50 protein-coding genes and 4 pseudogenes (2 of these 54 cut by a window edge) are annotated in these 57671 nt (G+C 67.1%); 29 read left to right on the top strand and 25 right to left on the bottom strand.

The genetic code is table 11. The annotated features are described in order from the left end of the window. Positions 1-13: the 5' end (the start) of a TonB-dependent receptor gene (locus FHY03_RS18110; protein WP_183931932.1), read on the bottom strand. Its footprint begins 2291 nt before the window's first position; only the first 13 of its 2304 coding nucleotides appear in the window; its start codon is at positions 11-13; the stop codon falls past the left edge of the window. 218 nt (positions 14-231) lie between these two features. Here FHY03_RS18110 and FHY03_RS18115 point away from each other — a divergent pair, with 218 nt between their 5' ends. Then, on the top strand, positions 232-1128 hold the full coding sequence (locus tag FHY03_RS18115; RefSeq protein WP_183931933.1) for a LysR substrate-binding domain-containing protein: 897 nt from the start codon (positions 232-234) through the stop codon (positions 1126-1128). 11 nt (positions 1129-1139) lie between these two features. Further along, complete coding sequence (locus FHY03_RS18120; RefSeq protein WP_183932004.1) at positions 1140-2069, top strand: TauD/TfdA family dioxygenase; 930 nt, start codon at positions 1140-1142, stop codon at positions 2067-2069. Positions 2070-2191: 122 nt separating this feature from the next. Here the strand turns inward: FHY03_RS18120 and FHY03_RS20785 are convergent. The 4 genes and pseudogenes from FHY03_RS20785 to FHY03_RS18135 form a co-directional block, all read right to left on the bottom strand. Next, positions 2192-2443 (bottom strand): annotated as a pseudogene (locus FHY03_RS20785) (TauD/TfdA dioxygenase family protein); the annotation flags it as partial. A 323-nt stretch (positions 2444-2766) separates the two neighbouring features. Continuing rightward, positions 2767-2883, bottom strand: a pseudogene (locus tag FHY03_RS21440) (hypothetical protein); the annotation flags it as partial. 10 nt (positions 2884-2893) lie between these two features. Next, positions 2894-3934 (bottom strand): NAD-dependent epimerase/dehydratase family protein, encoded by a 1041-nt coding sequence (locus tag FHY03_RS18130; protein WP_183931935.1) that lies wholly within the window; start codon positions 3932-3934, stop codon positions 2894-2896. A gap of 49 nt (positions 3935-3983) precedes the next feature. Then, positions 3984-4748, bottom strand: a complete 765-nt coding sequence (locus tag FHY03_RS18135; RefSeq protein WP_183931936.1) for an SDR family oxidoreductase — start codon at positions 4746-4748, stop codon at positions 3984-3986. Positions 4749-4847: 99 nt separating this feature from the next. On the opposite strand from FHY03_RS18135, the gene FHY03_RS18140 reads away from it, so the two are divergent. The 4 genes from FHY03_RS18140 to FHY03_RS18155 all read left to right on the top strand — a co-directional run bounded on the left by FHY03_RS18140 (position 4848) and on the right by FHY03_RS18155 (position 6930). After that, a complete protein-coding gene (locus FHY03_RS18140; protein WP_183931937.1) occupies positions 4848-5087 on the top strand; it encodes a LysR family transcriptional regulator in 240 nt (79 codons plus the stop codon). A gap of 155 nt (positions 5088-5242) precedes the next feature. Beyond that, positions 5243-5605 (top strand): LysR family transcriptional regulator, encoded by a 363-nt coding sequence (locus FHY03_RS18145; RefSeq protein ID WP_183931938.1) that lies wholly within the window; start codon positions 5243-5245, stop codon positions 5603-5605. Next, entirely contained in the window at positions 5529-6134 is a 606-nt protein-coding gene (locus FHY03_RS18150) for a substrate binding domain-containing protein (protein ID WP_183931939.1), read from the top strand. The genes FHY03_RS18145 and FHY03_RS18150 overlap by 77 nt, the downstream gene beginning before the upstream one ends. A gap of 181 nt (positions 6135-6315) precedes the next feature. Then, positions 6316-6930, top strand: a complete 615-nt coding sequence (locus tag FHY03_RS18155; protein ID WP_183931940.1) for a recombinase family protein — start codon at positions 6316-6318, stop codon at positions 6928-6930. Between the two features lie 405 nt (positions 6931-7335). Here the strand turns inward: FHY03_RS18155 and FHY03_RS18160 are convergent, their stop codons facing one another. Beyond that, positions 7336-8640, bottom strand: coding sequence for a hypothetical protein (locus tag FHY03_RS18160; RefSeq protein WP_183931941.1), 1305 nt, complete (start codon positions 8638-8640; stop codon positions 7336-7338). Between the two features lie 199 nt (positions 8641-8839). Here FHY03_RS18160 and FHY03_RS18165 point away from each other — a divergent pair, with 199 nt between their 5' ends. The 7 genes from FHY03_RS18165 to FHY03_RS18190 all read left to right on the top strand — a co-directional run bounded on the left by FHY03_RS18165 (position 8840) and on the right by FHY03_RS18190 (position 17450). After that, positions 8840-10522, top strand: coding sequence for a hypothetical protein (locus tag FHY03_RS18165; RefSeq protein ID WP_183931942.1), 1683 nt, complete (start codon positions 8840-8842; stop codon positions 10520-10522). A 25-nt stretch (positions 10523-10547) separates the two neighbouring features. Then, a complete protein-coding gene (locus FHY03_RS18170; protein ID WP_183931943.1) occupies positions 10548-10970 on the top strand; it encodes a toxin-activating lysine-acyltransferase in 423 nt (140 codons plus the stop codon). Positions 10971-11009: 39 nt separating this feature from the next. Beyond that, complete coding sequence (locus FHY03_RS18175) at positions 11010-12173, top strand: PDZ domain-containing protein (RefSeq protein ID WP_183931944.1); 1164 nt, start codon at positions 11010-11012, stop codon at positions 12171-12173. A gap of 288 nt (positions 12174-12461) precedes the next feature. Beyond that, positions 12462-12596: a hypothetical protein gene (locus tag FHY03_RS21200; protein WP_260159399.1), complete on the top strand. Its 135-nt coding sequence runs from the start codon at positions 12462-12464 to the stop codon at positions 12594-12596. 303 nt (positions 12597-12899) lie between these two features. Further along, entirely contained in the window at positions 12900-14033 is a 1134-nt protein-coding gene (locus FHY03_RS18180; RefSeq protein ID WP_260159408.1) for an HlyD family secretion protein, read from the top strand. Beyond that, positions 14030-16291 carry a peptidase domain-containing ABC transporter gene (locus FHY03_RS18185; RefSeq protein ID WP_311722280.1) on the top strand — a complete coding sequence of 754 codons (2262 nt, stop codon included), beginning with the start codon at positions 14030-14032 and terminating at the stop codon, positions 16289-16291. Before FHY03_RS18180 ends, FHY03_RS18185 begins: the two co-directional genes overlap by 4 nt. A 226-nt stretch (positions 16292-16517) precedes the next feature. Continuing rightward, positions 16518-17450 carry a Hachiman antiphage defense system protein HamA gene (locus FHY03_RS18190; RefSeq protein ID WP_221190331.1) on the top strand — a complete coding sequence of 311 codons (933 nt, stop codon included), beginning with the start codon at positions 16518-16520 and terminating at the stop codon, positions 17448-17450. Between the two features lie 125 nt (positions 17451-17575). Here the strand turns inward: FHY03_RS18190 and FHY03_RS21445 are convergent. After that, positions 17576-17779: pseudogene (locus tag FHY03_RS21445) on the bottom strand (hypothetical protein); the annotation flags it as partial. A gap of 95 nt (positions 17780-17874) precedes the next feature. Here FHY03_RS21445 and FHY03_RS18200 point away from each other — a divergent pair. From FHY03_RS18200 to FHY03_RS18215, 4 genes are all read left to right on the top strand, one after another. After that, complete coding sequence (locus tag FHY03_RS18200) at positions 17875-18474, top strand: RNA polymerase sigma factor (RefSeq protein WP_221190332.1); 600 nt, start codon at positions 17875-17877, stop codon at positions 18472-18474. A gap of 23 nt (positions 18475-18497) precedes the next feature. After that, positions 18498-19493 (top strand): FecR domain-containing protein, encoded by a 996-nt coding sequence (locus FHY03_RS18205; RefSeq protein ID WP_183931947.1) that lies wholly within the window; start codon positions 18498-18500, stop codon positions 19491-19493. Between the two features lie 11 nt (positions 19494-19504). After that, positions 19505-22753, top strand: coding sequence for a TonB-dependent receptor (locus FHY03_RS18210; protein WP_260159400.1), 3249 nt, complete (start codon positions 19505-19507; stop codon positions 22751-22753). Between the two features lie 178 nt (positions 22754-22931). Next, positions 22932-25505 carry a glycoside hydrolase family 3 protein gene (locus FHY03_RS18215; RefSeq protein ID WP_183931948.1) on the top strand — a complete coding sequence of 858 codons (2574 nt, stop codon included), beginning with the start codon at positions 22932-22934 and terminating at the stop codon, positions 25503-25505. A 269-nt stretch (positions 25506-25774) separates the two neighbouring features. Here the strand turns inward: FHY03_RS18215 and FHY03_RS18220 are convergent, their stop codons facing one another. The 3 genes from FHY03_RS18220 to FHY03_RS18230 all read right to left on the bottom strand — a co-directional run bounded on the left by FHY03_RS18220 (position 25775) and on the right by FHY03_RS18230 (position 29132). Continuing rightward, complete coding sequence (locus FHY03_RS18220) at positions 25775-27109, bottom strand: gluconate:H+ symporter (protein WP_183931949.1); 1335 nt, start codon at positions 27107-27109, stop codon at positions 25775-25777. Next, positions 27110-27502 carry a RidA family protein gene (locus FHY03_RS18225; RefSeq protein ID WP_183925607.1) on the bottom strand — a complete coding sequence of 131 codons (393 nt, stop codon included), beginning with the start codon at positions 27500-27502 and terminating at the stop codon, positions 27110-27112. It abuts the gene before it with no gap. Between the two features lie 187 nt (positions 27503-27689). Further along, positions 27690-29132, bottom strand: a complete 1443-nt coding sequence (locus FHY03_RS18230; RefSeq protein WP_183931950.1) for an amidohydrolase family protein — start codon at positions 29130-29132, stop codon at positions 27690-27692. Positions 29133-29216: 84 nt separating this feature from the next. On the opposite strand from FHY03_RS18230, the gene FHY03_RS18235 reads away from it, so the two are divergent. The 3 genes and pseudogenes from FHY03_RS18235 (at position 29217) to FHY03_RS18245 (ending at position 33466) form a co-directional block, all read left to right on the top strand. Beyond that, the gene (locus FHY03_RS18235) at positions 29217-30440 is read left to right on the top strand and encodes an alanine racemase (protein WP_221190333.1); all 1224 of its coding nucleotides are present in this window, start codon (positions 29217-29219) and stop codon (positions 30438-30440) included. 270 nt (positions 30441-30710) lie between these two features. Then, positions 30711-31923, top strand: a pseudogene (locus FHY03_RS18240) (ISNCY family transposase). A gap of 1219 nt (positions 31924-33142) precedes the next feature. Further along, entirely contained in the window at positions 33143-33466 is a 324-nt protein-coding gene (locus tag FHY03_RS18245; RefSeq protein ID WP_183931951.1) for a hypothetical protein, read from the top strand. A gap of 70 nt (positions 33467-33536) precedes the next feature. Here FHY03_RS18245 and FHY03_RS18250 read toward each other — a convergent pair whose 3' ends face one another. The 5 genes from FHY03_RS18250 to FHY03_RS18270 form a co-directional block, all read right to left on the bottom strand. Continuing rightward, complete coding sequence (locus FHY03_RS18250; protein WP_183931952.1) at positions 33537-33875, bottom strand: hypothetical protein; 339 nt, start codon at positions 33873-33875, stop codon at positions 33537-33539. Positions 33876-34604: 729 nt separating this feature from the next. Further along, positions 34605-35036, bottom strand: coding sequence for a hypothetical protein (locus FHY03_RS18255; RefSeq protein WP_183931953.1), 432 nt, complete (start codon positions 35034-35036; stop codon positions 34605-34607). A gap of 134 nt (positions 35037-35170) precedes the next feature. Continuing rightward, positions 35171-35491, bottom strand: a complete 321-nt coding sequence (locus FHY03_RS18260; protein ID WP_183931954.1) for a hypothetical protein — start codon at positions 35489-35491, stop codon at positions 35171-35173. A 25-nt stretch (positions 35492-35516) separates the two neighbouring features. After that, complete coding sequence (locus FHY03_RS18265; RefSeq protein WP_183931955.1) at positions 35517-35978, bottom strand: hypothetical protein; 462 nt, start codon at positions 35976-35978, stop codon at positions 35517-35519. 187 nt (positions 35979-36165) lie between these two features. Beyond that, entirely contained in the window at positions 36166-36393 is a 228-nt protein-coding gene (locus FHY03_RS18270; RefSeq protein WP_183931956.1) for a hypothetical protein, read from the bottom strand. 126 nt (positions 36394-36519) lie between these two features. On the opposite strand from FHY03_RS18270, the gene FHY03_RS18275 reads away from it, so the two are divergent. Both FHY03_RS18275 and FHY03_RS18280 read left to right on the top strand, forming a co-directional pair. Further along, a complete protein-coding gene (locus FHY03_RS18275) occupies positions 36520-36861 on the top strand; it encodes a hypothetical protein (protein ID WP_183931957.1) in 342 nt (113 codons plus the stop codon). Between the two features lie 1486 nt (positions 36862-38347). Next, positions 38348-38650: a hypothetical protein gene (locus FHY03_RS18280; protein ID WP_183931958.1), complete on the top strand. Its 303-nt coding sequence runs from the start codon at positions 38348-38350 to the stop codon at positions 38648-38650. A 1720-nt stretch (positions 38651-40370) separates the two neighbouring features. Here the strand turns inward: FHY03_RS18280 and FHY03_RS18285 are convergent. The 3 genes from FHY03_RS18285 to FHY03_RS18295 all read right to left on the bottom strand — a co-directional run bounded on the left by FHY03_RS18285 (position 40371) and on the right by FHY03_RS18295 (position 41665). Then, on the bottom strand, positions 40371-40640 hold the full coding sequence (locus tag FHY03_RS18285; protein WP_183931959.1) for a hypothetical protein: 270 nt from the start codon (positions 40638-40640) through the stop codon (positions 40371-40373). Positions 40641-40727: 87 nt separating this feature from the next. Then, entirely contained in the window at positions 40728-41126 is a 399-nt protein-coding gene (locus FHY03_RS18290; protein WP_183931960.1) for a ribonuclease E inhibitor RraB, read from the bottom strand. An 86-nt stretch (positions 41127-41212) separates the two neighbouring features. Beyond that, a complete protein-coding gene (locus tag FHY03_RS18295; protein WP_183931961.1) occupies positions 41213-41665 on the bottom strand; it encodes a hypothetical protein in 453 nt (150 codons plus the stop codon). A gap of 794 nt (positions 41666-42459) precedes the next feature. Between FHY03_RS18295 and FHY03_RS18300 the strand changes: the two genes are divergently transcribed. The 3 genes from FHY03_RS18300 to FHY03_RS18305 are packed head-to-tail and all read left to right on the top strand — an operon-like array spanning position 42460 to position 44006. Continuing rightward, the gene (locus tag FHY03_RS18300; protein WP_260159402.1) at positions 42460-43266 is read left to right on the top strand and encodes an IS30 family transposase; all 807 of its coding nucleotides are present in this window, start codon (positions 42460-42462) and stop codon (positions 43264-43266) included. Positions 43267-43278: 12 nt separating this feature from the next. Further along, entirely contained in the window at positions 43279-43467 is a 189-nt protein-coding gene (locus tag FHY03_RS21205; protein WP_260159403.1) for a hypothetical protein, read from the top strand. A 47-nt stretch (positions 43468-43514) separates the two neighbouring features. Continuing rightward, positions 43515-44006, top strand: a complete 492-nt coding sequence (locus tag FHY03_RS18305) for a hypothetical protein (protein WP_183931962.1) — start codon at positions 43515-43517, stop codon at positions 44004-44006. Positions 44007-44564: 558 nt separating this feature from the next. Here FHY03_RS18305 and FHY03_RS18310 read toward each other — a convergent pair. The 4 genes from FHY03_RS18310 to FHY03_RS18325 are packed head-to-tail and all read right to left on the bottom strand — an operon-like array spanning position 44565 to position 51455. Next, positions 44565-46985 (bottom strand): ABC transporter permease, encoded by a 2421-nt coding sequence (locus tag FHY03_RS18310; protein WP_183931963.1) that lies wholly within the window; start codon positions 46983-46985, stop codon positions 44565-44567. Positions 46986-47011: 26 nt separating this feature from the next. After that, positions 47012-49432 carry an FtsX-like permease family protein gene (locus FHY03_RS18315; RefSeq protein ID WP_183931964.1) on the bottom strand — a complete coding sequence of 807 codons (2421 nt, stop codon included), beginning with the start codon at positions 49430-49432 and terminating at the stop codon, positions 47012-47014. 9 nt (positions 49433-49441) lie between these two features. Further along, the gene (locus tag FHY03_RS18320) at positions 49442-50125 is read right to left on the bottom strand and encodes an ABC transporter ATP-binding protein (protein ID WP_183931965.1); all 684 of its coding nucleotides are present in this window, start codon (positions 50123-50125) and stop codon (positions 49442-49444) included. Between the two features lie 13 nt (positions 50126-50138). Continuing rightward, the gene (locus FHY03_RS18325; RefSeq protein WP_260159404.1) at positions 50139-51455 is read right to left on the bottom strand and encodes an efflux RND transporter periplasmic adaptor subunit; all 1317 of its coding nucleotides are present in this window, start codon (positions 51453-51455) and stop codon (positions 50139-50141) included. Between the two features lie 149 nt (positions 51456-51604). Between FHY03_RS18325 and FHY03_RS18330 the strand changes: the two genes are divergently transcribed. Both FHY03_RS18330 and FHY03_RS18335 read left to right on the top strand, forming a co-directional pair. Continuing rightward, positions 51605-52798 (top strand): response regulator, encoded by a 1194-nt coding sequence (locus tag FHY03_RS18330; protein WP_311722291.1) that lies wholly within the window; start codon positions 51605-51607, stop codon positions 52796-52798. Then, positions 52788-53909, top strand: a complete 1122-nt coding sequence (locus FHY03_RS18335; protein WP_183931967.1) for a PAS domain-containing sensor histidine kinase — start codon at positions 52788-52790, stop codon at positions 53907-53909. The genes FHY03_RS18330 and FHY03_RS18335 overlap by 11 nt, the downstream gene beginning before the upstream one ends. 106 nt (positions 53910-54015) lie before the next feature. Here FHY03_RS18335 and FHY03_RS18340 read toward each other — a convergent pair whose 3' ends face one another. After that, on the bottom strand, positions 54016-54342 hold the full coding sequence (locus FHY03_RS18340) for a multidrug efflux SMR transporter (RefSeq protein WP_183931968.1): 327 nt from the start codon (positions 54340-54342) through the stop codon (positions 54016-54018). Positions 54343-54719: 377 nt separating this feature from the next. Here FHY03_RS18340 and FHY03_RS18345 point away from each other — a divergent pair, with 377 nt between their 5' ends. Next, entirely contained in the window at positions 54720-54857 is a 138-nt protein-coding gene (locus tag FHY03_RS18345; protein WP_183931969.1) for a hypothetical protein, read from the top strand. A 520-nt stretch (positions 54858-55377) separates the two neighbouring features. Further along, a complete protein-coding gene (locus FHY03_RS18350; protein ID WP_183931970.1) occupies positions 55378-55665 on the top strand; it encodes a WGR domain-containing protein in 288 nt (95 codons plus the stop codon). A gap of 372 nt (positions 55666-56037) precedes the next feature. Here FHY03_RS18350 and FHY03_RS18355 read toward each other — a convergent pair whose 3' ends face one another. Together FHY03_RS18355 and FHY03_RS18360 are read right to left on the bottom strand one after the other, a co-directional pair. Continuing rightward, entirely contained in the window at positions 56038-57300 is a 1263-nt protein-coding gene (locus FHY03_RS18355) for a replication initiator protein A (protein WP_183931971.1), read from the bottom strand. A gap of 310 nt (positions 57301-57610) precedes the next feature. Then, positions 57611-57671 carry the final stretch of a ParB/RepB/Spo0J family partition protein gene (locus FHY03_RS18360; protein ID WP_183931972.1) on the bottom strand. 989 nt of this gene lie beyond the right edge of the window, so 61 of the gene's 1050 nt are visible here — the last part of the coding sequence; the start codon falls outside the window, past its right edge; it ends in the stop codon at positions 57611-57613.

Genomic DNA, 57671 nt, shown 5'->3' on the forward strand with positions numbered 1-57671 from the left:
GCGAGAGCAGCATCTGAAATCCCCCATGTTGCCGGCGTGATCACGCCGAAGCGCCGCTGAGCCTGGTCGCTGGGCTGAAAGCTGCGCTTCAGCGGGGTGCTTCCATATTCTCTACCAGCTTGGTAGGTATTTGGTAGACTGATCCGGCCGAGGCGAGCACCCAAGCGTTTCTTAAGGAGGGTATAAGTGGAGCTTATCGCACCGCGCTTTCACCGCCTTCCGCTGCGGAACATGGCCGTGTTTGAGGCCGCGGCGCGTCACGGTCGTTTCACCGCGGCCGCAAGCGAGCTGGCCATGTCGCAGGCCCGGGTCAGCCAGCAGGTCGCCGAGCTGGAGGACGATCTGGGTGTCGCGCTGTTCGAGCGCGGCGCGCGCGGCGTGCAGCTCACCGCGGCGGGATCCACCCTGCTCGCCGACGTCGAACAAGGACTGCGCGCGATCTCCTTGGGGGTCGAGCGGGCACGCCGGCATGCCGGGCGCAAGGTGCTGCAGATCCTGACCGACTTCGGTTTCGCCGCGTGGTGGCTGATGCCGCGGCTGTCCGAGCTGGAGCGGCTGTTGCCCGGCATCGAGGTGCGGATTGCGACGACCCAGGCCGACGTCGCCGCGGCGAGTGACGACTTCGACATAGCGGTCATGTTCGGCCGCGGCGACTGGAGCGGCTATGCCGCCACCTCGCTCTTCCCCGAGGAAGTCTATCCCGTCTGTTCCCCGGCCTATGCGGGGGCGGCCGGCGCGCTGCCGCCGCGCGAGGTCGCGCAACTGCGGCATCTTCACCTCCGCGGCGGCGCCAAGGGACGCTGGTTCACCTGGTCGGACTGGCACGCGGCGCATCACCTGGCGGAAGACCGTCGCGACGACGGCCTTGCCTTCGACAACTTCCAGCTGGTGCTCCAGGCCGCGCTGCTCGGTCGCGGCGTCTGCATCGGCTGGGCGCCGCTGATCGACGATCTGATCGCCGCGGGCGGGCTGGTGCGGCTGACCGACGCGCCGCTGCGCAGCGACCGCGGCTATCACGTCGTGGAACACCCTGACCGCGGCGCCGACAGCGCGGTCGAGATTGTCCGCGCGTGGCTGCTGAGCGCGCGACAGGCGGCCCAACCCCGTCCCACCATCATGGTAGCTTAGGAGAGATGACGATGGCCGAAGGCATCAACCTACCCAACGCGACCGACCCGACGATCCCGCTACGACTCCGCCCGGTTGCGGGACGGATCGGCGCGGTCGTGGAGGGCGTCTGGCTCTCCGCGGCGCTCGACCAGGTCACCGTCGATCAGCTCCGCCGCGCGCTCTCGCGACACAAGGTGTTGTTCTTCCGCGACCAGCAACACCTCGACGACTCCGGGCATCAGGCACTCGGGCGGAGGTTCGGCGCGCCGACGACGCATCCGACCGCGCCGGCGCAGGTCGGCGATTTCCTGCTCGAGCTCGACTCCAAGCACGGCGGCAAGTCGAACGTCTGGCACACGGATCTGACCTTCGTCACCAGCTATCCCGCCGCGTCGATCCTGCGCGCGGTGACGATCCCCCCGGTCGGTGGCGACACGGTGTGGGCCAACACCGTCGAAGCCTATGCCCGCATGCCGGCGCCGCTGCGCGCGCTCGCCGACACGTTATGGGCGGTTCACAGCAACGACTATGATTATGCCGCCAATCAGACCGAGCAGGACGCGGACACCGACGCCTATCAGGCCGAGTTCGTCTCGACGGTCTACGAGGCCGAGCACCCGCTTGTCCGGGTGCACCCGCTCACGGGCGAGCGCGCGCTGGTCCTCGGCGCCTTCTTCAAGCGCTTCGTCGGGCTCGGCACCGGCGAATCGCGGCGGCTGTTCGAGACCTTCCAGGCGCATGTCACGCGGCTGGAGAACACCTGCCGCTGGGTGTGGCGCGAGGGCGATATCGCCATGTGGGACAATCAGGCGACGCAGCATTACGCGATCGACGATTATGGTGATCAGCGCCGCATCGTCCGCCGCGTCACCATCCACGGCGAGGCGCCGGTCTCGGTCGACGGGCGCACCAGCCGTCAGCTGCGCCCGGCGCGGCTACCGGACCTCAAGGTGGCCTGAGGGGGGCAGCTCGAGCCGGGTGTTCGGGTCATCGGTCCATCGATCACCCGGACGCCGCCGATCGGTCGACGAGGAGTCCGCTTGTCGGTCAACGCGGCGGATCCGCGGCGCGACCCTCCCGATCAGTACGGCCTCGTTCCCCGGATCGTGACCCGCTCCATGCGGCGGCGTTCCGGCCAACAGTCGGCCACCGGATAGTGCTGGGTCGCGCGACTGTCCCAGATCGCGACGGCGTTGGGCGTCCAGCGGAAGCGCACCTGGTACTCGGGCATCTTGAAGCGATCCAGCAGGTGCGCGAGCAGAGCGGCGCCCTCGGCCTCGTCCATGTCGTCGATCCGGCTGGTGAAGCTCCCGTTGACGAACAACACGCGCTCGCCCGACTCCGGTACGCGGCCCGGTCGTCATCCACCGCTGCCTCGAAGGAGGCCTGGCTATGTCGGTGCAGGGTCGCGTAGAGTCCGCCGCTCGCCAGCAGCGCCGACGGCGTTCCCTGCTCCAGGATGCGGCCGTCGCGCAGCACGACGATCCGGTCGGCGTCGCGCAGGGTGGCGAGCCGATGCGCGATCACGAGGCTCGTCCTGCCCGCGAGCAGGGTTCGCATCGCGCGCTGGATCTCGGCCTCGGCCGCCGAATCGATGCTCGCCGTCGCCTCGTCGAGGATCAGGATGGCGGCGTCGACGACCAGCGCGCGCGCGATGCTCAGCAGCTGGCGCTGGCCAAGCGACAGGTTCTGCCCGCGCTGGTCGAGTGGGGTGTCGTAGCCGAGTGCTAGCCGCCGGATGGGGTCGTGGCGGGGTGCGGTCACGCCCGCCACGTTCGTGCCGTCAGGGGATCAGTTTGCGCTGACGCATGTCGTTCAGTTGCGCGATCAGCACCTCGTCGGACCGTTCGTTCATTGCGAATCCTGCGCGTCGAGCCTTGGTCACGTCGAAGATCGCGTCTGCCTCGACGTTGAAGATGAAGTCGCCGAATGCGCCCGGCGCGAGGCGATCGATGTCCGCTTCCGCCAGATTGTTCTTCTTGGCAAGATCGCGCCACACCGGCCGCATCGCGTGGAGCCGCTGCTCCAGCGAGATCGGTTGTGGCTCGCCCACTTCCAGTCCGAACCAGGCCGCGAGCTTGGGCCAGACGTGCGACCAACGAAAAACGTCGCCGTTGGTGATGTTGTAGGCGCCGTCCGCCTCGTTCTCGACCGACCAGAGTGCCGCGCGACGCAGCACATCCGCACCAGTGACGTTTACTAGCACGTTGCGATACGCGGTGTCGGTCCCAGGGAACTGGAACGCAGTGCCCGTCGCCTGGCAGAGCGAACCGTAGACCCCGATGAGGTTGCCGAGGTTCATTGCCGATCCGAGCGAGTGACCGATCACAATGTCGGGGCGCAGCGCGGTCCAGCGGATGCCTTCCTTTTCGAGCGAGCGGGCGAAATCCTCGTGCCGGAAATAGAGGTTGGGCGGGAAGTGGCGGCTGTCGTCCTCACGAGCCGGCGTCTTGTAGACGCCAAGCTGCGCGCCATAGACCTTGCCTCCCTGGATGAAGGTGACCCGCTCCAACGGCGCGCCCGCGCGACGCAGCGCAGCGACGAGGTTCTCCAGCATCGCCGCATTCTCGTCCGCCTCCACGCCCGGATCGGCATTGGGCTTGAGCGCCGCGTAGAACAGGTGGGTGACCGTCTTCAGCTTGTCGCTCGACGCATCAAGACCGTTGGGGTCGAGCAGGTCGGCCGGAATGTGAGGGCCCTTGCCCAATGCGGTGTCATCGCGATTGAGCGTGGTGACGGACCAGCCCGCAATTTCGAACGCGTCGATCGCGGTCCGCCCAACGACGCCTGCCCCACCTGCCACCAGGATATGCTTGTCTGCCATGCTGTTTCTCCTGAAGTCGTGATGTTCAGCCTGTGGAATAAATGATCGATCAGGCGATCCGGCCACCGCCATCGACGTTCACGACGGTGCCGTTGATGAAGCCATTCTCCATTACCGCGAGCGCGGCGTGCGCCTCGTCCTCGATCTTACCGATGCGCCCAACGGGAAGACCGCCGGCAACGTCGGCGAAGAAAGCGGCGCGTTCGTCTTCGCCCATGCTCGACCAAGAGCTCGCATCTACGACACCGGGCGAGATGACGTTGACCCGCTTGGGCTTGAGTTCGATGGCAAGGGCGGCTGCGAGGCTCTCCAGCGCCATGTTGACCGCCCCGACGATCGATGACCCCGGCCCCTGCCGGTACGCAGCGAGACCCGAGAAGAACAGCAGGCTACCCTGCGGAGCAAGATGCTTGTCGGCGACGCGTCCGAGGTTGATCGGTCCCCAGAACTTGGAGGCGAGCATCCCCTCGATCTGCGCGTCCGTTAGCCCGGTGAATGGCCCATAGGTAAGGTCGGCCGCGGTTGTCACGATGTGATCGTAGGGGCCGTGTTCGGCGACCGCCGCCTCAACCTGTTCGCGGTCGGTGAGATCGAGCGCGTAGACCCCGAGCACGGCACCACTCAGCGTTGCAGCGGTCGCATCCAGCTTATCGCGGCTGCGCCCGGCCAGCGCCACCTTGGCGCCGCGCGCGGCCGCCATGCTCGCAATCGCGCGCCCGACCCCTGAACCGGCGCCAACGATGAAAACCTTGGCACCGATCAGGGCGCCCAGCCCGTCACCGCCGCGGGTCGCCTGCGAACTGGTCTCCGTCATATTGCTTGCTCCGTTCGATCCTGATGAGACGGAGATAGGCGCTACTCGCCGCTGAATAATCCGCGTACAAGAGCAATCACCTTTCGGCCAAGGTGAAGAATGGACCAGTTCAATCTGCTACGTCTCTATGTCGCCGTTGCCGATCTAGGCAGCTTGTCGGCGGTCGCGCGCGCGCAAGGGCTATCCCCTTCAACCGTAACGTCGGCATTGCAGCGATTAGAGGAGCGGGTCGGGGCGCGACTGGTCACGCGCACCACACGCCGGCTCTCGCTGACCGAGGAGGGAGAGCGATTCCTCGCCAGCTGCCGCCGCATCCTTGCCGACCAGGTTTTCGCATAATGAATCTCCATGTCTGCGGCGGCCCCAAGAAAGGTGCCCGTCGGCTGCATCGTGCCGCCGACGGCTGTGATCTCGGCTGATTCCGTGCTCGCTTGTAGCCAGGACTGCTGCATGTCAGTGTTGACCTGATGTCACATCCAACGTTGCCTTCGAGCTTGACGCAGCTGCTCTGGCTCGTCTGCATCGTCGACGCCGGATCGTTCTCTGAAGCAGCACGGCGGGCGAACACGACGACATCGGCGATGTCCAAGGCGGTACGCCGCCTCGAGGAGGCACATGGCTCCCGGCTGTTGAACCGCTCCACCCACGGCCTTTCGCTGACGCCGGAGGGTGATCGTCTTCTCGCCGTCGGTCAGCGATTGTTAGAGGAGGTGGAGACTGCCGAAGCCGCTTTTGCTGACGTTGGTCATCGCGGCGCTGCAGGCCGAGTGAGGATCAGCGTTGCTGGCGCCTTGTTCCGGCGGTGCATCATGCCCGACCTTCCTTCGTTTCTACATAAACATCGAGATCGCGATTGAGGGCGAGGAGGCGGACGACTTCTCAAATCTCGCCCAGCGAGGCGTCGATTTGGCACTGGGTACTGGCAGCATCGCCGGCCTTCCGGGTCACTTCGCCCGTAAGATCTGCACCTTTCCCTGGGTTGCCTGTGCCGCCCCGCAGTACCTCAGCGACCATGGCCTGCCTTCCACCCCGTCGGAGCTCAAAGTGCATGCGCTGGTGGGCTTCCGCAGCCCTGTGTCGAAGCAGCTCGATAGCTGGGTTTTTCGAGATCCGTTCAACAGGCAGCCTGTCCGTCATCCTCCGAGGCCCAAGCATATCTCAGATGATCCCGACTCGGCATGGGACATGATCCTCGCGGGGTTGGGGATCGGCTATGGCCCGGCATTCATGGGAACGACCGAATGGCAGGACGGTCGCGTTGTGGAGGTGCTGCATGAGTGGCGCGCGGAAGAAGCGCCACTCTACATCGTTCGTCTCGACAAACGGCACACGCCGCGACGGGTCGAACTGGTGCAGGACTTTCTTGCCGAAATGGCCCACCGTTGAATCGAAGAATATCGCCGCCATCTAAGTTCAGGCTAAACATGAAGCGAGCTATGCTTAGCTGATCATACACTCACTGAACACGTTGGCTGGAACAGCTTTCCCGTTCAATCAGGGTCGATCGCAGACATATCGAACACTCGACCGTGTGGGTCTAGAAGCTGGTTGAACAGAAAGGCCCGGCATGACGCTCTTCGGCTATGCGCGCGTATCAACGATCGATCAGGACCTCGGCATCCAGGAGACGGCGCTTCGCGCGGCGGGGTGCCAGACGATCCGATCGGAGAAGAAGTCGGGCGCCGAGCGCGGCTCGCGCACCGAACTCCAGATCCTGCTCGACTTCCTGCGCGCGGGTGACACGCTGGTGGTGACGCGCATCGATCGGCACGCCCGATCGATGAAGGACCTGCAGGACATCGTCCACGAGCTGAAGGGCAGGGGCGTGTCGCTCAAGGCCACCGAGCAGCCGATCGACACCGGCACCGCGGCGGGCAAGGCACTCCTCGACATGCTGGGTGTCTTCGCCGAGTTCGAGACGAACCTGCGCAAGGAACGCCAGGCCGAGGGGATCCAAGCGGCGAAAGTGCGCGGTGCCTACAAGGGCGGCAAGCCGCGCATCGATCCAGAAGCCGTGCGCAAGCTCGCGGCCGACGGCGTGAGGCCAGCGCATATCGCGCGCCAGCTCGGCATCTCGCGTGGGACGGTCTACCGCTTCATGCCGACTCGAGCGCCGGACGCCCGCGCGCCTTCGGCATGCGTCGGCAGGGAAGGGGAGAGGACCAATGCCGATCCGTCCTGAGCACGCCTTCCTCTACCCCACTAATTGGCCGCACATTTCCCGCTTCATCCGCTTCGAGCGGGCGCGCGGACGCTACGAGCACTGCCACCGACCTCATGGGCGAAGGGTCTTCCGTCTGGGCGACGGTCGGTGGTGGGACACGAATCGTCTGCATTGGCGCGATGGCAGCCGGTGCCGGGTACGACGTCCAACCGAGGACATCCTTTGCGCGGCCGGTGGACGCCGATATCAGGTCAGGGAGCGACAGGCTGAGCAGGCTGCCTCTTCTGGGTTGTCGGCGTGCAGTTCCAGCGGGCGCACCAAAGCCTTCGGTCTCCGCCAGCCAAGCGCCCGATATGGCCGGTTCGACCGCCCCACCGGTAATGAGCAGCGGGCAGACGCCGGTATCGCTCATTGCACACCGGATCACTGGCATTCGGCACCCGGTTCAATAAAGCGGGGAGGCTTCCCCGTGACACGGCAAGATCGGCAGAGTGCCCAGCCCCCGAAAACGCTGATAAGCGACAGCGAAAGGAAGAAGAGGATGAAGCCAGCACTATCTCCCTCCGCTTTTTGTATGATCTCAATCAGGAGCCCAGAGGATCCACGTAATAGCTTTGCAAGGAGCGCATAGCAACCTGTCAAGAATGCCAACTCAACGACCGCGCTTTGCTTCGCTACGCGTTGCGACATTACGAGAACAAGCACTGTACCAGAGAGCGTAGAAGCGAGTGCGTCGTACCCGATCACAACGGAGAGAAGCGGACCGTTGGCGCCGGCGTACGCCAGATAAGCAAATAGGGCCATCTGCACGAGCTGTACAACAGACGCGAACACGATCGCCCACGCTGAGCTTAGCCCGGCAAGTAACGTGCCGGATATCGCAATCGTCAACAGCGCTGACGGTAATCCGACCCATCCCTGTAGCATCCCAATTCTGTCGGAGGTTGCGCCAAGGCCATGAAGAAGAGGGTTCTTCATCGGCTCTGCACAAAGATCGGGTAAGCGAAATAAGGATATGCCTATGATAAACGACATCGGCCACGTCCGTATAAGCTCATTGAATGACTTATATTTTGGTTCCTCTCGGCTTTGCCAGGTTACTTCTGCCCATCCGACTGCCGCCAGTAGCGGCAGTAGCATCAAGGAAGCGCAGGCGGCATAGACATAACCCCAGCCATGCCATCGCGCACCAACAAGCGCGAGCGATCCCGAGGCTAACAAACCGAAGCGGTAGCCGAATTGGTAGCATGAGAGCGAGGGTGACGCGTGCTCCGGATCGAAGGCCCGTATTCGCCACCCGTCAACGAACATGTCTTGGTTGGCCGCCAGAAAGGCCGTGCCCAGCGCGATAAGGCCGAAGATGCCGAAATGCGCGGAGGGATCGATCCGTGATATCGAAAAGAGGCCAAGTCCCACGCCAAGCTGCGACAAAACGATCCAACTGCGGGTCTGATCGAAGAAACTTGACAGAATGGGTGGTCGCGTCCGGTCAACGCATGGCGCCCATAGCGGCTTGAGAGAATATGGCAGCGCAAACCAGGCCGCGACTCCGATCAACGCAAGCGAAACGCCCTTCTCGCTGAGCCACAGCGACAATGTCGTGCCGAGAAGCGGATAAGGAAGGCCACAGCCAAAACCGAGAAGGAGCATACGCGCGAGAGGGTCGCCGTGTTTCGGAGGTCTCATACACCAATGTAGAAAGGCCTGTTTTTCTCGTTCGCCTTTCATATTCGCACGATTTACCATTTGGCGCCAAACAGCGGTAAGCCATTGCCTGCGAGGGATTATATGTAAAGCGATATGTCAGTGGCAATGCGAGGCCACCTTTTATCTTTGAGTGTCAGGTGATCTTTCGCGCGCCATCGTTACCTCCTATAGCCTGGCGCCATGCCAATGAGGTCAGAGCCGCACCACGACGAGCCGGATCATGTACTCTTCCATAAGCAGTTGCTTTCTTGCTGATTTCGACGCCTTCCCCCTTCCCGACGCTGCCATCCTCTGGGTGAATACGCCATGGTTCATGAGCCATGGCTATGACCTTGCGCAGCAAAACCATCGGCAAGAGCTCGATGATTGGCTTCTTCGGACTTTCGCGAGGTCGACGTTGGCTGGGCACGGTCGGCAGCCAGGCGATGCAATCCGGCTCGGCGCTGATCGCTACGGCGGACCGGAGGGGACCCTCCTCGGGGGTAGCGGCCGATGCGGCGCTTACGGCCCGTTCAACGCGAAGGGCATCGGGCCCACCCCGCTCGCCTCGACGAGCGTCGACTACGCCCATGCGCATGGCTTGCTGCCACTAACCGATGCGATCATGGAAGTGATTGCCGGTGAGGTCGTGTGCACGGAGCTCCCGCAAGGTGGCGTCCCAATCATCGCCCTCATCGATACCGGCGTCGAGGCATGTACAAATCTCGGACGACCGGCCGAACGTTGCGCCATCATCGTCCGCCCGAATTTCTTCAGGATCGCTCACGTCGAGCGCAGCATCTTGTTCGGATCATCCGGGTTCCGAGGAGCGGACCAGGAACTAGATGGCCGCCGTACGCGGGACGCGATCGAATTTCGGGCGGCGACCGATGGTACGATCGACCTCCGCCGGCTGGCGGAGCGACTGACCTGTCAGATCGGCGCTTCGCGCGCGCATCGCCTATGGATCGGACGCGCGTCGAGCGACAATCTGACCTGGGCGGGAGCCGCACTCGATTATGGTTGTGTTCGCGCGCTACCCCATTGGCGCCGGGCAGGTGATGGTAACTGGCAGTGGTTCGGGAACGAGGTAGGTGACATCGCGCAGATCATCCGCTCGGTCGCCGAGACGGCCGCGCGGTATGATGCACCAGTCACCGCCATCCCGACCCGGCAGATCAAGCAGCTCTTGTCGGCGATGATTGATGACTTCTTCGGTGCGGCCTGCCTGCATGAATGCGGCATGCCCTCGAACAGCGACGCCTCGAAGGAATTCGAATTGCTCATGCTCGGTCTTTTCGAGGCACAGCAACGGTCCTCCTATCTGACCACGGATCGCTATACATCATGGCAACACAAGGACTGGATCTACTACTCGCTTAGCCCCGCTGCCTGTTCTCGCCCAGCCAGTGATGACAAGCTGTGGCGGCGGGTTAAGGACATCGTCGCGCGTGCGGCAAGGGAGGCGGATCAGCCTGTCGGCCTGATCAGCGCGGCAGCCAGCACCTGGCTTCAGCCCCGTGTGCTCCGCTATTATCATATCGCGAAATGGCGAGCACGCAGGATTGCCGCCTCGCTCTCGAAATGTTCAACACGCCACGCGCGTGCGCGGCTATCAGCCTTCATCCGTCACGAGGTGACGCACTCAAGGAGAGTATTTCCGACCGCACCAGCCGGTTACATCGTGAGAGGCTTCATAAATCGTGAGCGTGACAACCTGTATCTTCTGGAATGTGCCCGCTCGGGCACGCTGCGTGGTGCGATCGAAACGAACCGCAGCGAGATTGTTGAAGCCGGGCTGTCGTCTTTCTTCCGAGACGAGCCGCCTGCACGCAGAACCGACGTGGAGCTGACCGAGGTTTCTGTCTTTCCTGGCGCCTCAGACACCGTCAGGTTCCACGATCGTCTACAGCTAGCCGGTTGAGCGAAGCATCGCGGCGTCAGACAAAATGGTTATGGGTCTCAATCAGACGGCGGCCGCATTCGGCCACGCGCTCAAACTCAACGTCAGCACCGCGAGGTCCCATTACAACGTTTCCGCCTTTTATGCATGGCTATGGCCGCCGTTACGCCTAGGGCAATATGTCTGCACGACGTCTCGGGACGGCGAATGGATCGCTTACGCGACATGGGCCTATCTCACCGAAGGCGCAGAACGGCGGCTGGTCGAAGAGGATCCGCCGTTCATCCCGCTGGCCGATTGGAACGAGGGCGACCGTCTGTGGATCATGGACTTCGTCTCTCCTTTCTTGCCCCCGTTGGTGTTGGCGAAGGCATTGGGAACGCGCCTGGCCGGCGAGCATCGTTTCTATAAGCGTCTGGTACGGACGCCATCCGGTCACATCCGAGCCGTGCGGAGTCGATCGATCTAAATAAGGGGCGACGGAATCCTTCCATCTGGAGCCGACCGCATGTTCTTGTCGCTGATCGCGCTGGCAACGGCCATCGCCACACCGGACACCCCCGTCACCAACGCTGCCGAAGGCGACGGCAGGTGCCGCTTAGACACGGGCTGGCATCATGTCGCCCTTAGAAGCAGCAAGGGCCTGGTGATCCCCGGGGCGGTCGGAGGCCGGCGGACATCGATGCTGATCGACACCGGTTCCCCCGATACGGTGGTGGATCAGAGGCTCGCGCCGCCGGCCGGTGCGAATGAGCCGGTGATCGAGGAACACTGGAACGTCGGGACGTTCCGGGTGACGCGCCGCCGAAATCTCGCGATCATCGTAGCCGGGCATCGGGTCGACCTGCGCCAATACGAAGCGACCGACCTGTCCAGCCAGGACGCCGGGGAAGGCAGTCCTGGGGTCATCATCGGGCAGGATCTCCTGTCCTCCTGCGTGATCGACATCGACTCGGATCGGCAACGGGTGAGGGTGCGCCCGCCCGGACAATCGCAGCAAGCGGACACGACCTTGGAGCTGACAGCTTTCGCAGGCTCGACCTACATGATGACTCAGATCCGGACCCCGTCAGGGCGCATCTATCCCGCCGAGATCGATACCGGTTCACAGATCGAACTGGAGATGGATGAAAGATTGATCGGTGAGGCCGGCTTTTTATCTTCACCCGTTACGACAACGGTAATGCCGTCTTCTAACCAGACCTTTATCGTTCGTAATATAATCAGAGCGCCTTCTATAGGTTTAGGAAAGGAAGGCGCAGCCGATCTTGAAGTATACATCCATAAAAGGGATCCCACATCGACGTTTCTTAGCACGATCGGACTCCCGCTTCTCAGCCGCTTCAATGTTTCGATCGATCTCAAAAACCGGCTTCTACAACTCGGCCGGAGAGCCACTCCGGCTTCACCTCAACCGCGATCCACAACCGGAGTTGTCGCGACACCATCGGATAGGCAACTTAAGGTATTACATGTCATGAACAATAGCCCTGCGCTAGAAGCTGGGCTTAGGCCGGGCGATCGCATATGCAAGGTCAATAACCACGCCATACCCAAACATTACTTTAGATCTAATTTCATTGGGTGGCAGAGTGCTCCTGCTGGTCAAAACATCACTCTCTACCTATGCGATGGCAGGGTTGTACATATAAAATCAAAGGTATTTTACTAGGCATTGCGGTCAAACTAGCAATAGTCAAACCTATGTCTTCGCAGCCTATAAATCTCAAAATTGAGTAACTATCCTATTTTTCAGCACAGCGGAATGCACTATTCTCAATGGCCTTTTAGGCGTTTGTGTGTGCCATAACTTGGAGGCATCACCTTGAGAAATCTCAGCTTTGCCGAATGTGATCTGGTTTCCGGGGGCGACTCCAGCACGTCGCCTGCGGAATGGACGCCGCCACCTGAGCCTGTGGGCACCGGAACGGCTACGCCCGGTTGGCGGCCGGAGGGGAGCGTGCCCCCCACGACCACCACGTACGGACCGAGCGTCCCGGTCGGCGGCGGTGTGACGGTCAGCCCCACCACCACCAACCCGCCCTACTCCCCGCCGGTGCACGGCGTCGGGGTCACGATCCCGATCGGAAAGTAGGGACTGCCCGCCGCTACAGCACCGAGAAGGGCTGTAGCGGCCTTCCTGGCAGATCCGGAAACCGAGCGCTTGGGGGCGTCGGCTAGCTCCTCGGACATATCCGGCCCTGCCATCTCGAATCTCGACAGTCGCACCGTTGGCACGCGGTGCACGCGCTGTTGACCGACCCTCGCAGAAACAATCATGAAAGCCGAAGTTGCTGCGTCTCTGTTTCGGCATGAGGTGCGCGCCGCAAGGGTCGAGCGCCTTCACGGCGACGTCAGCGTAGCAATTCCACCGTCATGGCAGGCGATTGGCTACTTGATGGTGGCAGCAACGATCGCCGCGGCCTTGTTCCTGTCGCTCGCGAGTTACGCGCGAGTGGAGGTGGCGCCAGGCGTCATCGTGCCCGCGGCCGGCATTTCACCGATCCTGCCGCTCCGGCCCGGAGTCATCGTCGCCCTGCCGGTGCGTGATGGACAGGAGATTCGAGCCGGCGCCGTGCTCGCCGAGATCCGTACCGAGGAAGATAGCGCCAGCGGCCAGCCCGTGGCCGCACGAATCGGACGCGCCATCGCGCAGCAGGAGGCAGAGCTTGACGCGCAGGCGCGCGCGACCGAGGCCGCCGCGCAAGCGCAGCTGCGCCAGGTCGCCGCGCAGCGAGCCGGCGCCGACGGCGAGCTGAGGCAGATCGAGGCACAGCTCGAGCTGCAACGCGAACTCGTCGCATCGGCACAACGTGACCTGGAGCGCTCCGACGCGCTCGCCGAACGGGGCTTCGTCAGCCGGCACGATCTCGACCAGCGCCGCGAAGCGCTGCTGAGCCGGCGGCAGGCGCTTGCGCAGCTCGCTCAGTCCGCCGAGACCCGGCGCTCCGCCGTGGCCGAGGCCGAGCGCAGCGCCGCGCAGATCGCCGCGCAGGCGCGCGCCAGCCGCGCCGCTCTCGCTGCCGCCCGGGCGCAGGTGAGCCAGCAGGCCGCCGGCATGGCGGGCACGCGCGCCTATGTCCTGCGCGCGCCGATCGCGGGCACGGTCACTGCCCTGACCGCGAGGATCGGGCAACCGGCCAGCACGCAGACGCCGCTGATGACGCTGCTGCCGAAGGGCTCCACGCTGCGCGCCGAACTCGCCGTGCCCAGCGCGGCGATCGGCTTCGTCCACAAGGGTCAGCGCGTCAGTCTCGCGGTCGACGCCTTTCCCTATCAGCGCTTCGGCGCGATCATGGGGACGATAGACTCGGTCGCTGCCAGCGCGGTCACGCGGGTGGACAGCACCACGCCGGCAACCGGCGTGCTCGCCTATCCGGTGACCGTCGCGCTCGATCGGCCGAGCATCGCAGCCTTCGGCCGTCGCGAGCCGCTCATCGCCGGGATGGCGCTGACCGCCCGGATCGTCACCGAGCGTCAGTCGCTCGTCGCCTGGCTGTTCGAGCCCGTGCTCGCGGTGAGGCGACGGTGAACGGCCTGTTGCTCGATGTCGGGATGATCGGCCGGCCACGCGTCAGGCTCGCGCGCCAGACCGAGATGGCGGAGTGCGGGCTCGCCTGCCTCGCGATGGTGGCGAGCTACCACGGCCTCGATATCGATCTCGGCACGCTGCGCCGTCGCTTCGCTCCGTCGCTGCGCGGGACCACGCTGCGTTCGCTTATGTCGCTGGCGGACCATATCGGGCTGATACCGCGTGCGGTGAAAGTGCCGCTAGACGAGCTCCGCCAGCTCCACGTACCCGCGGTGCTGCACTGGGACCTGAACCACTTCGTCGTGCTCGAGCGGACGCGCCGCGGTCGCGCGCTGATCCACGATCCGGACGGTCGTTCGCGCTGGCTCGAGATGAGCGAGGTGTCGCGGCATTTAACCGGCGTGGCGCTGGAGCTGCGCGTCAGCGACAGCTTCGATAAGGGCGACCGGCGCGAGCGCCTCCACCTCTCCCAGCTCTGGCGCCGGATGACCGGCCTGCGGCGCATGCTGGCACAGGTGCTGGCGCTCAGCTTGGTGTTGCAGGCGTTCAGTCTCGCCTCGCCCTATTATCTCCAGATCGCGATCGACAAGGCGCTGCCGGCGCTGGACCTCGACCTGCTGGCGGTGCTCGCGCTCGGCTTCGGTCTTCTCACGATCCTCAACGTCGCCGCGGGGTGGCTGCGCTCCTTCGTGCTGCTCGCCGCGGGCGCGACGCTCGGAACGAGCCTGGCCTCAAACGTCGTGCGCCGCCTGTTCCGCCTGCCGATCGACTGGTTCGAGAAGCGCCACACCGGCGACATCCTCTCCCGCTTCCAGTCGATCGCGCCGATCCAGTCGATGCTGATCCAGGGCGCGATCTCCAGCGTCGTCGACGGGCTGATGGCGCTGCTCACCGTGTCGCTGATGCTGTTCTACAGCCCGGCCCTAACCGCGATCGCGGTCGCGGCGCTTGTCCTGTATGTCCTGGTAAGGCTGATTTCCTTCGCGCTCGAGCGAGAGGCGCGCGCGAGCGCCATCGTGCTGCACGGGAAGGAGCAGACGACGCTGATCGAGTCGTTGCGCGGGATCACGACGTTGCGGCTTTTCGGCCGCGAGGTCTTCAGGCATGCGCTGTGGCAAAGCCGGCTGACCGACGCCGTCAACGCCGATCTCCGCATCTCGCGCGTCGGTATCTGGCAGGGAAGCGCCAATGGGCTGATCTTCGGCCTCGAAGGCATTCTCACGCTGTGGCTGGGGATGCGCATGGTGCTGACAGGCGCCGGCTTCAGCGTCGGGATGATGCTCGCCTATCTCGCCTACAAGGGACAGTTCCTCGGCCGCGCGGCGTCGCTGATCGACCAGGGCGTTGCGTTTCGCCTGCTCGACCTTCACCTCGAGCGCCTCTCGGACATCGCGCTCTCTCCGGAAGACCGCTGCTTTGCCGCGGGGGCTGAGATCGAGACGCCGCTGGTCGGCGGCATCGCGTTCAAGGACGTTTTCTACCGGTACGCGCTGAGCGAGCCGCTCGTCCTGACTGGCGTGACCTTCTCGATCGCGGCGGGCGAGCACGTCGCGATCACGGGGCCGTCGGGCGGGGGCAAGTCCACGCTGGTCAAGCTGCTGCTCGGGCTGGTCGAGCCGCAGGACGGCACCATCCTCATCGACGGCATGCCGATCGCGCGCTTCGGCCTGCGCAGCTATCAGGCACAGATCGCCGCGGTGCTGCAGGACGACACGCTCTTCGCCGGGACGCTGGCCGACAATATCGCGCTCTTCGACGATCGCTCGGACATGGACCGGGTGCGCGCCGCTGCGGCGGCCGCGGCGATCGACGCCGACATCATGGCGATGCCGATGCGATACGAGACGCTCGTCGGCGACATGGGCTCGACGCTGTCCGGCGGGCAGAAGCAGCGCGTGTTCCTGGCGCGCGCGCTCTACCGCCAGCCCCGCATCCTGGTGATGGACGAGGGCACCGCGCACCTCGACGCCGAGCACGAGCGGCAGGTCAACGCGGCGATCGCCGCCATGAACATCACGCGGATTGTCATCGCTCATCGCCGCGAGACGATCGACGCCGCGAGTCGGGTGCTAATGATGAGCGACGGGCTGATCCATGAGACAACGCGAAGCGCGCCTTCATGCCAAGGCTTCTCCATTAGGAAGGGCGAGCGGGACGGCGGGACGGCAGAGGCATCCCTGATTGGGATCGCATATCGGGAACAGCAAACTGATGGCCTGGTATTTAGACACCCTCACATGACTACCATGCCCGCTTAACTCAACGCGCCTGCCGTTTTCAGCGATCGGATCGGCGCAGATTGGTGGATCGGCTCCACACCCTCTGGCAATGCGCTGGCTCGCACACGCGCCGTTGTTGGCCCACTTGGCAATCCCGCTGCCTTAACTGTTATCGATCGGCGAGTGATCCAGACGCACTAAATCAAAGCCGCCGGCACCTTTTCGCGCAAACGGGCCTCGCCGATTGTGTTACAGCGAGGGAATCATGGTGGACTTTCCAACTTGGTGCGATCGCACTGACGAGGCGCACGGTGTTCATGCCCTACAGGTCGTAACGGCTCGCGCGGCTGACACTGACTTCGGACGCGACGCGGTAGCCGCGCTCGTCCCCGGCCACTATGCCGCCGAAGAGCAGGTGGCCCGCATCCTCCGCCGCCTTGGACGACCCAAGTCGGCTACATTCATCGAAGGGAAGCTCCCGACCACCAAGTCGATCCGCTCGGGCGACCTGGGCGAGATCTTAGCAACCGAGTATGTCGCCAGCCAAACGCCCTACATTGTCCCAGTGAAGCGGCTGCGCTGGAAAGATCATCGCAACATGGCAATGCGCGGCGACGACGTGATCGGCTTGCGGCAGGACCCCGCGACCGGGCGCCTCGCCTTTCTCAAGGGCGAGTCGAAGAGCCGCGTGTCGCTCGCCGCCGGCGTCGTCGCGGAAGCGCGGACCGGGCTCGATAAGGATGGCGGGCTGCCCTCGGCTCACGCGCTGGAGTTCATCTCCTCCCGTCTGATGGACGGCGGTCAGGAGGATTTGGCGGATGCGATCGACGATGCGCTCCTAAAGCATGGGATCGCCCCGCCCTCGGTGCAGCACCTCCTGTTTACCTTCTCGGGCAACGATCCGGCCGGCTATCTGCGGCCCTCGGTTCGAAGCTATACCGGCGGCTACGTCCAGCGCTATGTCGGTGTCCGGATCGCCACCCACGGCACCTTCGTCGCCGACGTCTACGCGATCGTCGCTGCCGCAAGGGTCACGCCCGCTTCTTCTCGAGATCAGTTCCAGATAGCTTCGGCGTCCCACCCGGGTAGAAATCCTCCTTGGGCGGGGCCGGCGAACGGCATGGCGGGAAATGCGTACCAATGCGCTTTCATGCGACCCGGCCAAGAGGAGCCGGGATTTATTCGGCGGACGAAGTAATTGGCCACGGTTGCGGCACCGTAAACACGGGTGCGGCGCTCTCGAGCGCTGCCGAGATGGACGAGCGGCCCTGCCTCATAGGGCTTCGGCACCAGCGGCTGGTTGATGATGCCCGCGTTCCATAGACGGGAGTGATGGGCGCTGGTGTTGCGCACAAAGGCGAGAATCTTGATCCAACTCACCAATGTGTTGCGCGGCTTTCTCCAGCTGCGTCGGCGCGAACCGCTAGTGCCGTGCCGGCGACCGAGCGCGTCGGTCTCGCTCCCCAGCATAAACCTGGCGACCCCGCCGCGCGACGATGGTATCGCGTCGCACCCGCCGGCGGTCATCGATCGCCGCGGGCACCTGCGCCGGCGGAGAAGGAAATCGCCGGGCCGAGCCTCTCAACCGTCAGCGGCACGAGCGAGCAACCGGAAAGGGCGAGATGGCGGGCGGGACGGCAGGAGGCGCGATCGACGCCGCGCGCAGGCGGCAGACCGCCGTCTGGGTGGCGCGCGAGATCCTGCCGCACGAGCATCGCGTGCGCGCCTGGCTGCGGCGCGCGGGCACCGCGCCCGAGGACGCCGACGAGCTGGTTCAGGAGGCCTATTGCCGGCTCGCCATGCTGGAGGCGGTCGATCACATCGACAGCCCCTACGCCTATTTCTTCTCGATCGTGCGCAACCTGCTGGTGCGGCGGCTCAAGCGCCAGCGCATCGTGCCGCTGGAGACGATCGCCGAGATCGACGCCTATCACGACGATCGCCCCTCGCCCGAGCAGCTCGCGGCGGGGCGGCTAGCCTATGGCAAGGCGCTCGACCTGATCGCGCGCCTGCCCGAGCGCTGCCGCCGCATCGTCCAGCTGCGCAAGATCGAGGGCTGGTCGCAGCGCCAGATCGCCGAGCACCTCGGCACCACCGAGAAAGCGGTCGAGAAGCAGGTCTGGCTCGGCGTGCGGTTCCTGCGCCAGGCGTGGAGCCAGGCCGAGCAGGACGCGGACGATCTGATGGGCGAGCACGAGCAGCGCGGAGGGCGTCGGCGATGACGGGTCCGGTGACAGGTGCGGGGATGAAGCAGAGCGCGAGCGAGATCGCCGACGAGGCGGCGGCCTGGGTCGCGCGGCTCGACGCCGACGGCTGGTCGGCCGCGGACGAGGTGCTGCTCGAGCAGTGGATGGCGGCCGACCCGCGCCGCCGCGGCGCGCTGCTCCACGCCCAGGCCTGCTGGGTCGCGCTCGACCCGCCGGCGCCGCGCGCGCGCGCGACGATGCGGCGGCGCGGGCTGTTCATGGCGGCGGGCGGCGCGCTCGCCGCCTCGGTGGTGGGCGGCTTCCTCTGGTTGGCGGGAGGCACGACCTATCGCACCGAGATCGGCGAGATCCGCCGCGTCCCGCTCGCCGACGGCTCGACCGCGACGATCAACAGCGACACGCAGCTCGAGGTGACGCTGGCGAGCCGCCGGCGGGAGGTCCGCATCAACAGCGGCGAGGCGTGGTTCCGCGTCGCCAAGGATCCGGCGCGGCCGTTCGTGGTGGAGGCGGGCCAGGTGGTCGTGCAGGCGGTCGGCACCGCTTTCTCGGTGCGGCGCCGCGACGGCGGCGCGGACATCATCGTCACCGAGGGCGTGGTGCAGGTCTGGGCGGCGCAGGCGGACGGCTATCGCACCAGCCTGGTCGCCGGCCAGAGCGCCTTCTTCGGCGACAATGCGGCGGTGCGGATCAGCGACGGGCCGCCCTCGGCGGGCGATCGCGCGCTGGCGTGGCGCTCGGGCGCGATCGATTTGAGCGGCCAGACGGTCGCGCACGCGGTCGACGATTTCAACCGCTACAACCGCCGCAAGCTCGTCCTCGCCGACCCGCGACTGGCGGGCGAGCAGATCGACGGCATCTTCCGCACCGACGACCCGGAGGGCTTCGCCCAGGCGCTGCACGACAGCTTCGGGGTGCCGCTCGATACCTCCGACGCCGCGGCGATCCGCATCGGCCACGCGAAAAATTCGTCCGACGTGGAAGGAAGTTCCTCTGCGAGGTCTCTCCACCAGCACGGGAAAGCAACGAGACCGTGAGGAGTGGATTGATGGGGGGAATGAGGCGGCACCTGTGGCTCGCGACGGGCGCGGCGGTGGTGGTGGCGGCGCAGCCGGCGATCGCGCAGGCCAAGCAGTTCGACATACCCGCGCAGCCGGCCGAGAGCGCGATCACCGCGCTCGGCCGCCAGGCGGGCGTACAGATCGTCGCGGCGCGGTCGTTCAGCCGCGGCAAGCGCACCAACGCGGTGCGCGGCGCGATGAGCGTCGACACCGCGCTGACGCGGCTGCTCGAGGGCACCGGGCTGCGCGCGCAGCGCAGCGGGCCGCAGACCTATGTCGTGCTCGGCCCCGTCGCGGCGATGTTCACGCCGGCCCAGGCGACCGCGCGGCAGGTGTCGGCGAGCGAGCCGCAGGTGGCGCCCGGCGTCACCACCGACCAGCCCGCCGATGGCGCGACCGGCAGCACCACCGCCGCCAACCTGCCGGCCGACGGCCAGGCGGAGGAGCCAGCGCGCGACGTCGTCGTCACCGGCTCGCGCATCGTCTCGAGCGGCTTCACCGCGCCGACACCGACGCAGGTGCTGAGCTACGAGGCGATCACCAAGAACGCCCAGCCCAACGTCTTCACCACGGTGGCGCAGCTGCCCGCGCTGCAGGGCTCGACCGGCGCAACCGTGGGTGCCAACGGCACCTCCACCGGCGTGCAGGGGCTCAGCACGCTCAGCCTGCGCGGGCTCCAGCCGATCCGCACGCTGACGCTGATCGACGGCCAGCGCGTCGTCGGCGCCAACGTCACCGGCGTCGCCGACGTCAGCCTCTTCCCGCAGCTGCTGATCGAGCGGGTCGACGTCGTCACCGGCGGCGCCTCGGCCTCCTACGGCTCGGACGCGGTCGGCGGCGTGGTCAATTTCGTCACCAACACGCGTTTCACCGGCTTCCGCGCCAACATCATGGGCGGCATCAGCACCTACGGCGACGACGCCAATTGGACCGTCCAGGCGGCCGCGGGCAAGTCGCTCGCGGGCGACCGGCTGCACCTGATCGTCAGCGGCGAGTACAGCCACGAGGACGGCATCCGCTCGGCCGGCTTCGGCGTGGGCAACGATCCCAACGGCGACGGGCCCAACGGCCGCACCTGGCTGGTCGCGCGCGGCGTCCAGAACCGCGGGATCACCACCGACGGGCTGCCGCAATATCTCGTGCGCGACCACGTCCAGTCGACGCTGTTCGGGCGCTATGGCCTGATCAACGCGGGCCCGCTCGCGGGCACCGCCTTCGACGTCAACGGCAACCCGGTGCCGTTCCGCTACGGCACCGGCTGTCTGCCGGGCTCGTGCATCGGCGGCGATCTCAGCGGCAGCGTGACCAACGGCAACAGCTTCAAGTCCGAGATCACGCGCCTCAACTCCTACGGCCGGATCGGCTTCGACGTCGATCCCGACAACGAGATCTACGCCACGCTCAACGTCGCGCGCGTCGACACGAGCAACACACCCAACCCGGGCTCGGCGCAGGACAACCTGACGATCCAATGCGCGAATCCGTTCGTGCCGGCGGCGATCCAGTCGGCCTGCGCGGCCAACGGCATCACCAGCTTCCGCTTCGGCACGGTCAACCCGATGTTCGACTTCATCGACGTCAACACGCGGCGGCACCAGTATCGCGGCGTGGTCGGGGCCAAGGGCAAGGTCGCGGCGTTCGGCACCGACTGGCGCTACGATGCCTATTACGAGCACGGCACCGGCATCACCGACATCAACGTCAACAACATCCCGCTGATGCCGCGCTACCGCGCCGCGATCCAGGCGGTGCGCGGCGCCAACGGCGTGATCACCTGCGCCGACCCGGTCGCGGTGGCGAGCGGCTGTTCGCCGCTCAACGTGTTCGGCGGCCAGGCGCCGACCGACGCGACGCGCTACTACATCGAGCCGCAGAACGGCCCGTACCAGCACACCCGCCAGACCCAAGACGTCGCCAGCTTCTCGGTCAGCGGCGAGCCGGTCGCGCTGCCGGCGGGGCCGCTCGCGGTCGCGTTCGGCGCGGAGTTCCGCCACGAATTCTACCGCGTCACCGCCGACCCCTACGGCAACGGCGTGCTGACCGGGAACGGCTATAGCGACGACTACCCGGCGGACCCGCTGCTCAACCCGCAGGGCGGCAACTGGTATGCGGGCAATTACCGCAACGGCAGCGGCGGCTATGACGTGCTCGAATCCTACCTCGAGCTCAACGCACCGCTGTTCGACAGCGAGTCGATCGGCCGCGCCAACCTCAACGTCGCGGGCCGCGCGACCAACTACAGCACCTCGGGCACGGTCTACACCTGGAAGGTCGGCGGCACCTGGGACACGCCCCTCGACGGCTTCCGCCTGCGCGGCGTGACCTCGCGCGACATCCGCGCGCCGAACCTCTCCGAGCTGTTCGCCGCGCCGGTGACGAGCAACCGCACCGGCACGATCGACCCGTTCAACGGCAACCGCTCGATCACGGTGCTGCAGACCACCACCGGCAACCGCGCGCTCACCCCGGAGATCGCGCGCAACACCGAGGTCGGCTTCGTGCTGTCGCGCGCCAGCTGGCTGCCGGGCTTCAGCCTGTCGGTCGATTACTTCCGCATCAAGATCGACGACGCCATCTCCGCGCTCGACGCGCAGACGCAGATCAACCTGTGCTACGGCGGCGTGCAGTTCACCTGCGGCTCGTTCGACCTGAGCAACCTCGACTCGGCGTATGTCACGGTGCAGCCGTTCAACTTCGCGTCGATCTTCACCGACGGGCTCGACATCGAGGCGAGCTACACCACCAAGCTCGACGGCATCGGCCTGCCCGGCCGGCTCAGCCTGCGCGGGCTGGCGACGCACACGATCAACTTCGTGCAGGACACCGGCCTGCCCGGCACGATCCCGCGCCAGCTCGCCGGCACCAACATCGAGGCCACCGCGGTGCCGCACTGGAAGGTGCTGGCATCGCAGGACTGGAGCACCGACACGGTCAGCTTCACGGTGCAGGAGCGCTGGTTCAGCGCGGGCGTGTTCTCCAACGAGAACATCGTCTGCCAGACCAACTGCCCGATCTCGACGGTCAACCACCCGACCTACGACTATAACCGCGTGCCGGGCGCGCTCTACGTCGATCTCGCGGCGTCGTACCGCTTCACGCGAGCGTTCCAGGCCTATGCCAAGGTCGACAACGTCTTCAACCGCGACGGCGAGACGGTGCCGGGCAACATCACCACGCCGACGCTGTACGACGTGGTCGGCCGCGCCTTCCGCCTCGGGCTGAGGGCGAACTTCTGATGGCGCACTAGCAATCCTCCCCGGAACGGGGAGGGGGACCGCCGGCGAAGCCGGTGGTGGAGGGGGCTCCCCACGCAGCACAGCGCCTGCGGAAGCCCCCCTCCACCAGCCTGCGGCTGGTCCCCCTCCCCGCGAGCGGGGAGGATCTTTTTATCTCTCCGTGCCCCAGGAACACGCCATGCTCCCCCTCCTGCTGATCGCGGCGCAGGCCGAGACCGCCGCGCCCGCGATCGAGCGCGCGATCGCGGCGATGTCGCTGGAGGAGAAGGCCGCGCAGCTCGGCAATGCCGCGCCGGCGCTGCCCGCGGCCGAGTTGCCCGCCTATGATTATTGGAGCGAGGGGCTCCACGGCCTCGCGCGCAACGGCGTCGCCACCGTCTTCCCCCAGGCGATCGGGCTGGCGGCGAGCTGGGACGTCGATCTGCTGCGCCGCGTCGGCGACGTCGTCTCGACCGAGGCGCGCGCCAAGTACAATGCGCTGCCCCGCGGCGCGGCGCGGCCGCGCTTCGCCGGGCTCCATCTGTGGTCGCCCAATATCAACATCTTCCGCGACCCGCGCTGGGGCCGGGGGCAGGAGACCTACGGCGAGGATCCGTATCTCACCGGCACGCTCGGCGTCGCCTTCGTCCGGGGCGTGCAGGGACCCGATCCCGCGTCCCCCAAGGTGATCGCGACGCCCAAGCATCTCGCGGTCCATTCCGGCCCCGAGGCGGGACGCAACGCCTTCGATGTCGACGTCTCGCCGCGCGACATGGCGGAGACGTACACGCCCGCCTTCCGCCTCGCGCTGACCGAGGGCGGCGCGCTGTCGACGATGTGCGCCTATAACGCGCTCCACGGCGTACCGGCCTGCGCCTCGGCGGCGCTGCTCAACGAGCGCGTGCGCGCGCGCTGGCGCTTCGGCGGCATGATCGTCTCCGACTGCGACGCGGTCGGCTATATCGAGAGCTTCCACAATTACCGGCTCGACCTGCCCTCCGCCGCCGCGGCGGCGCTGCGCGCGGGCACCGATCTCGACTGCGGGCCGAGCTACGACGCGCTGCCCGCGGCGGTGCGGCAGGGCCTGGTCACCGAGGCCGAGCTCGACACCGCGCTGCGCCGCGTGCTCGGCTCGCGCGCCGCGCTCGGCATCGCCTTCGGGCGGCGCAGCCGGTGGGACCGCATCCGCCCCGACCAGGTCGACACACCGGCGCACCGCGCGCTGGCGCTGGAGGCGGCGGAGAAGTCGCTGGTGCTGCTGACGAACAAGGACCGGCTGCCGCTCGCGCCCGGCACGCGGCTGGCGGTGATCGGCGCCAACGCCGACTCGCTCGACGTGCTCGAGGCCAATTACCACGGCACCGCCGCGGCGCCGGTCACCCCGCTCGAGGGCATCCGCGCGCGCTTCGGCGCCGCGCGCGTCCGCTACGCGCAGGGCAGCGTGCTCGCCGAGGGCGTCGCGGTGCCGGTGCCCGAGACCGCGCTCTCCGCCGACGGCCGGCCGGGCCTGCGCGGCGAGTATTTCCGCGGCGCGATCGCGGCTGGTCGCCCGCTGCTGACGCGCCAGGACCGCGTCATCGACTTCGACTGGGACCGCGCGCCGCCCGCGCGCGGGCTCGAGGACCGCCGCTACGCGGTGCGCTGGACCGGGCAGCTGACCCCGCCCGCGCCCGGCAGCTACACGCTGCGGCTCGAGGTGCCGCGCTGCTTCGACTGCGACGGCCACGACCCGGTGCGGTTGTGGGTCGACGGCAAGCCCGTCATCGCCGATCGCGGCAGCGACGAGGGGGTAGAGGCGAGCGTCACCTTCGCCGACGCGCGCCCGCGCGCGCTGCGCGTCGAGCTCGACCATGTCAGCGCCGACGGCGGGATCGGGCTGCGCTGGGTCGCGCCCGCCGCGGCGCAGCTGGCCGAGGCGGTGGCCGCGGCGCGCGACGCCGACGTGGTGGTCGCCTTCGCCGGCCTGTCGCCGACGCTCGAGGGCGAGGCGCTGCGGCTCGACGTGCCCGGCTTCGTCGGCGGCGATCGCACCAAGATCGAGCTGCCCGAGCCGCAGCGCGCGCTGCTCGCCGCGCTGGCCGCAACGGGCAAGCCGCTGGTGGTGGTGCAGATGACCGGCGCCGCCATCGCCGATCCCTGGACCAAGGCGACGGCCGACGCCGCGGTCGCGGCCTGGTACCCCGGCCAAGCCGGCGGCACCGCGATCGCGCGGCTGCTCGCGGGCGACATCGGGCCGAGCGGGCGGCTGCCGGTGACCTTCTACGCCGCCACGCGCGATATGCCGGCGTACATCGACTATAGCATGAAGAACCGGACCTACCGCTTCTTCACCGGCACGCCCTTGTACCCGTTCGGCCATGGGCTGAGCTACACGCGCTTCGCTTATGCCGCCGCCTCGCCCGCGGCGGTGACGGTCGCGGCGGGGGACGGGCTCGGCGTCGCGGTGCGCGTGACCAACACCGGCGCGCGCGCCGGCGACGCGGTGGTGCAGGCCTATCTCGCCCCGGTGGCACCGCAGCCGCAGGGGCGGACCGTGCCGGTGCTGCAGCGCCAGCTCGTCGGCTTCGCGCGCGCGTCGCTCGCGCCGGGGGAGACGCGCGCGGTGCGGCTGACGATCGACCCGCGCTCGCTCAGCCTGGTGGCGCGCGACGGCACGCGCGCGATCGTGCCCGGCGCCTACCGGCTGTTCGTGGGCGGCGGCCAGCCCGGCGACGCCGACGGCGCCTGGACCGAGCTGACGATCACGGGCGAGCGCACCGTCCTGCCGGAGTGAGCTTGCGTCGCCTCGTGCTGCTGCGAAAGGAGGAGCTTAGGCGCAGTTGACGTTCAGCCGATCCTCCCCTGCAAGGGGAGGTGGCAGCGCGTCAGCGCTGACGGAGGGGTGACCCGGCCGGCGATCATCGCTCGGCTCACCAGCGGCGACACCCCTCCGTCAGGCCTGCGGCCTGCCACCTCCCCTTCCAGGGGAGGATCTAAAGAGGCTCTCGTATCTCAATCACGCTTAGGGCTGCAGGGGTCAGGCTCCGTAAGTTTAAGCGGTGCTCACACCAGCGCGGACAGCCCGAGCGTCAGCACCAGCGCCACGACCGAGATCAGCGTCTCGCACACCGTCCAGCTGCGGATCGTGTCGGCGACGCTGAGGCCGAAATATTCCTTCACCAGCCAGAAGCCGCCGTCGTTGACATGGCTCAGCACCACCGATCCCGCGCCGGTGGCGAGCACGAGCAGCTCGGGTCGCACCCCCGGGTTGGCGGCGGCGAGCGGCGCGACGATCCCCGCCGCGGTCGCCATCGCCACCGTCGCCGAGCCGGTCGCGACGCGCATCAGCGCCGCGATCAGCCAGGCGAGCAGCACCACCGGGACGTGCAGCTGCGCCGCGAGCGCGACGATCGCGCCCGACGCGCCGCTGTCGGTCAGCACGCGGCCGAATCCCGCGCCGACGCCAACCACCAGCGTGATCATCGCGGTCGGCGCGAGGCACTCGTTGGTGTAGCGCTGCAACGTCGCCGCGCTTAGCCCGCGCGCCAGACCGAGCGTCCAATAGCTCACCAGCACCGCGGCGAGCAGCGCCACCACGGGCGTGCCGAGGAAGCGCAGCGCCTGGTCGAGCGGCGTGCCCGGCGCGGCGAGCGACGGCGCGAGGCTGCCGAGCAGCATCAGCGCGACCGGCAGCAGCAGCGTCGCCACTGTCACGCCGAAGCCGGGCAGCGCGCGCTCGGGCACGTCCTCCGCCACGGGCGGGGGCGGCACCGCGGGGGCGAGCCGCGGCACCACCCAGCGCGCGTAGAGCGGCCCCGCGACCGCGGCGGTGGGCACGCCGACGATCAGCGCGAACAGCACCGTCAGCCCGACGTCGGCGCCATAGGCCTGGGTCGCGAGCATCGCGGCGGGGTGCGGCGGCACCATCGCGTGCACCACCGACAGCCCGGCCGCCATCGGCAGCCCGAGCCGCAGCGGGTGCTGGCGCAGCCTTCCCGCGACCGCGAAGACGATCGGCACGAGCAGCACGAAGCCGACCTCGAAGAAGACCGGCAGGCCGACGATCAGCGCCACCGTCATCGCCGCCCAGTCGGCGCGGCGCGCGCCGAACAGGCCGATGACGGTCCGCGCGACGCGGTCGGCGCCGCCCGACTCGACCATCATCTTGCCGAGGATCGTGCCAAGCCCGACCACCAGCGCGATATGCCCGAGCGCGCTACCGACCCCGGCTTCGAACCCCTTGACGATGTCGGCCGGCGCGATCCCCGCGACCAGCGCGAGCGCGAGCGACACCAAGGTCAGCGCGACGAAGGGGCTGAGCCGCGCGCGCACGATCAGCAGGATCAGCAGCGCGACCGCGCCAGCGGCCTCCAGCAGCAGCAGCGTGCCGCCGCTCACTCAGGGCTGCTTCCAGGCGACGCAGTCGACCTCGACCTTGCAGTCGACCACCATCTGCGAGACGACGCAGGCGCGCGCCGGCGGGTGCGCGCCAAAATATTCCTTGAAGATGCGGTTGAACGACATGAAGTCGCGCGCGTCGTCGAGCCACACGCCGCAGCGCACGACATGCTCCGGGCCGTAGCCGGCTTCTTCGAGGATCTTGAGCACGTTGCGGATCGCCTGGTGGGTCTGCGGTATGATGCCGCCGTCGATCACCTCGCCGTCGACCATGGGCACTTGGCCCGAGACGTAGAGCCAGCCGTCGGCCTGGACCGCGCGCGCGAACGGCAGGTGCTGCCCGCCGGTGCCGCTGCCGCCCTCGACGCCGTAGCGCTTGATGCCGTCACTCATCGATGATGTCCTTCGTTGTTTGATCACTAGAGATCCTCCCCGGCACGGGGAGGGGGACCGCCGCGCGCTAGCGCGGTGGTGGAGGGGGCTCTCCCCGCAGCCCAGCGCCTGCGGAAGCCCCCCTCCACCATGCTGCGCATGGTCCCCCTCCCCGCGAGCGGGGAGGATCTGTTCTGCCCTGCCGCCACTACCGCGCCGCGCCCGGGCGCCGCAGCAGCCGCCCTCCGCGCGCGCCGGTGACGCCGCCGCGATCGAGCGTGGCGACGCCGTTGACCCACACGCCCAGCACCCCCTCGGCGGCGCGCACCGGATCGTCGTAGCCGGCGCGATCGAGCACGCGCGCGGGATCGAACAGCACCAGGTCGGCGGCGAGCCCGGCGCGGACATAGCCGCGGTCGCGCAGGCCGAGCCGGTCGGCGGTGAGCCCGGTCATCTTGCGGATCGCCTCGGGCAGTGCCAGCAGCCCGCGCTCGCGCACATAATGCGCCAGCACGCGCGGGAAGCTGCCCCACAGCCGCGGGTGCGGGCGCGGGTCGCACGGCAGCCCGTCCGAGCCGATCATGGTGAGCGGGTGCGCCAGGATGCGGTCGACGTCGCTCTCCGCCATGCAGTGATAGACCGCGCCGGCAGGCTGTAGCCGCTGCGCCGCGTCGCGCAGATTGCAGCCCCAGTCGGCGGCAATATCGGCGAGCATCCGGCCGGCCTGGTCGGGTGCCGGCTCCGACCAGGTGATCAGGATCGGCGTCTCGGGCACCACCTGCTTCAGGTCGAGCGTCGAGGAGCTCGCGGTATAGGGATAACAGTCGCAGCCGGTCGGGTGCGTCGCCGCGGCCGCCTCGAGCCGCGCCAGGATCTCGCCGCTGCGGCCATACTGGCTCGCCCCGGCGCATTTCAGGTGCGACACCACCAGCGGCGCGGCGGCGTGGCGCGCGATCGCCACCGCCTCGTCGATCGCGGGCAGGATCGCGGCGCCCTCGCTGCGCAGGTGCGTGGCGTAGAGCGCGCCGGTGTCGCGCAGCGCCGCGGCCACCGCCATCACTTCCTCGGTCGAGGCGTGCGCGGCATTGGCATAGGCGAGCCCGGTCGAGAGGCCGAAGGCGCCGGCGTCGAGCGCGGCGGCGAGGTCGGCACGCATCGCGGCGCGCTCGTCCTCGGCGGCGTCGCGGTCGAGCCGGTCGAGGTGGCGTGCGCGCAGCGCGGTGTGGCCGACCAGCGCGACCACGTTGGTCGCGGGCATCGCCGCGTCGACCGCGGCGGCATAAGCGGCGAAGTCGGCGTAGGCGAAGTCGCCGGGCGCGCCGAGCAGCACCATCGGGTCGGGCAGCGCGTCGCCCGCGCGGCCCGCGCCCGCGCTGATCCCGCAATTGCCGACGACCACGGTGGTGACGCCCTGCGTGATCTTGGGCGTCATCGCCGGCGCGGTGATCGCGACCAGGTCGTCGTGCGTGTGCGCGTCGATGAAGCCGGGGGCGAGCGCGAGCCCGCGCGCGTCGATCGCCTCCTCGGGCGGGGTGTCCGAGGCGGGAGCGACCGCGGCGATGACGCCGTCGCGCACGGTCACGTCGGCGCGGTAGCCAGCGGCGCCCGAGCCGTCGTACAGCTCGGCGCCGGCGATGATCGTCTCGGTCATGGCTCCTCCCCGTCGCGATGCCGTCGCCAGTGTCTCCTGCCGTGAGATTAATGTAAACAATTTTAGGTATCTGGGAGACACAAGGTGGACGAGCTGAACAAAGGGGTCGGGCAGGGCGGCAGCGGGTGGGACCTGCTGGCGGGCGACGTGCCGCTCCCCGCCGCGGTGCTGAGCGGCCCCGACATGGCGCACAATCTCGCCTGGATGCGCGCCTTCATCGATTCCTACGGCCTCGCGCTGGCGCCGCACGGCAAGACCACCATGGCGCCCGCGCTGTTCCGCCGCCAGCTCGACGCCGGCGCCTGGGCGATCACGGTCGCGACCAGCCAGCAGGCGCGCGTCGCCGCGGCGCACGGGGTCGAGCGCGTGCTGATCGCCAACCAGGTGGTCGGCGCGGCCAATGTCGCCGCGGTCGCCGAGCTGGCGGCGCGCCCCGGGCTCGACCTGCTCTGCCTGGTCGACAGCCCCGCCGGGGTGGCGCAGCTCGGCGCGGCGTGCCGCGCGCGCGGCGCCACGCTCGACGTGCTGATCGAGCTCGCCCCCGAGCGCGACCAGGAGGGGCTGCGCTGCGGCGTGCGCGACGCGGCGCAGCTCGACGCGGTGCTCGCCGCGCTGGCGGACTGGCGTGGCGCGCTGCGGCTGGCGGGGATCGAGTTCTACGAGGGCGTGCTCGCCGACGAGGCGTCGGTGCGGCGCTTCGTCCGCCGCGCGGTGGCGACGGTCGAGCGGCTGGTGGCTCAGGGCGCGGTCGAGCGGATTCCGGCGATCCTGACGGGGGCGGGCTCGGCCTGGTACGACGTGGTCGCGGAGGAGAGCGCCGCGGTGGCGCGCGCCGGCGCGGTGCAGGTGGTGCTGCGCCCGGGCTGCTACATCAGCCACGACGACGGACTGTACCGCGTCGCGCAGGAGCAGATCCTGCGCCGCAATCCCGTCGCGCCGGGGCTGGGCGAGCCGCTGCGGCCGGCGCTGCGGGTGTGGGCGGCGGTGCAGTCGATCCCCGATCCGGCGCGCGCGGTGGTGGCGATGGGCAAGCGCGACGTCGCCTTCGACGCCGGCCTGCCGCGCCCGGCGATGCACTACCGACCGGGGCCGAACGCACGTCCCGGCGAGGCGCCGGCGCATTGGGCCGTGACGGGCCTCATGGACCAGCACGCCTATCTGGCAATCGCCCCGGGCGACGATCTCGCGGTGGGCGACGTGATCGCCTTCGACATCTCGCACCCGTGCCTCACCTTCGACAAATGGCGGCGGATCCTGGTGGCCGACGCGGAGCACCGCGTCACCGAGGTGATCGAGACGTTCTTCTGAGCGGTGGCGGGGGTCGTTCGGGTGCGCGTTCGACGACCTTCGTGCGCTTCGTCGTGTCGCGACGCGTGTCGCGATAAATGCGGCCGAGCGCCATGGCGCTGGTGGGATGAGCGACGCTCTTCTTCTTTACATAAGATGTATTATCGACGTTCGATGATGTAAGCGCTAAGTACAAATGGCACCAGCCCGCTAGATAGAAATGGCACCCTGCGGTGCCATCGGCGGGTCGCCGGTGTTATAGCCGTTCTCGGCAACGAGGACGCGCATTGTATGACGGTGCTGGCGATGGGTGCTGCTGAGATCACCCGGTTCGACACGCTGATGCGGCTCGACCGCGGCGAGATCCGGGTTGCGGACGCGATGGAGCTGCTCGGCCTTGCCAGGCGGCAGGTGTACCGGCTGCTTGGCCGCCTGCGAGAGGACGGCGCCGGTGGCCTGGTGTCGCGCAAGCGAGGACGGCCGAGCAACCGGCGCGACTGCCACGGCGAGCTCATCCAGGTCGACGGCTCCAAGCACTGGTGGTTCGAGGGCCGCGGTCCGCAATGCACGCTCCTGGTCTTCATCGACGATGCCACCAGCGAGCTTATGCACGTCGAGATGGTGGAGAGCGAGAGCACCTTCTCGTACATGCGCGCGACGAGGACCTATCTCGAGCGGCACGGCAAGCCGGTCGCCTTCTACACGGACAAGCACAGCGCCTTCCGCAACAACACGGCCTCGGCGAAGGGCGACGGCATGATCCACCTCGACCGTGCGCTGGACCGGCTCAACATCGAGCTGATCTGCGCGAACTCACCGCAGGCGAAGGGACGCGTCGAGCGGGTCAATGCGACGCTGCAGGACCGCCTGGTCAAGGCGATGCGGCTACAGCGCATCTCCACCATCGACCAAGCCAACGCCTTCCTCCCCTCCTACATGGCGCAGCACAATCGTCGGTTTGCCAAGGCACCGTTCGACCCGCGCGACCTTCACCGGCCGCTGGCCATCCACGAAGACCTTGAGGCGGAGCTGGTCTGGCGCGAGCAGCGCACCGTCACCGGTGCCCTCACCCTGCACTACAACAAGGCCATGTTCATCCTGGAGCCCTCGTCTGCGGCGCAGGCGCTCGCGCGCAAGAAGGGTGGACGTGTGCGAGTACCCGGACGGCCGGCTCGAGATCCAGCACGAGGGCACGGCCCTACCCTATCGTATGTTCGACAAGATGCGCCGGGTGAACCAGGCTGCCGTGGTCGACAACAAGCACCTCGACGCGGCGCTGGCGCTCGCCCGCGTGATACAGCAGGCTCAGCCACATCACGCCAAGCGCAACAACAACGAGCCGGCGCGCTCCGCACAGCCCGCTGGCCTGTTCAAGGCCCCTTCCCCGTCCCCATCCGGCCCAAAGCTGGATCGCCGTACGCTCGGTAATCAACGGCTTAGGCGTGGTCCACGCCTGTCCAACGAGGAGCTGGTTGCGCGCGGCCTTGGCGAATACGCCCGCTAGTGTCCGGAAGCGCCCAGTAGCGGACACCGCGGTGAAGGATGCCTCCAATGGGGTCGGCCTCACGAACGTCGGTCATCGCCCACTTGCGGGCGTCACTTCTCGGGAGTCCGAAGCGCTCGATCTAGTTCTAACGCCAGCAGCCGGTCATCAGGATCGTTAATATTTAGTTGTAGAGAGTCCCTCTGCCTGCGCATTTCAGCTTGGCGCGACGACTTAGGCTTCGCTGCGACTGCCGCGTATATCCGAACTGCCTTAACCCACAGCGCGGTCGCAGTAGGCACATCTTCAAGAGCGCGAGAAAACGGGGGCGCAAACGGCACAAATCCCGATCCGTCCCGCCTCAAAAAGGCGACAACAATCATATTCTCTCGAAAAACGGTTCTATTGCACGACCCGGAGAATGCGTCTGGATTTGCATCGACCAGGTTACGCGGGTCACTTGGGACCGCGCGGAGTCCCGCACCTGGCAGTTCTAACGTGGCTTCATTGAAAATCACGGGTTGTTCCGAGTAGCCTCCTTTCAGTGTCGCGAAAGGAACGAGACTAGCAAGCCGTCCTCCCATTTGCGCGAAATCCTCGTAGGGATAGGGGCCGCCGTCAACGACCCGTGCGAGCACTATCGTGTCTGCCTGCTCTACCAACTGTAACGTCGTGGGTGTCCGATATGGGGCGCGTACACTGCATGCTTGCGCATCGGAGCAAATCGCTGGAAGCGCCAGCAGCAGAGCCCACATCAGTGCTGACGCTCGCATAACGCCTTCTCCAAGCCAATGTCCTGAGTCAGTCGGCAGGATGCTTCAGGGCGGCGGCAACGGCAACGTCCGCTATCCTGCCAGTTGCAGACACGCGTTTATGCGAGCAATCTGGTTCGATGACGACGACGCAGCTTGGTCTCGCCTCCGCGCTGGGTGCCATCGCAGCCGCCGCGAGTTTTTTCGCGACGAAGCCGATGCTGACAGCATGGGCTATGCACGATGCTCACGGGCACGGACAGTCCGGCTTGGGAGTAATCGCCGGTAGCCTGTTCGCCGCCTTCTTTTCCGGAGCAATTACATTCGGATTATCTCTGAGGCGCGGCAGTAGGCGGTCATATCGGCTCGTCCGCTTATGCCATTATCTCGGCCATTCACCCAAGGCGACCGTCGGACGCACCTCGAAAGTCTGAGATTGGCAGGTTAGCGGACGTTGCGCCAAGTGCCCCCTCCGGTAGTCTGTACGCATGGATATGGACGAGCTGCGCAGCCGCTTGGCGGCAATCTTAGCCGTTGAGGAAGCAGATCCTACGGACTGGTTGGAAGTCGAACGGTTGGCGAGCCAGCTTCAACGTGAACTGCCAATCGACGCCACGCCGGAGGCGGTGCATCGCTACCTGGATGATGCCGACATTCACTCTCGCGACAACTCATACGGGGCGAGGCAGCGACAAGATGTTCGCAGGTATGTCGATCATGGGGAATATGACGACGGCATCCCTGTTCCGTGGTGGGGATGCGCCCTTGTCCTTTTGGGTGCCGCGGGCATCGTTAAGTGGCTGCTGATGTAGCTGCGCGGTTGCCCGCTTTTGGGCGCTTACGGCCAGGCCGCTTATGGCCGTGAAAGCGGACGTGCGGTCATCAGCGGATGGCGACGCGCGATGGGTCTTCCCCGGCAAGGTAGGGCCAAACCTTTTTGCGATCCGATTTGAGGAAGCGATCTTCGTAGCGGGCGTTTGAGCCATCGTTCCAGAGGTCGTAGACCGTGGGTCCGCCGACTAAAAGCATGCGTCGGCGTTCACCCACGCGATCTAACCGCAAGCTACAGCTATCCCGCTCGCCAACTTCAAAAAGTGCGCGGTTTGGGCCTTTCAGGACGCGAACGGCTCGAACAACTGCGTTTTGCTTGCCTTCAGCAAAGGGGCGAATGACCTCGCCGTCGATAATGGCTGTAGAATTATGAACAGCCTGCTTTGCCATCTTCCGATATTGGGACGGACCCCACTCAGGCAAGGGAACTATTGAGCAAGCAGATGCCCGCTCCACGCCACACAACGCGATCAGGCATGCCATAACGGTTCGGAAGATGGTACTCGGCATGACCCTACAAAACATGGTTCGTCGACGTCCGCAACTGCGCCCTTGCGGCCCGGTCACTTGGCGAGCAAACGGACGTTGCGGCTCACATGACGCTACGCCATCATACGGCCATGTCGCGCACCTCTCTCGCTCGGGCGTTAGCGCTGGGCGCGATCCTCTCTGGGTGCAACCAAGCTCCACCCACCTACAGTGCCTCTTGTGCTACACCGTTGCCGCATTGGAAGACGGAAAGGGACGGCGTCGGGCACCTGCTGGTTGTCGTGCCGGTGTTTCTAGCTACGGACGGCTCGGTCCTGTGGAGTAAGGCCGCCATCTCGGACGATAGACTTCGCTCTTACATGCGTGAGGCGAGTGCTATGAGTCCGATGCCGCAAATCGTTTTGCAAGTGTCACCCTCGACCTCATGCCGCAGAATTCGCGAGGTCCGCTCGATCATGGACGCCGCGCCTATGTGCAAAGGGCCATATTCGCGTTGTAGCGAGGGGTGGAAACTTGAAGAATGGCCGATGCTCGGCGGGCCTTGAACGTCTTCTTCTGGGCGCTTACGGCCCGACCGCTTATGCCAGGAAAGCGGAAGGCCAGCTTTCGCGCGAGCCAGACTGAAAGGCGTCATGCGCGACCGTGGCATCTCGCGGATATGACCGATCCTGATTTAACGTTGTATTCAACGTCAATGTAGCCGCACCCTCCATCGCATACATCTGGCAGATAAACGTCATCGCCAAACCAACGACGCTCGTCAGCTTTCATCCCCTTGGGTGGAGGGCAAGCTAAAGCAACCTGCCCATTTGTCCGTCCGCCTTTCTTCGCGCCATCGCAAAACCATTGGTCATGCTTGACGTCGGGAACGAAGTAGAAGGCTGTGACGCGATCCTGCGACGAGAACTTGTAGACGCGAGCGTAAGCGCTCAGTGGATAAGCGCCGACTGGAAGATGTATTGATTGCTCAATTTTTCCAATGAGCTCAGCTCTCTGATGCTCCTCAGTTTGCGCACAGCCTGATAGCCAGAGGAGCGCGGCGAGGAAGAGGCGCTGTCTCATGGGCCAACTGTTGCGCGCGCCATTGTTCGCGACGATCGCAGCTTGGCAAGCCATTGGAGGGCAATTGGGCATGGTAAGCGCAACGTCCGGAATGGAGCTCGGGCTATTGCTATGGCGGAGCCTGACGTTGGGCGTTAGCTGTCGTACCATTTGAGCCGCTCCACATCGGCTTTGTCGCCTCCCATGTGGCGAACGAACGCCTCCCGCAATTCGTCATAGTGGGCCTGCCACTTTGCCGAATCGTCGCTCGGGTCGACGCCATCTGCGGCGAACAGCCACATGACGAACTGGTCTGCCGTCACCTCTCCGCGCGCTGGCAGAAAGTCGGTGACGTGGCGCCGCTCACCTCCGACCACCGAACCGCACCAACCCTTCTCCACACAGACCTCATGCATCATGGCGTCAAAGGCTACCTGTTCGTTCATGGTGCGAGCATACCAGAGCAGATCGACCATGTCCGCTTGTGGGCGAAAGCTGCCGTCAGGGCGCGACCACAAAGCGACCTCGGACGAACGATCTCAGCACCGGTTTCATCGGGTCAACGCTCCCGTCGGCCTCGTACGTCCGGATCGCCGCACGACCCGCTTCGTCCGTCAGGAAGTCGGGTCTTCCGCGACTCGAAAGTTCTGCCACCTTACGAACGGCCCGGTCGCCCACCTGCCAGATGCGAACCCGGTAGGCCGAGCCGCCACTCCACAAGGAGAAAACAAGTTCGTCCTGATCTCGGGTGAACAATCCCATGGGGACATCATCGATAGGTTCGTGAAAATCGATAGGTAGGTCGCACGCGGCCACGCATCTGATCCGGATCTCGTAGCCCGTTTGGGCACTTTTTTCGACGACCACTGAAAAGGTCGAGCGCTCGCCTTCAACCCGCAACGAGGCCATGGGCTGAGCGGTGCTTGCCATAAGAGCCGGAACAGCGATCATCAGGTAACGCATAGCCCCACAATGATCGGGAATCCGCATGTCTGCTAGTGGGGCGTTAACGGCCGTCGCGAGGGGTATCGTGCGGGTACAGGAGCCGCGCTCGGCGGAGTTTGCAGGGGCGCGCACGAAATCGCGGCGGAAGGCATCTCCGTCGCGCGGTTCGCCTCTGAAGGGCCGCTCGTGCAGGGCCGCGACGTGATTAGAAGGGCGGATGCTCGCCACGGCGCCACGCCGCTGCCCGCCTTAAGCAGTAGGGCCACACCGCTAATGGTGACAGAGCGACCACGGTGAAAAAGGTGAGGCCGGTTAGATCGTCAGTGACATCGCGCACGCCAAAGAAGCCTACCGTGAAGACAACGAAGAAGGCGATTACGAGGGTGTAGGCGAACGCCGCGGCAATGAGGATAGTGGAGACGAACCTGCCCAACGCTCCCCTCCCTCGCCACCGGCGGCCCGTCGATCCAAACCAACCTAATAGCCGCGAACTATCGTCATTGCACGAGGGCAAGGGGGTAATGGCCCGCCGCGTATGGCAGGAAAGCGGAAGGGCAGCATGGTCGCAAATCCGCTAGATAGCGGAGGTGATACCTGCCACCCTGCTTCGATGGATAACCGTCCAGCGAAGCTGGACCAGCTGCGGCAGATCGGCTGGTCTTTATGGAACCCAATTGGATTGGATGACGATTGGCAGGCGGACGGGCCAGACGAGTATGACCAGTATCTGCTGCACGTAACAGAAATGAGCGAACGCGGCGCCTCCGCATGCGATGCCGCCAACTATCTTCTTCGGATCGCGACGGAGCACATGGGGCTTTCGCATGCGGATCCTGACGCTGCGGCAGCCACAGCATCAGCGATATTCGCCTACGTGGAGGGCCCTCGCGATAGTGATTAGTCTGAGGGATAGCGACCTTTCCGCTCATGGGAGGTTAGCGGCAAGGCCGCTTATGATGAGTACCGTTGAATAGCGGACACGATGCCGGTTACGTTCAGGCATGCTGGCAGTCATGTTAACAGCCGCCGCAGCGGCATATACCCCGCCCACCGAACCGTTGAAGGGACAGTTACAAGCAGCGATCTGGGCAGACCTGGAGATGAACGCGCTCATCGGAAACGGAAATCGTCTCGCCTCACTGTGGTACAATGCCGAAGCCGAGGTCAGTCCAGACCTTCATATCGCTGATTTGCGATGCGGAAGAGGGCGTGCTGGAAAGCGATGCTCCTTCGTCCTTCTACGTGACGGCGGTCCATCAACGGTGATGGGGCAAGCCGCTCCAGATAAATTGGCCTGCGTCGCCAGCTTCGCCAACCGTCGCGACAGCTGGTCTGTTGTCCACACGCGGCCTCGTCGATACGGTCACAGCCAAACTACAATGAGCTGCAAAGCTTGAAGAGGGTAGCGGACAGTCCGATCAGAGAATCTTTGACCGCCTCTGCGGACGTCTGCGACGTATCGACGCTGCGGCCGCATGGGGTAGCCGGATCTCAAAGCGCCGAAGCTCTTCACCGGCATCACGATCCCCCAGGCGAGCAGCCTTGCTGAGCCAATGCCGATAACCGTGTAGGTCGTTCCGGTTGAACGCGTTCATAGCCAGGTGCTGCGCGCCCAGCGGGTCGCCTCTCCTATACCCAGCATAAGCGAGCCCACTTTGGCTGTATCGCTCTGAAATGCGGCCAACCTTGCTCAACTCGCTCCCAAGCTCCACCATCGCGGAGGTGTCGCCTGCAAGCGCAAGGTGCCAGAGGATGGGCATACGATGCCCGATTTGATGATTGTCGCGGATGGCCCAATAGCGCGCCCATAGCCGATCAACTTTGCCCATCTCCCCAGCATGCCGCCATGAATAAGTGACTGCAATCAGGCGAGCACCGATCCGGTTTAAACGGCCGAGTTTGGGCGCTTGCGGCCCGGTCACTTTGGCAGGAAAGCGGACCTTCCGCTTCAGACGCACTGGAGGCCGTAAACTCCGATCACCTCGCGGAGCTCTCCCGCATCGGCTCTCCACCGAGCGGACCAGATCGTCTGGCAGATCGCATCACCTCGCTTTATGTTTGCTGATCGAAAGCCGTCCGACCCAACAGGGCTTACCGAAAAGCCGTTGGCTTTCAGAGCTGAAATGGCTGCGTTCTCGGAGGTGCCTACCGGGAAGGCGCTCCTCACTCGCCGGTCAAACTCTCGCTGAGCGTCACGCGCGTCATGCGGCAAACTGGCTGCGATTGTCGGCAGCGACTCAACCGAACCGCTCTCACAGGCAGCGATCAATCCGAATAGAAGGACAGCGTAGCGGCTCATAACTGGAGAGCTACGTCGCTAAGCCGGAGTCCGCTAGTGGGAGGAAAGCGGAAGTTGCGGGCAAGCCCCGCGGGTCGCATGATAGGCCATGCCGATCCGAATGCACGTGGCTGGGAGTGGCCCCGAAACACGCCTGGGCTTCCCAAATTACGAAGAAGGCTCGCGCCTTGGGGAACTGACCGTATTGATTGCGGGCGCGCCCGGCACCAACGCGTGTCAGCCGGAGGGCTCGCCGTTAGAACTTCTGGTGCGCTTCGCCGGTTACCCGAATGAGTTCGCCCTCTGGTGGGATGGCGTCACTTGCGAGCTGGGCTGCTCCGTGCCTGGTGGCATTGAGATGGATCGCATCGCCGCGAAACTCGCCTCCGCTGGCATGTTTGTAGCAGCCTGATCTGATAGGCTCGATGTCAGCTACTGGGAGGTTAGCGGACGCTAGAGGATAAGGCCCTGCCGGTATGCGAGCTTGGCGTTCCCTCGCGCCTTGGTACCGCGAATCGTGACTTCAAGGCTAATCGGGCGATCTATGCGGGTCATCATCACTCCGAGGCAGTCATACTTTCTCATATCCGGCTGCGCGTCGGTTTCGACGTGAAGATCTAACCTGCTTGGGTCAGGTCCATAGGAACGGATTATCGCACCGGCTCCATAAAACCGTCGAACAGCCTCTTTGATAAACGTTCGCTCTTTCTCTTGGAGCGGAGCGGGTTCTTTCGCGGGAATGGGCGGAGACGCGGCGGGCATGCGGCTAGAATAATGAGACAGGCAACGCCCGCAAGTGGGAGGCAAACGAACGTTGCGGCACGCATGACGCTCCGCCATCATACGGCCATGTCGCGCACCTCTCTCAATTGGGCGTTAGCGCTGAGCGCGATCCTCTCGGGGTGCAACCAAGCTCCGCCCACCTACAGTGCCGCTTGTGCTACACCGTTGCCAAATTGGAAGACGGAGAAGGACGGTGTCGGGCACCTGCTGGTTGTCGTGCCGGTGTTCCTAGCTACGGACGGCTCGGTCCTGTGGAATAAGGCCGCCATCTCGGACGATAAACTTCGCTCTTACATGCGTGAGGCAAGTGGTATGTTTCCAATGCCGCAAATAGTGTTGCAAGTGTCACCCTCGGCCTCATGCCGCAGAGTTCGCGAGGTCCGCTCATCCATGGACGCCGCGCCTATGTGCAAAGGGCCATATTCGCGTTGTAGCGAGGGATGGAAACTTGAAGAATGGCCGATGCTTGGCGGGCCTTGAACGTCTTATTTTGGGCTTTCGCGCGCGGCAGCTGTTGGCAGGAAAGCCGACGTTCCGCTTTCGGCTTCGCCTTAAGGACAGTGCCGGCCACCTAAAAGGTGCCCGGTTCTCTCGTAGGTCGCGAACGGCGAAGTAAGCCGACGAAGTAGATGATGAAGTATGCCACGGTTGGCAGCGACAGGGCCATCTGCAAAATGTCAGACGCTTGTGGCGCAAGCCACAAACTTAGTATCCAAGCGACGCCAAGTGATATGACTGCCCAAAAGATGCCGCCGTAAATACGGGCCTTCACAATCAGACGGTAATCCGCTTTGCTTAGTTGGACGCTCATCCCTAGCTACCCCTATTGCCACGCCCACTTTCGAGATTAATGGCGGGATTGCTGCGCGTTCGCAAGTGGGCGTTCGCGAACGTCACCGCCGGATGACCGCGGCGGAAGTCACCTCCGCAGCTATGTCCACTTGTGGGAGGTTAGGACGCCGATTAAAAGGAGCAGCCCCGCTACGGTCAGCAGAGAACCGAAGCCTACAGTCGTCCACAACCCAGACTTCAACATGAGACCGGCGGGTCTCAACCTCCGCAGAGTCATGGTCGAAAGCGCTGCCAAAACGATGCCAGTCACAAGGACTGGAAGAGGTGCGGGGGAGCCGTCTGAGCTTAAAGGAAGTTTCCCCAAGATGGAGAATATGAGAATCACCGCGAGCGCCATGCCAGCGGAGCGCTTCGAGTAGCGGGTACATACATAGCTGACGTATTGAGCACCTGTGCCCTCACGGGCGACACGCTCCCGCTCTTGGTCTAGCCACTCGAACCGGTTGGGCTTCATCTGAAAAAGCCTGCCACGCGAGTTTGGCGGCCGCTAGGGTCGATTACCGCCGATCAAAAGCAATCGTTTCGGCTGTTGTGAACGGCGGGTTGACCACGGCTTCATACCAATCGCTACGGAGACCCGGCAGTGCGGATAGGTGCTTGATCAGGTCGGACCACCCAGCCGTTTCCTCATGAAACGTCCACACAGCCCCGCCAACCTCGACATCGCAGCAGATCAAATCCGTCGTAATTTGATCCCGTTTGTAGAAGATGACCGCGCGGATGTCAGGCAGTGGCAGTTGACCAAGGATGGCTGGCGAGATCGTCATCCTGCTATGATGCCTTCCTGAATAAACGGCGGCAATCGGCAAGCAGGATGTCCGCCTCGAACGACCGACTTTGAGCGAAAGCGGACACTAGCGCTTCGTAGCTACAGTACCCCAACCATCATAACGCACGCCAAAGCGTGCCTCGATCTCCCGAGCGGCTTCGGTTAGCCGCCGTATGGCGGCAGAATCCGTTGTCTGATCCCGCTGGACATCGAGAGCTTCGCTATCGGCGTCCACAGGCACGCGCTGGACAACTCGCCAGCCCAAGGAGCTGATTTGCTTCTTGAGTTTAGCTACACGTGCCGCTGTGCCGACAAACCGCACATCAACGGGACGAAGTACGTTGGGCTCGCCACCATTCTCGCGAAGCGATCTCAGCACCTCACTATCTGCCGCCAGCCCTTTTTCTACCCGCCGCGGATCAGGCATGTGAGGCATAAAGGCTGGGGTCTGTTGAAGCATAAGGAGGAAGCCGAGGTAGTGCATGCAGTCAGCATCGCAGAGGCAGGCAATGTCTGCAATTGGGCGCTTGCGGCCCAGCCGCTTATGTCAGTTAGCCGCCATTTCAGCCATCAAATGCGGTGGCACCAAGTGGGGTCTGCTCCAGCTTGCACGATCTCGTCTGCGGGGAGCGGCGCGACGGTATCGATTGTTCGTACAAATAACTGCTCATTGGCGTATCCCAATTCACCAAATGGCCCACCAGCCTGTGTACGCCAGCCGGTGAGTGTCACTGTGGCGCCGCGCATGCAGTAGTTCTCATCAGACTGTTGAAGCTGCTTCGCCAACAATGGGAAAGCCCTGCCAATCCACAGGTGTATGGGCCTAGAATCGCTCTTGAGAGTGATCGAAGAACCATGATCGCTGTCATGGATCACACCCGTGACCGTCTCCTTGTCCCCTACGATAGCGCAATTAAGCGCATCGCTCGGTATCTCGTCCGGCCTAGATAGATTTCGGAGGCCTGCTTCGCAGATTGTAGAGAGAATGCTCGTGCGATTGGCTTGATAAAGCATCACGCTCATCGAGCCAGCGAGCGCGAGCGTAAGGACAGGACTCAACCAGGGCCGAAGAACCATGCGGCCAACAATGCCTTATCCAGCGAGTACCGGCAAACGGCCGGCGGCAGGTAGCCTCAAGAGTCCGACGTTGGGCGCTTGCCGCCGAGCCGCTTGCCAACGCTGCCACCTCGCAACATGGTGGCCAGCTGACGTTCATCAATCTAGCTAGCCATCATGAAGACGAGTAGCTTGGGAGTAGGCTTTCGCGAGATTGCGTCCTACGCCGCTCCGCTCACGGCGACTGCTCTGTGGACCCGTATATCGTTCGAGGCTGGTCATTCGGCTGGTTGGATTGCTTTCCAGGGGTCGGAGAGCGTGATGGCAAATGGAAATCCTAATCACTGGGTCGCAGCCAACATGATTGCGGGGATTAGCCTCATCCTGGTTGCAAGAGGAAGGGTAAGAGTCGGGAATGCCCTCGCGATAACCCTCTGTTTGTTTGCTGGCATGGCTTGGCTTGGGCTGACCTTCTAACCCCTTTTCGGGTGTGAGCGGCCATCCACCGGCGTGACCAAGCCCGCTGCTCACGGATCGGGTCCGAGGGCGCAGAAGCCGAGAAATCATCGCAACAGCGGGGCCAGCGCTGCGCTGTTCGATGACTCCACGCTGCCCCCGCTGCCACGAGGCGGTGTCATTTCTATCTGGCGGAGAATGTGCCTTTTCTAACTGGCGGCAACAGATGAGCGGCGGGGGTGCATTCTAAATCGAAGTGCGAAAACCTAGCTTACGTGCGGGTTCCACCCGGCTGAGGGTTGCGCATGGGCAGCTACACGCATCTGGATCTCGACGAACGCCGCAAGCTATATCAGCTCACCAGCGCAGGCAGAAGCCCACGCCACGCCGCAGCCGAGCTCGGGCGCCACCCGTCGACGATCTACCGCGAGCTGAAGCGCAATCACCAGTTCGACGAAGAGCCGATGTTCCGGGGGAATTTCCCACTCACAGCACACTCCATGGCGGCTGAGCGACGGTTGAGAGGCGCGAAAATCAGCCGCTACCCCGCGCTCGCCAGCTACGTAGTCGACCGGCTGGAAGCCGCCTGGTCGCCCGAGCAGATTGCCGGCTACCTTCGGCACCGCACCGCAGGCCCGCTGCGGGTAAGCCATAAGACAATCTATCAGTTCGTGTGCGGGCGCGACGGTCAGGCGGCCAAGCTGGCACGCCTGCTACCCACCGGCAGGCGGAAGCGCCGACGTCGCTATGCTCGAAAGCCACGCGGCCTGAACATCCCGCCCGCCCACACCATCGCAGCTAGACCGCCAGACGTCGCCGAGCGGGCCGACTTCGGCCATTGGGAAGGCGACCTCATCGCGTTCAAGCTGCATCACGGCAAGGCCAACCTCACCTCGCTGGTTGAGCGTCGAAGCCGCTACACCGTGCTGACGCCCAACAGCAGCCGTCACTCGGCCGGCATCATGGAAGGCACTGAGCGCCACCTCGGCACGCTCCCCCCTTCCCTCCGTCGCACCATCACGCTCGACCGAGGCACCGAGTTCGCCGGCTATGGGCGCCTAGGGGAGAGCCTGGGCATGACCGCGTACTTCTGCCAGCCGTCAGCGCCATGACAGAAGGGCAGCGTGGAGAACAGCAACGGCAGGGTACGGCGCTTCCTGCCCTCGGACACGGACATCGCACAGGTACCGCGAGCCGAGCTCGAGGAGCTGGTTGACCGCCTCAATCGAACGCCACGCAAGTGCCTTGCCTATCGAACGCCGAGCGAGGTCTTGGCCGAGCAGATCGACCTCGTGCTTGAAGCGGGCCCCTGAAGGCCCAGCGTGTCTGGAAGCGCCCAAACTCGGTCGTCCAAGCACGCATGCCGCGCGACCGAAAGCCGCTAGCTCTTCCATCCAATCAGCGCTTAAAAGTGACAATGAAACTGAACTGCGCCCGCCGTGTTGGCACGATCATGCTGCTCTTCGTGGCATCGTCTAGCTGCGTACGGGCGAAGGAGAATTTTCGCCCTCAATGTGAGCGTACGGCCGCTGTGGTGGTCTACGAAAAATCTCTGTGGCGCGAATATATGTCGCAAAACGCATCTGGGTTCGAAAAGAATGGAGAAAGGCGTAGAATCTTTGGAACGAAGGACTTTGGGATGCTCTCACAAGAGGCAGAAACTGGATCCTACAACCAGAGCTTCAATAACATCTACCAGAATGATTTCATAATCCGGCGGCGAGGCAGCAACAAGATTGTTGCTTTCGTAAAAAGCCTGTCACTGCGAACTCGAGGTTTTGCAGCCGATCGATTCTGGACATGCATTTACGACTGGCCGGAACTCTATGAGCCATTTGTTACGCCTGCTTAAGGCGCATGGACAATGTACGCGTGCGGCAGGATTACCGTTAAGGACTACGCTCCTCTGCAACCCGCTTCTTCTCGCTCCCTCGTCGGAAACAAACGTTCCGCTTTCCACCACCTTGGGACATCCATCCAGCGCGACCGAGGCCGCTGCCGGCGCAGCGGGTCCAAGGGCGCAAGAGCCACAGATGCAGCGCCTCAGCGTGACCAGCGCTGCGCTGCTTGGGGGGCTACACGCTGGCCACGCTGCCACGAGGCGTGTCGCACTTCAGCTTGAAACCGCACGGTCAGCGTTTCCAGCCGCGCGTTGCGCCTCACCGATCCGGGTCGGCGTCCGCGATGAGGCCGCGTGATGGTCGATCATGCCGGTGAGTCGACCGAAGGCCAGGTCGGGCAGCCCCGCGCGGTCGGCCTTTTCGCGGATGTGCGCTGTCGGGTGAGAGCCAGCCGCCGCGCCGCGATCGTCGCCTGATCGGTCGCGGCGTGCCCGCGCCGGCGGCGAAGGACGATGGTCGAACGGTGCGAGGTCGCGAGATCAATCCCCCTGGCCCCCGTCGCCGTCCGCCTAGTCGTGGCGCAGCGCCCAGGCGGGAGCGGCACGGCTCGCCCGGACCGATTGGCCGAGGACGGTGAGCATCGCCACGAGCGCCGCCGCGCCGCTCGCCGCCACGAAATAGGCCGGCGAGAGCGCGATCCGGTCGTCGAACCCTGCAAGCCAGCGGCGCAGCGCGACATAGGCCAGCGGCCAGGCGATCAGGTTGGCGAGCAGCACGGGGCGCAGGAACTGCGCGATCAACAGGCACACGATGTCCGTGGCGGAGGCGCCGAGCGTCTTGCGGATGCCGATCTCCCTCACGCGGCGGGCCGTGGTGAAGAAGGCGAGCCCCCAGAGCCCGACGCAGCCGATCAGTATCGACAGCCCCGCGCCGATGACGAACAGTCGCGTCGCGCGCTCATCGGCGGCATAGAAGCCGGCGAGGCGGCGATCGGCAGTATCGCCGTCGAACGGCACCTGCGGCACCATCCGCTGCCACGTCGCGCGCACCGCCGCGAGCGCCGCGCGCGGATCACCGGCAACGCGCAGCCCCGCCACTGCCGCGCTGAACGCCGCAGCGTCGCGGTAGAAGACGTAATAGGTGGGCGCCTGCGGCTCGCGCGGCGAGGCGAAGCGCAGGTCTTCGACCACGCCGATGATCGTGCGAGGGCGATCCCCGCCGACGGTCCGCCCGATCGCCGCCTCGGGCGATCCGAACCGAAGCGCGGCGAGTGCCCGGCGATTGATGACGATGGCGCTGGGCTGGCCGGGGTCGCGCGTCTGCGCGTCGTCGGACGCGCGCGCGGCATCGAACAGCCGGCCGGCGATCAGCTTCGCGCCGTAGGTCTCGAAGAAGCGAGGTCCCACGATCACCCAGCGGAGCGAGGGGCCCGACCCGGCGACGCCGGGCAGCGGCACGTTGTCGCTGTTGGCAAGGCCGCTGCCGCCGGGTGCGTCGTTCGCGACGGTGATGCCGCGCACCGCCGCCAGCGCGGCGATCACCGCGCGCCGCTGGGCCGGTCGCAGCGTGTCGTCGGCGGTCGCGCGCACCACGACGATCGACTCGCGGCGGAAGCCCAGATCGGCCTGGCGCATATGGCGCGTCTGCGCCATCAGCACCGCGGTCCCGATCGCGAACGTGATCGCGAGCGCGAACTGCGCGGCAACGAGCGCCGCGCGCGTGCGGCTGCCGGCGCGTCCGCCGCCCGGCGCGCGTGCGGCGGCGAGCACGGCCGCCGCAGGTACACGCGCGAGCAGCACCGCCGGGTAGAGGCCCGCGGCTACGCCGATCACCAGCGAGAGCAGCACCAGGGCGGGGATCATCGGAGCGTAAGCGATGGTCAGCGACGTGCCGCCGGCGGCGTTGACGAACGGCAGGCCGAGCTCGGCGAGGATCAGCCCGAGCAGCGCCGCCACGGCGACCGTCAGCACCGCCTCGCCGAGGAACTGCCCGATCAGCGCCGCGCGGTCGGCGCCCAGCACCTTGCGCATCGCCACCTCGCGCGCGCGAAGTCCGGCACGCGCGGTGGCGAGATTGACGTAATTCACGCTCGCGATCAGCAGCGTCAACGTGCCGATCAGGCCCAGCGTGGTGACGGTGACCTTCCGGCCACCGCTGGCGGGTCCCTGCGGCTCTAGATGGAGCCGCGCCAACGGCAGCAGGCGAAGCTGCTGGGTCTGCCACGCCGGCTTGCCCGGCTCGGCCAGCTCGCGCCCGCGCCGGTTGGTGAACGCCTCAAGCTTCGCCGAGAACGCCTGTGCCGCCGCTGGCGTGTCGAAGCGCAGATAGGTCTGCAGGGCCGTGCTGCCCCAATGATACCAGTTCGACGCCGGCGCGGCGCGCGGCAAGGCGACGAGCACGCCGAGCTTGAGGTCGCTGTTGGCGGGCAGGTCGCGGAACACGCCGGCGACGCGGTAGCTGCCCGTCATGTCGATCGAGATCGTCAGCGGCCGGCCGATCGGGTCCGCGCTGCCGAAGTAGCGGCGCGCCACGCGCTCGCTGATCAGCGCGCCGTCGGGACGCGAGAGCGCCGCTCTGGCGTCGCCGCGCCGCATCGTCACGGCGAACACGTCGGGGAAGGAAGGATCGACCTGCGCCACGTCCTCGCGCGTCGCGCGCCCGCCCTGCAGCACGCTGCCCCCGCCCTCCCCGCCGCGGATGCGCGTTCCCACCACGCCGGGAAAGTCCGCGCGCAGTTCCTCCAGCAGCCCGCCCATCGTCTCGGGATAGGCGCCATTGACCGGGCTCTCGGGCAGGTTCCACACGGTCTCGACGACGTAGACGCTGCCGTAGCGCGGCCACCACGTCTCGAAGCTGGTCTCGAAGCGGACGTAGAGCGCCAGCACGAGGAAGACGGCGATCCCGAGCGCCAGCCCGCCGACGTTCAGCGCCGCGTACAGGCGGTGCCGGGTGAGCGAGCGATACAGCGTGACGAGGGCGTAGCGGTACATCAGGCGGTTCCGGTTCGAGCGGGGGATCAGTCGTGGCGCAGCGCCCAGCCGGGCGGCGACCGGCTCGCCCGCAGCGACTGCGCCGCGACCGCGAGCAGCGCGACCGCGAGGGCGAGTGCGCCCGCCGCCACGAAGTAGAGCGGCGACAGCGCGACGCGATCGGCGAACCCGGCGAGCCAGCGGCGCAGCGCGACATAGGCGAGCGGCCAGGCGAGCAGGTTGGCGAGCAGCACCGGGCGCAGGAACTGGCCGATCAGCAGCCGCGCCACGTCGCCGCTCGCCGCGCCCAGCACCTTGCGCACGCCGATCTCGCGCACGCGCCGCGCCGCGGTGAAGGCGGCCAGGCCCGACAGGCCGACGCAGCCGATCAGCACCGCCAGCACCGCGCCGCCGGCGAACAGCCGCGTCGCCTGCTCGTCCTCGACCTGCAGGTCGGCCACGCGCCGGTCGGCGCGCGCGAGCGCCAGCGGCAGGTCGGGGGCGACGCGCCGCCACGCCGCGCGCACCGCCGCGGTCGCGGCGACCGGGTCGGCCGCGCGCAGCGCCACGATCGGGGTCGGCGGCAGCGACCGATAATAAGCGTAATAGGTCGCGCTCTCGGGCGACCGCGGCGAGAAGAAGCGCAGCCGGTCGATCACGCCGACGATGGTGAAGCGCCCGTCGCCCACCGTCCGGCCCACCGCCGCCGCGGGGCTGGCGAAGCCGAGCGCTTCGACCGCGGCGCGGTTGATGACGATGTTGCGTCCCTGCGCCCAGCGCGTCCAGTCGGTCGAGTCGTCGGCGCCGTGCGCGTCGTCCAGCAACCGCCCGGCGAGCAGGCGCGGCGCATAGGCAGCGAAGAAGCCGGGCCCGACGCTGACCGCCAGCGTGGTCGCGCCGGGGCCGGGCCGGCCGCGCAGCGGGATCGCGTCCACGCTGGCCGCGCCCGCGTCACCGGGGCCGACCGAGCCGACCCCGACCGCGGTGATCCCCGAAACGCGGCGCAGCGCCGCCAGCACCGCGGCGGCGCGCTCGGCCGAAACGCCCTTCTCCGCCAGCGAGGTGACGATCAGCAGGCCGTCGCGGTGATAGCCGAGATCGGCGGCGCGCAGATGCGCGGTCTGTGCCGCCAGCACGAGCGTGCCGGCCACCAGCGCGATCGCGGCGGTGAACTGCACCGCGACCAGCGCCTCGCGCAGGCGAGTCCCGCCGCGACCGCCGCCCGGCGCGCGCGTCCCGGACAAGGCCCGCGCGGCAGGGTGGCGCGCCATCAGCACGGCCGGGTACAGGCCCGCGCCGAACCCCACCCCCAAGGCGAGGGCCGCCAGGCCGGGCACGACCAGCGCATAGGGGATGGTGAGCGCGGTGCCGCCCGCGGCATTGACGAAGGACAGCGCCAGCTCGGCCAGGATCAGGCCGAGCAGCGCCGCGGCCGCGGCCGTCGCCACCGCCTCGCCGAGGAACTGGCGCAGCAGCGCGGCGCGGTCGGCGCCCAGCACCTTGCGCATCGCCACCTCGCGCGCGCGCAGATGGGCGCGGGCGGTGGCGAGGTTCACGTAATTGACGATCGCGACCAGCAGCGCGAGCACGCCGACGCTGCCGAGCGCGATCACGGTCAGCCGCCGTCCCGCGCTCTGCGGGCCGCTCGGCTGAAGGTGCGCGCGCGCGAGCGGCAGCAGCGGCAGGGCGATCACCGCCGCCGGATCCGGGCCGAGGTCGCGCCCCGCGCGCCGGCGCACGAAGGCGGGGAGCGCGGCGGCGTAACGATGCGCCGCGGCGGCGTCGGGAAAGCGGAGGTAGGTCTCCACCCCCGCGCTGCCCCAGCGATACCACATCCACTCGGCCGGGGGCGGAGTCGCCGGCAGCGGCAGGAGGATGGCGAAGCGCAGGTCGGTGTTCGCCGGCAGGTCCTCGAACACGCCGCCCACGCGATAGGGCGCGGGGGCATCGACGGCGACGGTCAGCGTCTGCCCGATCGGATCGGCGGTGCCGAAGTAGCGGCGCGCCGCGGCGCGGCTGATGAGCGCGGCTCCGGGATCGGCGAGCGCCCGGCGCGCGTCGCCGCGCAGCATCGGGAGCGCGAACACGTCGGGGAAGCTGGCGTCCACCTGCGCGACGTCGTCGCGCACCGCGCGATCGCCGCGCAGCACGCTGCCGCCCCCCCGGCCGCCGCGGATCCGCGTGCCGAGGGTCCCCGGGAAATCGGCGCGCAGCTGTTCGAGCAATCCCGCCATGGTGCCGGGATAGGCGCCGTTGAGCGGGCTGCCCGCGACGCGCAGCTCGGTCTGGACGCGGTAGATCTCGCGATAGTGCGGCAGCCAGCGCTCGAAGCTGGTCTCGAAACGGACGAAGAGCGCCAGCACCAGGAAGACGGCGATGCCCAGGGCCAGTCCGCCGACGTTGACCAACGCGTAGACTCGCTGGCGCGTCAACGCGCGATAGAGGTGCAGCCAGGCGTAGCGGTCCACGTGCCGCGCTCAGATCGCGCGCATGGCGCTGGCGACGATGCGGCCGTCGAGCATGTCGATGCGGCGCCGCGCCAGATCGGCGTGGCTGGGCGAGTGGGTCACCATCACGATGGTCGCGCCCGCGGCGTTGAGCCCGGCGAGGATGTCCATCACCTGCTCGCCATTGGCGGTGTCGAGGTTGCCGGTGGGCTCGTCGGCGAGGATCAGCCTGGGATCGCCGACGATCGCGCGCGCGATCGCGGCGCGCTGCTGCTGCCCGCCCGAGAGCTGGTGCGGGAAGTGGCGCGCGCGGTGCGCGATGCCGACCTGGTCCATCGCCGCGGCGACACGGTCGCGCCGGTCCCGCGTCGCGCGGTCGCGGCGATAGGCGAGCCCGAGCGCGACATTCTCCTCGATCGTCAGCTCGTCGATCAGGTTGAAGCTCTGGAACACGAAGCCGAGCGTCGCGGCGCGGAAGCGCGCGAGCGCCTTCTCGGGCAGCGCGGCGAGATCGTCGCCGTCGAGCAGATAGCGGCCGGCGCTGGGCCGGTCGACCGTGCCGAGCGTGTTGAGCAACGTCGACTTGCCGCAGCCCGACGGGCCCATGATCGCGACGAACTCGCCCGCCTCGACGTGCAGATCGATGTCGGCGAGCGCGGTGGTCTCGACCTCGTCGGAGACGTAGCGGCGCTGGATGTGCTCGAGCCGGATCACGGAAGGTCCTCTGCTAACGAAGGTTGATGACGTCACCGCGGATCGCGGCGGTGTTGCCGAGCACGAGGCGCTCGCCCGGCGCGAGCCCGGCGAGGATCTCGACCTGCTCGGGGTTGCGCCGCCCGACCCGGATCGCGCGGCGGCGCGCGTGGCGCCCATCGGGATCGAGCACGAACGCGGCACCGCCGCCACCCGACTCGAGCCAGCCGCCGACCGGGGCGACCGAAGCGGGCGCGGTGCTGCCGAGCGTGATGCGCGCGTCAAGCGTCTGGCCGCGGCGCAGGTCGGCGGGTGCGCGGTCGAACGCCAGCTCGACGCGGAAGCGCCCGTCCTTGACCGCGGGCAACACCTTGGCGACGGTCAGCGCGGCACCGCCCGCGGCGGCGCGCTGGCCGGCGACGACGCGGCCGAGATAATATTCGTCGACGTCGGCCTCGAGCTTCCACGATCCCTCGCTGTCGACCTGCCCGGCGGGATCCCCGGGCCTGAGCGTCTGCCCGGGCTGGAGCGTGAAGTTGGTCAGCCGCCCAGCCGCCGGCGCGCGCACCACCAGCGTGTCGAGACCGGCGCGCACCGCGGCCAGGTTGCGCTCGAGCCGCGTCCGCGTGTCGTCGAGACGTGCCCCCTGCGTCGCGGTGATGCGCGCCTCCGCGCTGCCGCCGCGCTGGAGCTGGGCAAGTCGCTCGCGCTGATAGGCCACTTCCTCGGCGTAGCTGCGCAGCCCCGCGTCGGCGAGCAGGCCTTGGTCGTGCAGCTGGCGGCGCTTGTCGAACTCGCGCTCGGCCTTGAGCAGGTCGTAGCGTGCCTGCGCGACCTGCGCCGAACGGTCGAGCCGATTGCGCTCGATCCCCAGGTCCTCGCCGGCGAGCGAGCCGAGCTGGCCCGCGATCTGCGCCTCGCGCGTCAGCACGTCGAGCTGGAGCGTGGAGTTGGCGAGCGTCGCCAGCGGCTGCCCTGCGGCGACCAGCATGCCGTCCTGAACCAGCAGTCGCTCGACCTGCCCGCCCGAGAGCACGCCGACCAGGGTAGTGACGCGCGGCGCCACGGTGGCGCGGACCGGAAGATAGTCGGCGAACGGCGCCCGCATGACGGCGCCGATCTCGGTCTCCGCGACAACCATGTCGGTCGAGCCGCTGGCCGGCAGCGCGCGCCACAGCAGCAGCGCGAGCAGCGCCAGCACCGCCGCGGCGAGTGCGCCACGCCGCCGCCACCAGACGCGCGGCGCACGCTCGAGCCGCCGGTCCATCGCCGCTCCCTGCGGTGCCTTCGTCGGCGCGCCCGATGCCACCTTTGTCGCCGCCATTGCGCCCACCGCCTGATCGGTCATCATGGCGCCAGTGTCACCGATCGGGCGCCCCAAGGGAAATGATGGCGGAACAGTGGGTTAGCAGCAGGGAACCGGAGCAGGCGGACGGCGTCGCGGACGATCCGTCCGGATCCGGACAGGGCGCGGGCGAGTCAAGCCGCCGCACGATCCTGGTGATCGAGGACCAGGAGGCGGTGGCGCGCGCGCTCACGATCGCGCTCAGGCTCGCCGGACACCGGGTCGAGGTCGCGCCGGCGCCGATCGAGGCCTATTCGCTGCTGGCGCGGCGTCGCTTCGACGCGATCCTGCTCGACCTCAACTTCGCGCCGGGCGAGACCGACGGCGCCGCCGGACTCGCCTGCCTGTCGCGGCTGCTCGCCGACGATCCCGCCGCCTGCGTCCTGGTGATCACCGCGCACAGCGGCGTGCGGATCGCGGTCGAGGCGATGCGGGCCGGCGCGCGCGACTTCGTGATGAAGCCGTGGCGCAACGCCGAGCTCGCCGCCAAGGTGGAGCAAGCGATCGCACGGGCACCGGGGGCACCCGCTGTCGCGGCGCCCGGACGCGCATTCACCGCGCCACCCGAGGAGACGCCACGCCTGCTCGGCGAGAGCGCGGCGATGCGCGAGCTGCGCGCGGTGATCGCGCGCGTCGCGCCGACACGCGCCGGTGTCACCCTCTTCGGCCCGAGCGGCAGCGGTCGCACGCTCGCCGCGCGCGCGCTCCACGCCCGCTCGGGCGATCCGGCGCCGGCCGGGCTCGTGGACCTGCGCGATCCGACAGCCTGGGAGCGTCTCGGCACCTCGGCCAGCGTCATCCTGCGCCACGCCGACCGGCTCGATGCGGTGGCGCAGGCGCGTCTGCTGGAGCGGCTCGGATCCGGGCCGCGCTGCCTGGCGGTGGTCGACCGGCCGGACGCGCTGACCCCGGCGCTGCGCCGGCGCCTCGCCACGGTGGAGCTGGCGATGCCCCCGCTGGCGGCGCGGGGCGACGACGCGGTGCTGCTGGCGCGCCATTTCGTCCAGGCCGCGGCGGAGCGTTTCGGCCGCGCGCCGGTGGCGCTGAGCGCCGCGGCCGAGCAGCTGGTGCGCGAGACGCGCTGGCCCGACGAGGTGCGCGGGCTCGCGCTCGTCGTGGAACGCGCGGTGCTGCTCGCCGAGGGGCCGGTGATCGATCACGCCGCGCTCGCGCCGGCCGGCCCCCCGGGCCTAACTGTCGCCCCGCCCTCCGCCGATCTCGCCGCGACCGAGCGCGCCGTGATCGCGGCCGCGTTGCGCGCAGCCCGCCACAACGTCACCCACGCCGCGGCGGCGCTGGGGCTCAGCCGCGCCGCGCTGTACCGGCGGATGGCGCGGCATGGGCTCTAGCGCGGGCGCGCGCGCGCTGCTGGCGGGGGCGCTGCTGTGCGGCTGCGGCGCGACGGCGGCCCTGGCGGCGCAACGCGGCCTCTGGGCCTCGCTCACGGGCGCGCTGCTGGTGGCGGCGTGGCAGCTCGCGCTGCTCCGGGCAGAGATGGGCAGGACGCGCGCGGTAGCGCCGTCGATCGCCGCCGGACCGGCCGGATCGACGCTGCCGCCGCTGCTGCTCGACGCCGCGCCGACGCCGCTGCTCGAGATCGAGCCGGGTGGCGCCCGCGCGCTCAACCGCGCCGCGCGCCGGCTGTTCGCCACCGACGCCCGCGTGCTGCCACCGCCCGCCGCGCTGCTGGACGCGACCGCGACCCATCTCCTCCACGAGAACAGGGCGTGGCGGATCGACCGCGTCGCGGTGTCCCCGACCCGAGCGGTCGCCGCGCTGATCGACGTGGAGCAGGAGGAGCGGGCCGCGGAGGCGCGCGCGGGCGCCGAGATGATCCACGTGCTCGGCCATGAACTGCTCAACGGCCTGGCCCCGATCGCCTCGCTGGCGGAGAGCGGCGTCGCGGCGCTGCGCGCGCCGGCCGCCGACCCGATGTTGCTGGCTGACATCCTCGCCACGCTGGCGCGGCGCGCCGAGGCGCTGCAGCGCTTCGCCGAGAGCTACCACGCGCTCGCGCGCCTGCCCGCGCCGGTGCGCACCGACACCGATCTGGCCGCGCTCGCGCGCGACCTCGCGCGGCTCTTCGCCGGGCGCTGGCCCGAGGTGCCGCTCACGCTCGCGACCGCGTTCGACGCGCGCGCGTCGGTCGACCCCGATCAGCTCAGCCAGGCCATCTGGGCGCTGCTCCAGAACGCCGCCGAGGCCGCGCGCGCGGCCGACGCGCCGCAGGTGACGCTGCGGGTCGTACGAGCGGCGGCCGCGACCATTGTCGAGGTCAGCGACAGCGGGGCGGGCGTCCCGCCCGGCGACACGGCGCGGATCTTTCGCCCGTTCTACAGCAGCAAGGTCGGCGGCAGTGGCGTGGGCCTGAGTCTCGCGCGCCAGGTCGCGTTCACGCATGGAGGCACGCTGACGCTGGTGGAGTCCGCGCCCACCACGTTCCGATTGACGTTGCCCTGACGCGACCGCGTGCGCGGCGGCGCCGTGCCGACCCTGTCGCGAGTCCGGCTCCACCCGTGCCGCCCTCGACGGTCGCCGCCCATCCCGGCCCCGGCCGGCCCGACGCTCAGTGCCGCGCGCCCGAGAACAGGTTGATCACGAGCGTGCCCGCCAGGATCAGCGCGATGCCGAGCAGCGCCGCCGCGTCTAGCCGCTGGCGATACACCAGGAGCCCGACGAGCGAGATCACCACGATACCGATGCCCGACCAGATGGCATAAGCAATGCCCATCGGGATGCCCCGCAGCGCGACCGACAGGCAGTAGAAGGCGGCGACATAGCCCAGGACCACGACGACGGAGGGGAGCGGGCGCGTGAATCCGGCCGCCGCCTTCAGCGCGGAGGTGGCGACGATCTCGAACCCGATCGCGCCCGCGAGATAGAACCAGTGCATGCGACGCTATCGGCCCGACCGACGACCGCGATCAAGCGTGGGTTCCCGCGAGCGGGCGCCGCTACCTCCCGAAGCGCCCCGCTCACCGTATCCACTTGCCATAGACGTCCTGCACTTCCACCGGCCAAGGTTCAGCGCGCGGACCTCCGCCTCGATCTTGCGCAGGTCGCCGGCGATCGACTAGACGAAATCGTCCGGCGTGAGGGCGGCCTGCGCCACCTGCCGGGTCTCCTCGAGGGAAATGCTGCGCACCATCGCCGCAGGGTGGTCGCGTAATCGAGCAGTATGCCGCGGTTGTCGGCATCCAGCATGAAGGTCAGATAGGCTCGGTGGGAGTCGAGCGCGCTCTCCAGGCGAAGGGTAGGCTGGCACCGAGGATGTGGCGACTGCCCACGCTGACCGCGAACGGGCACCCGGTGCCAGCGGAGGTTCAGATCGACATGAAGCCGTTTGACGCCTCGCGCTACGGCATCAGGGGGCGCGTGCTCTACGTGGAGGCGCGCGTGCAGTTCTGAGCGCGTCGCGCGGCGCCGTCCGCCGCGCGCGTGACCCGGGCCCCCTCCCCTGCCCCCGCCCGATCCTCCGCTGGCACGGCGCCAGCCGTCCCGCCGATCGTCTCACTTGCCCGGTGGCACGACGGCGGGGCACCGGTGCCGGTGATGACGTGATCGGCGGCGCGTCAGGTGTGGACGCGATGTCGGCTCGGCCCCACGTCTCGCACGACCCCGTCGTTGACGCGGTCGATCATCGGTCCCGCGGCCACCGCTCGCTCGTCCTCGTCGTAAGAGGCTCACGCGCCCGGCAGGATCGTCGGCGTCATCTGGCCGGATCGTATACCTTCCAATCCTGAGTGAGAAGGGGCGGCCCGCCCCACCGCGCCATCTCGGATGCGTGGTGCACAACGAAGAAACCAGGCCTCGCCGTTCCCGTCCCGAAGTGCACCTTCCGCTTGCGATCGATCCGGTGACTTAATCGCAACCGAGTGAGTCAGACAAGTCGTCGGACGGACGTTCGCGCCTACGCTAGCATCGCCGCATGGAGACGCTGCCCTACGACACGCTCGAGCTGGTCGCGGTCGACGATGCCCTTGGGATGCGCCGGCGCTGGTCGGTGACGGCCGCGCGAGACCTGTTCGGGCGGATCGTCGTCGAGACGCATTGGGGGCGGATGGGGACGCGCGGGCGGCGGTTGCGGCGCGACTTCGGCGACGAGCGCGCTGCAGCCCGCTACGTCCGCGCCCTGTTGGCACGGCGTGCGACGGCGACGCGTCGGTTGGGCGTGGCGTACCGGCGTGAACCTCCTGCCCTTCTCTCTTCCACCTGAGCTCAACATCTCACCCGGGTTAGAGGGTTAGATAGGGAGTTAAGAGGTTAAGCCCGCGCCGATGCTGCGTAAGAAGGTGAAATCGCGCGAGTCGCGAGGTCGACGGCGTTCCCGATGTATCGTCGAAACGTTCCTGATGTATCGACGCGTGCGTTCCCGATGTATCGACGGATCGTTCCCGATGTATCGACGGGTGTTCCCGATGTGTCGACGGTTCGGATCAGCGACCTGCTACGCCGCGGAGTTTGAATCAGTTGGTGGCGCGCGGTGCGCGCGCACGTTCAGAGGCAGCGCTCGACCCGTTATGGTGGAAACGAGGGGACGGAGCGAGCCGATACATCGGGAACGCGCGCCCTCTATGCGTGGTGGATCTCAGCGCAGCAGGTGGCGATTCTTGGCGTCGAACCGGCGCACGAAGCCGATGAAGGCGCTCTGGTAGCTCACCGGGGTGCGCGCCGCATCGGCCTCGACCCAGGTGCGGAAGTCGGCGTGGAGCGTCTGATAGTCCCAGCCAGGGCATTCCGCGCGGAGCGTCGCCAGCGTCGCCGCGGTGATCTCGCCGAAGCTGGCACGGGTCGACAGGCTGGTCACGCTGCGGCGGACCAGCGCGCCCACGTCGAGATCAGCGGTCGCGAGCTCGTGCGCCTCCCTCCCCCTGCCCCCGGGCGCGGCGGGCGTGACGGCGCCGATCGGCGATGCTTCAGCCGATGCTGCAGCGGGTGTGGCGGTGGCAGGTGATCGTGGCGCGGCGATCGAAGTCGAGCGCCCCGCATCCTCGGCGCGGCGACGCATACGCAGTGCGGGTTCGCGCTTGCCCTCGCCGGGCTCGATCGCCAGCGCGAAGCCGGGCAGTTCGTCGCGCTCGGCGATCTTGGCGATCTCGAACTTGAAGCGGCGATACTGGCCCTCGGCGCCGGACTTCTCGAACAACGTCGGCAGCGAGATGGCAAAGCCACCCTCCCCTGCCCCGCCGGCATGCTTGCGCGCGACCTTGTAGAGCCAGCGCTCGCGTCCGCCGGTGATGTCAAAATAGGCGCGGTCGATCGACAGCACCCCGCCCGACATCAGCACGCCCTCGTAGAACCAGTTGGACAGCTCGATCGTCATGCCGCGCGAGCGCTCGGTGCGCTCGTCGACCAACTGGGCCCAGCCGTCGAGCCAGCTGAACGTCGCCTCGCGCCGCGACCGTGCGTTGGCCGGCGCGCCCGCGTCGGCGCGGATGTTGGTCTTGACCGTGGTCGCGACGAGGCGGTCGAGCGCCTGGCCGAGCAGCTCATAGGCGCGTCCGGTCGGCTCGCGCCCGATCGCGCGCAGCAGGTCGAACGGCATGACGTGGAGCTTGCGCGGCACGTCGTTCGCCCCGCGCCGCGCCATGTCGGCGAGCATCGAGGCACAGTAGATGAGGATGTCGGCGTCCCAGATCGTGGCCATGCCATATTCGGCGCTGGCCGAGACATGCACCCAGGTCTTGCCGTCGGGGGAGCGATAATCGATCGGCTTGACCCGCTTGGACTTGGCGAGGCTGAAGAACGGGCGCTCCATCATCTCGCGCTGGTCGCGCAGCGGCAGGTCGGCGAGATAGGGGAGGAAGAGCTCGAACTGATCCGACACGGCCTCGCGGCGGGCGCGAGTCATGCCAGCTCTCCGCGGTCGCTTCGGGGAGATGTATGAGAGAAGCAGGGCCCGTGTTTCCCCGGGGAAACACCGCAGCATATGGGATGCGACCAGTAGCCATATCTCAGTGCCGTGTCGTGTTTCCCCCGGGAAACATCGTCAGTGCGACCCATACGGACCATCTTGCCGCCCTGCTTGCCAGATCCGCGTGGGCGACGTTTCTCCGGGGAAACACCACGCATCTCGGATAGCGGCCACCGCTCCGCCCTCGCCGCGGAGTCGCCGGCGCGTTTCCCCGGGGAAACGCCCCGGGCGGCGGGGCGCCGCGGTGTCACGGCCGCAGCCCCCTGCCCTCGTCCTCCAGATGCGCCAGTGCCGCCCGCAGCGCCTCG

The organism is Sphingomonas sp. BK345 (genome assembly GCF_014193845.1).
GTDB lineage: Bacteria > Pseudomonadota > Alphaproteobacteria > Sphingomonadales > Sphingomonadaceae > Sphingomonas.

Excerpts from the sequence above, each read along its gene's own strand:
- FHY03_RS18115 (WP_183931933.1), top strand. The coding sequence starts at position 232 with ATGGCCGTGTTTGAGGCCGCGGCGCGTCACGGTCGTTTCACCGCGGCC.
- FHY03_RS18120 (WP_183932004.1), top strand. The coding sequence starts at position 1,140 with ATGGCCGAAGGCATCAACCTACCCAACGCGACCGACCCGACGATCCCG.
- FHY03_RS18130 (WP_183931935.1), bottom strand. The coding sequence starts at position 3,934 with ATGGCAGACAAGCATATCCTGGTGGCAGGTGGGGCAGGCGTCGTTGGG.
- FHY03_RS18135 (WP_183931936.1), bottom strand. The coding sequence starts at position 4,748 with ATGACGGAGACCAGTTCGCAGGCGACCCGCGGCGGTGACGGGCTGGGC.
- FHY03_RS18140 (WP_183931937.1), top strand. The coding sequence starts at position 4,848 with ATGGACCAGTTCAATCTGCTACGTCTCTATGTCGCCGTTGCCGATCTA.
- FHY03_RS18155 (WP_183931940.1), top strand. The coding sequence starts at position 6,316 with ATGACGCTCTTCGGCTATGCGCGCGTATCAACGATCGATCAGGACCTC.
- FHY03_RS18160 (WP_183931941.1), bottom strand. The coding sequence starts at position 8,640 with ATGAAAGGCGAACGAGAAAAACAGGCCTTTCTACATTGGTGTATGAGA.
- FHY03_RS18165 (WP_183931942.1), top strand. The coding sequence starts at position 8,840 with ATGTACTCTTCCATAAGCAGTTGCTTTCTTGCTGATTTCGACGCCTTC.
- FHY03_RS18170 (WP_183931943.1), top strand. The coding sequence starts at position 10,548 with ATGGTTATGGGTCTCAATCAGACGGCGGCCGCATTCGGCCACGCGCTC.
- FHY03_RS18175 (WP_183931944.1), top strand. The coding sequence starts at position 11,010 with ATGTTCTTGTCGCTGATCGCGCTGGCAACGGCCATCGCCACACCGGAC.
- FHY03_RS18180 (WP_260159408.1), top strand. The coding sequence starts at position 12,900 with ATGGTGGCAGCAACGATCGCCGCGGCCTTGTTCCTGTCGCTCGCGAGT.
- FHY03_RS18190 (WP_221190331.1), top strand. The coding sequence starts at position 16,518 with ATGGTGGACTTTCCAACTTGGTGCGATCGCACTGACGAGGCGCACGGT.
- FHY03_RS18200 (WP_221190332.1), top strand. The coding sequence starts at position 17,875 with ATGGCGGGCGGGACGGCAGGAGGCGCGATCGACGCCGCGCGCAGGCGG.
- FHY03_RS18205 (WP_183931947.1), top strand. The coding sequence starts at position 18,498 with ATGAAGCAGAGCGCGAGCGAGATCGCCGACGAGGCGGCGGCCTGGGTC.
- FHY03_RS18210 (WP_260159400.1), top strand. The coding sequence starts at position 19,505 with ATGGGGGGAATGAGGCGGCACCTGTGGCTCGCGACGGGCGCGGCGGTG.
- FHY03_RS18215 (WP_183931948.1), top strand. The coding sequence starts at position 22,932 with ATGCTCCCCCTCCTGCTGATCGCGGCGCAGGCCGAGACCGCCGCGCCC.
- FHY03_RS18225 (WP_183925607.1), bottom strand. The coding sequence starts at position 27,502 with ATGAGTGACGGCATCAAGCGCTACGGCGTCGAGGGCGGCAGCGGCACC.
- FHY03_RS18230 (WP_183931950.1), bottom strand. The coding sequence starts at position 29,132 with ATGACCGAGACGATCATCGCCGGCGCCGAGCTGTACGACGGCTCGGGC.
- FHY03_RS18245 (WP_183931951.1), top strand. The coding sequence starts at position 33,143 with ATGGATATGGACGAGCTGCGCAGCCGCTTGGCGGCAATCTTAGCCGTT.
- FHY03_RS18250 (WP_183931952.1), bottom strand. The coding sequence starts at position 33,875 with ATGGCAAAGCAGGCTGTTCATAATTCTACAGCCATTATCGACGGCGAG.
- FHY03_RS18255 (WP_183931953.1), bottom strand. The coding sequence starts at position 35,036 with ATGAGACAGCGCCTCTTCCTCGCCGCGCTCCTCTGGCTATCAGGCTGT.
- FHY03_RS18260 (WP_183931954.1), bottom strand. The coding sequence starts at position 35,491 with ATGGTCGATCTGCTCTGGTATGCTCGCACCATGAACGAACAGGTAGCC.
- FHY03_RS18265 (WP_183931955.1), bottom strand. The coding sequence starts at position 35,978 with ATGCGTTACCTGATGATCGCTGTTCCGGCTCTTATGGCAAGCACCGCT.
- FHY03_RS18275 (WP_183931957.1), top strand. The coding sequence starts at position 36,520 with ATGGTCGCAAATCCGCTAGATAGCGGAGGTGATACCTGCCACCCTGCT.
- FHY03_RS18280 (WP_183931958.1), top strand. The coding sequence starts at position 38,348 with ATGCCGATCCGAATGCACGTGGCTGGGAGTGGCCCCGAAACACGCCTG.
- FHY03_RS18285 (WP_183931959.1), bottom strand. The coding sequence starts at position 40,640 with ATGACGATCTCGCCAGCCATCCTTGGTCAACTGCCACTGCCTGACATC.
- FHY03_RS18290 (WP_183931960.1), bottom strand. The coding sequence starts at position 41,126 with ATGCACTACCTCGGCTTCCTCCTTATGCTTCAACAGACCCCAGCCTTT.
- FHY03_RS18295 (WP_183931961.1), bottom strand. The coding sequence starts at position 41,665 with ATGAGCGTGATGCTTTATCAAGCCAATCGCACGAGCATTCTCTCTACA.
- FHY03_RS18300 (WP_260159402.1), top strand. The coding sequence starts at position 42,460 with ATGGGCAGCTACACGCATCTGGATCTCGACGAACGCCGCAAGCTATAT.
- FHY03_RS18305 (WP_183931962.1), top strand. The coding sequence starts at position 43,515 with ATGCCGCGCGACCGAAAGCCGCTAGCTCTTCCATCCAATCAGCGCTTA.
- FHY03_RS18310 (WP_183931963.1), bottom strand. The coding sequence starts at position 46,985 with ATGTACCGCTACGCCCTCGTCACGCTGTATCGCTCGCTCACCCGGCAC.
- FHY03_RS18325 (WP_260159404.1), bottom strand. The coding sequence starts at position 51,455 with ATGATGACCGATCAGGCGGTGGGCGCAATGGCGGCGACAAAGGTGGCA.
- FHY03_RS18335 (WP_183931967.1), top strand. The coding sequence starts at position 52,788 with ATGGGCTCTAGCGCGGGCGCGCGCGCGCTGCTGGCGGGGGCGCTGCTG.
- FHY03_RS18340 (WP_183931968.1), bottom strand. The coding sequence starts at position 54,342 with ATGCACTGGTTCTATCTCGCGGGCGCGATCGGGTTCGAGATCGTCGCC.
- FHY03_RS18345 (WP_183931969.1), top strand. The coding sequence starts at position 54,720 with ATGTGGCGACTGCCCACGCTGACCGCGAACGGGCACCCGGTGCCAGCG.
- FHY03_RS18350 (WP_183931970.1), top strand. The coding sequence starts at position 55,378 with ATGGAGACGCTGCCCTACGACACGCTCGAGCTGGTCGCGGTCGACGAT.
- FHY03_RS18355 (WP_183931971.1), bottom strand. The coding sequence starts at position 57,300 with ATGACTCGCGCCCGCCGCGAGGCCGTGTCGGATCAGTTCGAGCTCTTC.